Origin of the sequence: Pseudocolwellia agarivorans, assembly GCF_002000085.1 — a bacterium.
In the GTDB taxonomy this organism is placed as follows: Bacteria; Pseudomonadota; Gammaproteobacteria; order Enterobacterales; family Alteromonadaceae; genus Pseudocolwellia; species Pseudocolwellia agarivorans.
Map to the genome: position 1 here is coordinate 115,344 of NZ_MUZU01000004.1, position 57,671 is coordinate 173,014.

Here is a 57,671-nt window from a genome sequence, read left to right on the forward strand (position 1 = left end):
ATATGGAAGAAGTACTTAACGCAACCAACAACACTAAAAAAGAGCTAGAAACTCGTTTTGATTTTAGAGGTGTTACAGCAAGTATTGAATGGAAAAAACCAACCGTTATCATTAAAGCAGAAGCAGAAATGCAATTACAACAGTTAGTTACCATGTTACGAGGTAACCTGGCTAAACGTAATATTGATGCTAAAGCACTCACTGTGTCTAAAGCTGAGTTTTCAGGCAAAACCGTTACTCAAACCCTTTCTTTTCAAGAAGGTATTGAACAACCCGTAGCGAAAAAAGTGGTTAAATTAATTAAAGACAGTAAGTTAAAAGTACAAGCCGCCATTCAAGGCGAGCAAGTACGTGTTACCGGTAAAAAGCGTGATGATTTACAACAAGTTATGCAGCTTGTGCGCGAAGCTGACTTAGAGCAATCATTTCAGTTTAATAACTTTAGAGACTAAAGCGTTTTAGGGAAAGGAGTTCCCTAAATGTGCTATTAGCTGGTGTGGTTTAGCACTCCCCTAAGAACTTATATCTTAGGGGAATATCTTGTAGGTAGTTATAATCGGCCTTTAATTTTCTTTCTTGTATATTTTCAATATAATCTCTTCACTTATCCATCTTATGTCAACTCATAGGTACTAAAATCTTTACACTTAAAATTGTGCAATCTTCAACCTAAACACGGGTTTATTAAATTAATACTGTTGTTTTGCGAATACATTAAGTAAATTACTCCGTTATGATCCTAATAAAAAAGATAGATGTTCATGGCTGGAAGTAGAGGCGGATTTAGTTCGCGACTAGGTTTTATTATGGCGGCTGCAGGTTCTGCGGTTGGTTTAGGGAATATTTGGGGCTTTCCAACACAAACGGCGAGTAATGGTGGTGCTGCCTTTGTATTGATGTATTTAGTGTTAGCATTTTGTTTAGCTTATCCTGCATTTATGGCCGAAATCTTAATTGGTCGTTATGGGCAAGCTAATGCGGTTACTTCACTTCAAAAAATGTCTAAAAGCTTATTCCAAAAACGCTTTGCTTTTGTTGTGGGTTTTGCTGGTGTTATATGTGCGGCATTAATTTTAAGCTTTTACGGGATAGTTGCAGGTTGGATGATTGCTCATACCGCTGAACCTGTGGCTAAATTAATGGGGAGCGTAGAAAGTGCTCATTGGCTGGTGGCTTTTTCCTTCGAACGAAACCTCATTTTTACCGCAATATTTGTTAGTTTAACTATTTTTATTATTTCTCGCGGTGTTGAAGACGGTATTGAAAAGTGGTCTAAACGATTAATGCCGCTCATGTTAACGTTACTGCTTATTTTAATTGGCTATGTGCTTACTTTAGAGGGCGCTAGCGAAGGCTTAGAGGCTTATCTTAATCCTGATTTTTCCCGTATTTTTGAACCTACACTATTGTTAAGTGCTTTAGGGCAAGCCTTTTTCTCTTTGTCTTTAGGTACGAGTGTTATGGTGATCTACGGCTCTTATATTTCTAAAAAAGAAAATATGGTGAGTTTAGGTGCACAGGTTACGTTAATTGATGTATCAATCGCTTTTTTAGCGGGTTTATTAATTATTCCTGCTATGTATGTGGCTCAAGCACAAGGTGTAGAAATATTTGCTGCTGATGGCAGTTTATTATCTGAAGATACTTTGGTATTTACTGTACTACCTAGCTTATTTGAAAGTATGGGCGGAGTAGGCCTGTTTGTTGCTATTGGCTTTTTTGCTTTAATGACGATTGCGGCGCTAACATCTTCTATTTCAATGCTTGAAGGGCCAGTTTCTTATGCGGTAGAGCGACATAATATAGAACGTAAAAAAGCATCTATTATTATCGGTATTGGTATTTTTTTACTGAGCGTTATTATTATGGCTAACTTCGAGAGCTTGTTTGGCTTAGTGATTACCTTGTCTACTAAATACGGACAGCCAATTGTAGCTATGCTTTGTTGTGTATTTGTAGGTTGGATATGGCAACGTAATTCGTTATTAGACGAAATTAAGCAAGGTAACGAGTCTATTGAAGAGAGTTTCTTCTGGAAGATTTGGCCTGTTTATACCAAGGTAGTTTGTCCAACGGCTATTGCTATGGTGTTTTTACACTCGCTTTAGATACCAAATTTGTAGAATATTTGCTTATAAAAAAGCCCGTAATGATAGTGATATCATTACGGGCTTTTCTGATCTTTACCTACGGTGAGTAGGTTAAATAAGTGCTAATTAAGCAACAAATTCTTTTAATTGTGTTAAAGATAATGCGCCAACTTTAGTTGCACTTAACTCGCCATCTTTAAATAGTAATAAAGTAGGGATGCCTCTGATGCCAAACTTAGTCATTAACTCTTGTGCATGGTCTGCATCAATTTTTACGATTTTCAATTCGCTATTTTCTTCAGATACTTGATCAAGTAATGGAGCGATCATTTTACAAGGTCCACACCACTCAGCAAAAAAGTCTACTAATACTGCACCTTTGTGTGCCGTTACTTCTTGTTCAAAATCTTCAGCTTTAATTACTGTTACATTGCTCATTATTTACTTCTCTTTTAATGTTAATAATATATCTATACCAACCCCATAATTAATTGATCATTATTGCTGTTTTAAATCACCAATTAATTATGGAACTGATATTGTTTATTTGAGGGGGCATTCTAGGTGGTTTTCATTTAACTTAATAGATGGTTTAATAGAATCTATTGTTCTATATATGAGACAAACTTTGTGCTGAATTTAGATGATCTTATTTTCTTTTCTACCATTATTGATTCTGGCTCTTTAACGCAAGCGGCTCGAACTATGGGCGTGCCTAAATCTAAATTAAGCCGACGATTAGCTAATTTAGAAGCAGAACTTGGTTATCAATTGCTTATTCGTACTACGCGTAAGCAAGAGTTAACAGAAAGTGGCTTATTACTTTATCGTTCTTGTAAGCCTCATTTGGAAGCGCTAAGTAGTATTGAAAACGACATTCACGAGCTTAATACATCACCTAAAGGTCGGTTGAATATTTTGCTGCCGATAGAATTTTTTAGTCAGATTATTAGTCAAATCATTACCGATTTTGCCAAAATATATCCCGATATTGTGGTGCATTGCAGCCATTACAGTTCTGAATTTCCTGAAGAAAATTATTATTACGATTTGATTTTTGTTTTACATGAAACCGATTTAGCTCATTCGAGTTGGGTCGGTAAGCAGTTATTAAGTTTTCCACAATCTATTTATTCAGGTGTTAATGAATCGGTTGAGCATATACACACGCCTGAAGATCTCCAAAATGAAAAGTGCATTACATCGAATAACAACGAACAGTGGTTGTTTAGGGAGAATAATAAAATTCAACTTATTTCTGTGCATGAAAAAGTTATTTTATCCAGTCCACAAATGAGGTTAGAGGCAACATCGCAACACTTAGGTATTGCTAAACTTCCTGATTACTTGTGCCAATCGCAAGGGCATTTACTGAATGTTAAAAGGTTGAAACTAAGCCACGACCCTGTGGCATTACAGCTTACTGTTTTGTATCAAAGTAGGAGTATTGCTTTTAAAACACGAATGTTTTTAGAGTATTTTCAATCGAAAATGGGAAGTTTGTCTTAAAGCTATAGCCGTTACACTTTAGGCCAAGGTAAAAGCCAGGGGAGTTCTATTTGTTTGAGTTGTTCTGAAAATTCAGCTGACAAAAATAGCTCGCCAGAGCTAGGGGCTTGTATATATTCGTACTGAATATTGTTTAAAGTAAATTGTAAGGCGTAGGCATGCAGGTAACCTCTGTCGAACATAGGGTTATCAGTAGCGTTACTTCCTCCGTATACAGCATCGCCAATTATAGGTGAGCCTATACTGCTTAGTGCAACTCTTATTTGATGGGTTTTGCCTGAATGAGGTTTAACTAAATATAGCCTTATACCGTTTCCTATACTGAAAGACATAAATTGGCTGATAGCAGGGTTTTCTTGGCTTCTTAGTAGCTTCCATGCGCTACGGCGACTTTTAGCCATATCACCTTTAATTAGGCCTTGTTTCTTTTTCGGCTTTTTATCACTGAGGGCGAGATAATATTTTTGAATGTGGTGCTGTTCAAATAACTGCTGAAAAGCTTTTGCGGTTTCACTATTTTTGGCAAATATAAGCAGGCCTGACGTCATTTTATCTAAACGGTGTACTGGGTATAACTCGCTTGTAGACTTAAGCGACTGCTTAACTTCATTAAAAAAACCTGAGCCTATTTCACCTTCATCATGAAAGTTGGTATTGGCTGGTTTATTTACAACAATAAAGTTGGACTGCTCATCAATAATCCTAATGCTAGAAGACGACATATTAATAACTAAGCCCAATTAACGTATAAATCGCAATAGTGATCACTCCGCCAAATAATGTGTAGGGTAATTGGGTTTTAACGTGTTCGAAATGATCACAACCACTAGCTATAGAGGCAACTACGGTAGTGTCTGAGATAGGTGAAGCGTGATCTCCAAATACGCCACCACCTAAAACAGCGGCCACCATAAACTCAATAGGTAAGCCACTTTGCTGGGCTACAGGTACGGCAATGGGTACTAAAATAGCAAAAGTTCCCCACGAAGTTCCTGTAGCAAAAGCCATTATACCTGCGGCAATAAATAAAATAGGAGCCATTAAAAATAATGGAAATTCCACATTAATCAGCTGGCTAACATAAAGCCCTGTACCTAATAACTTTATTGCACTACCGAAAGCGAAAGATAAAACCAGCACGCCAACAGCTGGTAACATTTTTTTAGTGCCTGTTACTATGCCAGCTAAAATTTCAGTAACCGATAAAAGCTTATAGCTTAAAATGAATAGGGTTAAACACACTAAAGCACTTATTATTGCCCAAAATACGGAAAACGAACCTGAACCTTGTCGAATGTCTCCATTTCCCGTAAACCAGAGTAAACCTAGGGTGGTGACTAATAGCATTAATAAAGGAAACCACATAACCATAGCTGGTGCAGTTTTAGTGATTAATTCTTCATTGTTTTGTTCTTGAGTTATCGGTTGAGCTAAGCGTAATGAGCCATAAGCTTTACCTGAAAATGCAGTGTAATAAGCTAAAACTAAAGCAATAATAGCGTAAAAGTTATAGCCAATTGTGCCAATAAGAATACCCACAGGATCGTTAAAGCTATAACCGTCTAGCAGCCCTAAAACATAAGCTCCCCAACCGTTTATCAAAAAAAGAATACTGACGGGGGCGCAGGTTGAATCCAATAAATAGGCCAGTCTTGCACGGCTAAGTTTATGCGTATCAAATAATTTTTGGCTTGCCATGCCTGCTGTGAACATACTTAAATTAGTATCAGTAAAAATGCTGGTGCCAATAATGGTAGGTAACATAGCGGCTTGTCTTTTATTTTTAACCAGATTGAGTTTGGCTAAACTTTCAATAAACCCATTTACCGCGCCCGATTGATTCATCAAGGTAACTAACGCGCCTATTAATAAACTGAAAGCGACAATATAACTATTTCCAGTTGAACTAAACACACCCACTATGCCTAAAGCACTGTCGGTGAGCATAGTGAATGGATTGAAGTGGTTTATCATCAGAAAAGTAAACATTAACCCACATAACAATGCGATTAGGGCGTTTCTTTTCCATACGGCAATAATAATTGCAATTAAAGGGGGAAGTAGGCTTAGTGCGCTATCTTGCATTTTTGATTCACCTTTGGAATGTTGACGTGACTTTACCGTATAGCCGATAAATTGCAAATAAGCTTATGGGTTGTAGGGAGATAAAAATTATATATTGTAATTAATTATTTTTTAAGCGAACTATTTTGTAATAGATTGCTAGTATGTAAGGTCTGATAGCAAGTGACAAAAATTATGTAGCAATATTTTGTGTAAAGCTACAAATTTAATTGGCTATTTAAATGCATTATGGGATTGAAATATTTTTTTTAAGCCATAAATAGGTTCCATTAACGCTTGCGTAAAACGCATAGGAATTATTTTGAAATTATCTTTAACTGAGTATCTTTCTGTTTTTAATGAAGAAGCTAATATATCTTCTTTAATAGGTTTTGGAAGGGGCATAGAACGTGAAGCCCTACGTGTACTAGCTGAAGGTAAGTTATCAGAAAAACCTCATGCTTATAATTTAGGTTCAGCTTTAACTAACCCTTATATAACAACAGATTACTCTGAAACGTTATTAGAGTTTATTACTCCTGTTAATAAAAGTCCTGAAGATGTTATTGCACAATTACAAGACATTCAAAAGTTTACCTTAAGCCAAATTGACGGTGAGCTTTTGTGGCCAATGAGCATGCCTTGTTTTGTTGATGATGCGAATAAAATACCTTTAGCTCAATACGGCTCATCTAACATTGGTAAAATGAAAACTGTTTATCGCCAAGGTTTAAAAAACCGATATGGTAGTATGATGCAGGTTATTTCAGGTATTCATTTTAACTTTTCTTTTCCTGACTCCTTTTGGAATGTACTACAAACTACACTAAAAGATACGCAACCGCGCGATGAGTTTGTTTCAGAACGTTACTTTTCATTATTAAGAAACTACAAACGTTTTTGTTGGTTGATACCTTATTTGTACGGTAGTTCACCCAGTATTTGTAGCTCATTTCTACAAAATAAACCGCAGGTTTTACCTTTTAAAAAATCACCTAAGGGTTACTTGTATTTAGAGCATGCAACGTCTTTAAGAATGAGTGATTTAGGTTATACCAATAATGAACAGTCATCATTGAGTATATGTTACAACCATGTAGATACTTATGTTGAAGCGGTTAAAAAAGCGATTAACTTATCCTCAGATAAATTTGCAAAAATAGGGGTTAAAGTTGACGGGAAATATCAACAACTTAACGCTAACGTATTGCAAATTGAAAACGAATTGTATGCACCTGTTAGGCCTAAAAGAGTTGCTAAAGCAGGTGAAAAACCTTCTGAAGCACTTAGTAGCAGAGGGGTAGAGTACATTGAAGTACGTGCATTAGATGTAAATCCATTTGTTGATACTGGCGTTAGCTTAGAACAAGTTTACTTTTTAGATATATTTTTAATGTATTGCGCATTAACAGAGCATGATTATCTCGATGGTGAAAAACAAAAAATATATGAAAATAATATGGATGAAGTGGTATTAAGAGGCCGAGATCCTGAACTACGTTTGTGTGATAACGGCGAACATAAGTCAGTTAAAGAATGGGGCAACAGTATTTTTGATGAAATGCTACCTATTGCTAAATTATTAGATAAGGCAAATGGCACCACTAAGTATCAGCAAGTGCTGTCAGATGAACTCGATAAAATTAACAATCCTGAGTTAACCCCTTCAGCTAAAGTCATTGATTTGTTAGTTAATCAAAATAAAAGCTTAACGCAAGTTGCCTTATCTATGGCGCAAACATACAGAGATGGGCTATTAGCACAAGACTACAATATGCTAAATGAGCAAGATTTTATTGATAGCGTTAATAAATCACATAAAGATCAGCAAGTGATTGAAACAGCAGATACCGTAGATTTTGACCAATTTTTAGTTGATTATTTCGCACGTTAAAACAGCTATAAAGCTTTAAGCAAAAAAAAACGCATTTACAAAAGTAAATGCGTAAAACATGAAATACTATGTGGGAAATACAAGTTTTCAAAGGTATGAGTTATTTAAATGTAAAAGGTTCAATTTATTTTTAAGTTTTAATTTTTTAAATAATATTATTAAAAGTATTTTTAAAAATAATATCTCCTTTTTGTTTTTCTTCTTCCCACTTTTTAGATTTCAATTCAGGCTCATCCAAAAATTCATTGACATAACCCACACATAAATAAGCAATAAGTTCACTATTTTGTGGAGCATTAACCGCTGCTTTTACTTTTTCAGGATCAACAATACTTACCCAACCAATACCTACATTAAGTGAACGAGCCATTAACCACATATTTTGAATCGCACAAACAACACTAAACCTTCCCATGTCGCTCATACTAGTTTGCCCTAATATAGCTTTTTCTGATGGTTGGTAAAAAACAGCAATATTAATAGGTGACTCAAGAATTCCTTCAAGTTTCAATTGGGCATAATCTTGCTGCTTTTTACCTGAAAAAAGTGCTTTTGCATGAGCGTTTTCTTCGGTAAAAGAGTTAAACACTTTTTGTTTTATGTTTTGGTCATCAATAACAATAAACTGCCAAGGTTGTGAATAGCCAACTGAAGGGGCATACAAAGCTGCTTCTAGTATTTGATCTATTACCTCGCTCGATACGCTTTTATCTGTAAAGCGATTACCACGAACATCTCGTCGATATTGCATGATCTCTTTTAAAATATGGGTATCTGCGGGATTAAATTCTTTGCTCATTATATTTGTCGTTTTAGTTTTTATAGGTAATTCTCTTTAAGAGTAAAGGAGAAAAATGGTGGAAGTTAGGGGAGAAAAATTTAATAACAACAATATCATACCTTGTAAAATATAACTTTGTTAGATGTTCCATTCAACTTAATGCTAAACTTTATTTCTAAAGAAAAGACATTATTAGGGTTGTACAATTGTCTATTAAACATATTTTTATTATTTTTACGCTATTCTCGTTAGTTTCTTGTTCTACATTACCGCCTAAGAATCCTGAAAACATATGCAGTATCTTTGAACAAAATACAGATTGGTACTTTGCTGCTAAAAAAGCTAAAGATAAATGGGGGGTGCCGATTCATGTACCTATGAGCATGATGTATCAAGAAAGCTCATTTAAACATGACGCTATTCCTCCTATGGATTATTTTCTGGGTTTTATTCCCATTGGTCGAGTCAGTTCTGCTTATGGTTATTCGCAAGCTAAAACAATGACGTGGAATGACTATATGCGAGAAACGGGCAATAATGGTGCTGATCGTGACGACTTTGATGATGCGATGGACTTTATGGGATGGTTTATTTATAAATCTCAAAAACTTAATAAAACCTCAAAGTGGGATGCTTACAACCAGTACCTTAATTACCATGAAGGTTGGGGTGGGTTTAAGCGAAAAAGCTACTACAAAAAAAAATGGTTAATGGCTGTTTCTCGTAAAGTAGAAAAACGCGCTAAACGCTATAGTGCGCAATTGAAAAAATGCGAAGCATCGTTTACTCAAGGTTGGTGGTCTCGTTTATTTTCAAGTTAATTTATTCCCTTCGTTATTCATGACTTTTGTCAAATAAAACATAAAATAATGCCAATATTTTTTAGTATTGGCATTTTTTTTATAACGCATATTACTTGCCAATCGCATCATTTTATTGATTAATTTTTTGTAAATTAGCGCCAAATAAATGACAAAAGTTATTGTTAAAAAAACTTCATAAAATTGCAAAAAATCGTTTGCAAAACCTGAAGTCATAAATCTACTGGGCTTGCTTTTGTTATCCACAGAAATTGTGGAAAATTATCAGACATAAAATTACTTGTGGATAAGTCTGTTATTAACTTGATCTAATATTGGTATTATCCACAAATAATGACTTTTTCTTTAAAAATAAATAACTTACTTGTCTGAGTTATATATCACAATATAAATACATTCTTCTTTATATAAGCCATATATTTTTGAATCATCAATGCAGAGGATTGCATAATATTCACCAACAATAGATATGTTTTCCAGTAAAGGAATAAAAAGACTTATATAAATTTATTGTGTAACTCTTTGAACTTGAAGTAATAAAAATTTTAACAATACAAATGTTAATTTTATGTTAATATATTGTCATTATTCTATAAATAAATATTGTGTGTTTATTTTTTTATCGACTATACTTGCCGCGATCGTAACCTAAACCTAATGGTTTAGAACGACGATTAAAAAATACTCTAAATATTAATTTAGTGTTCAATAGATTTAATTGCTTTGCCTATTAAATTGTTTACTAGGGATATATCCTAAATGAAAAATTATATTGTGTTTCTTACTGTTTGTTTAACTTTTGCTGGTTGTGCTAGTAAGCCCTCGCTAAAAGAAGATCAGGCAATACAAAAATATTTACCTGTGTCTACATTAAAAGCACAGTTAGCCAATGAGCTTGATAGTGAGCTAGATGTTTTATCTCCAAAGTCTTTTGCCAAAGCAAATGAACTATATAGCGAAGCAATGAAACTTGCTAAAGCAGATAATCCAAAAGCATTAGAAAAAGCGAAAGAAGGTTTAAAACAATTAGCCCAAGCTAAAAAAACTGAAATGTTAAACAGAGATGTACTTGAAGAAGTGTTATCTGTTCGTGCTAAAGCGATTAAAAGCAAGGCATCTGCTGCTAGCCCTGAAGCTTTTGCAAAAGCAGAAAAACAATTACTTAAATTAACTAAGTTAATTGAAAACGGCGATGTACAAGAAGCAAAAGAAGAGCGTACTGAAACTATGCGTGCATACGCAGCAATCGAACTAGCCTCTATTAAGGTGAATATTGTTGATGCGGCAAAAGTGGCAATTGAAAATGCTAAAAAGAAAGATATTGATGATTTAGCTCCACGCACTATGAAATTAGCCCAAGAAGATTACCAATTAGCATTAAATACCCTAGATGCTGATCGTAGAGATACCGAGAAAGCTAATGGTCATGCTCAACGAGCTATTTGGAATGTAGAGCGCGCTGTTGGTATTGCGGAAGTTATTACGCATTTTCGACAATCAGATTATGAAGAAGAAGACAAAGTACTTTGGTACCAAGAACAAGTTACACGTATTGTTGCTCCAATTGAGCAACAGGTTGCGTTTGATGGTTCTAACAAAGTTATGGTGAAAGGGCTTAATAGCAAAATACAGCGTCTTGTTTCAGAAAAAGACAATGTAACAGTAGCTATGACAGAAGCGCAAGAACGCAACATGCAAATAGCTAAAGAAAAAGAGCAGGCATTAGCAGCAGCACAAGAAAAAGCTGAAAATGAAAAACGTCGTAACGATGCAATTACCGCTAAATTTAAAGGTGTTCAATCGTTATTTAATCAACAAGAAGCTGATGTATATCGTCAAGGAGACAATGTACTTATTCGTGCACATGGTTTCTCGTTTAAATCGGGTAACAGTGAAATCGATGCATCTAACTTTGCTTTATTAAATAAAATTACTAAAGCCATTTCAGCGTTTCCTAACTCAAATATCGTTGTTTCAGGACATACAGATAACAGAGGTAGCGACGAAATCAACTTAAAATTATCGACTGAACGTGGTAATAAAGTGGCTAATTTCTTAAGTGAAGTGGGTCAAGTTGAAAGCGGTAGAGTTGAATCAACGGGTTACGGTAAATCTAAACCTGTAGCAAGCAACGACAGTGTAGAAGGTCGTGCGGCTAACCGAAGAGTTGAAATACTTATTGTAAATAACGAAGTAGAATAATATTACCCTTTAATTTCATTAATGAGACTGATTAGGTAATCGCTTATTTAAAAGCCGCTTAATGGATTATTCATTAAGCGGCTTTTTTGTATTTATTGTTAGGTAAAATTTTAAAGGAGACTCTAAGGGGAGCAGTTTTTTGAAATTTATATAGTATTGTACATATTCGAATAGTTAGCTACACGTCACATACCTTGTCTTATCTAAATTTAAATCTAAAATAATTTACTGTAAAGCTATCAGAAAGAGCAACAGTGCCTCATTTTTAGTCATAAATAACTGGCTGAATCTATTGGTTGAATGTCTTCGAAGTGGGAAAATCCCCATCGAATGTGCACTTCAATGGGGTATTAGTAAGTAAATTTTGAGAAAGGCATTACTCTTCTGTTTCTTCAATTTCCTGATAAAACTCAGGCAGTATGCGTACTGTTTTAATCATGTTGTCGCTTACATCAATAATCTCAACAGGGTAACCTGAAACTCTTACGCTTAAATTAGCTTCTGGAATATCTTCTAAATGCTCGATAATCAGGCCGTTAAGGGTTTTTGGACCATCAGATGCAAAATTCCAAGACATTTCTTTATTAATATCTCGAATGTTTGCACTACCATCAACGAGGTAACTGCCATCTGGTTGTAAGTTCACTTCTTCACTGGTGGCAGGTGTCATGGTTGTTGTAAAGTCGCCTACTATTTCTTCAAGAATATCTTCTAAAGTCACTAAACCTTGAATGTCGCCATACTCGTCTACAACTAAACCTAAGCGCTCTTTAGCATGCTGAAATTTTAGTAACTGTACGTTAAGTGTTGTGCCTTCAGGAATAAAGTAAAGCTCTTTAACGGCTCGCACTAAAGTGGCTTTAGTAAATTGTTTTTTCGAAAGCAATTTCAGAGCATCACGCATATGAATATAACCCACTACATCATCAATAGAGTCTCGATATAAAAGCACTCGAGTATGATTTGCTTGGGTTAATTGTTTCTGAATTATTTTCCAATCATCGTTAATATCAATACCTTGTAATTCACTGCGAGGGATCATGATATCTTCAACAGTAATTTTTTCTAATTCTAAAATACTTACCAGCATGCTTTGGTCGCGTTTGGGGAGTAATCCACCCGCTTCGTTTACTACTGTTTTTAGTTCTTCAGAGCTTAGAGTGTGTTGTTCTCTTTGTTCTGAACTAATGCCAATAACTTTTAAAATACCATTGGTTAGCCAGTTAACAGCCAATACAAATGGATACAATAACTTTAATAAAATATTGAGTAAGATTGAGCTTGGAAAGGCTATTTTTTCAGGATACAAAGCGGCTAAGGTCTTAGGTGTAACTTCTGCAAAAATTAATATGACAAAGGTTAATAGTAACCCCGCATAAAAAATACCAGCATCACCATATAAACGTTCAGCAATGATACCTGCAATTAATGAGGCAAAAATGTTTACTAAATTATTACCAATTAATATTAGCCCTATGAGTTTATCGGGTGTTGCTAATAATTTACTTACGCGTATAGCACCTTTGTGCTTTTGATTTTCTAGGTGACGTAAACGATATCTATTAATAGACATCATGCCGGTTTCAGAGCTTGAAAAGTAGGCTGAAACGAGTATCAAAACACCCAATATAACAAAGAGTGTTTCAGTTGATATGTTATCCAAAAAGTGGATCCTATGTATGTTAAAAAATACGAGTGTTGACGAGTTAGTTTGTCAGTACACCAACAGTTCGCAGTTGTTTGTGCCTTATTGTAATATAAACTCTTTCACAAATCTGCTACCAAAATAGGCTAATGTTAATAAAAATGTCGCTATAATGGTTAAAACGAGCACTTTGTGGCCTCTCCATCCTTGTTTGAAGTGACCCCACAAAATCACAGTATAAGTGATAAGGGCAAGAAAAGAGAATACCATTTTATGGCCATTTTGTGCCGAAAAGAAATGCTCTAAAAAAACAAAACCAACAAGTAAACTTAAAGTTAAGCACAATGTTCCCATGGCTAATAAGGTAAACAATTGACCTTCAACTTGCATGAGTGGTGGTAAATGATTCACTGCTTTTAAATTTTTCTGTTTTAATTTGTAATTAATATATGAGACTTGAAACGCGTACAAGGTGGCAATAACTAATACGCAATAGGCAATTAGCGACAAGCTTACATGGCTAATTACACTTATTTTATCTGAAATTATCGGGTTTTCATGACCTTCAGGAATTAAAAATAAAACCATTTGCCAAAAACCGGCAAAGCTATAAACAACAGGTAATAATAAATTCACTTTAAATTTTAGTGCTACAGCTGTAATACTAAGTGTAATAAGTAAACTTACTAAAGAGACCACATTGGGTAAGCTAAAATTAATCACTTCTGATGAGTAGATTAAATGGCTGCTACTGCTCATTGCATGAGTAATTATTCCTATGCAACCTAAAAATAGTATTAAAACAATGTTTGGGCCTTTAGGCGTAAATAAGGTGGTTATGGTGATGAACGCGGCCAGCAAATAGCTTACTGATGCCCCAATTGATAAGATGTCCGGTAAACTCACAAAGTGCTCCACACTGATATAAAACTTTAAGATAAATAAAGCATAAACATTCCTAGACGTTTGATTCTATCAGAATGATTTTGCTACGCCATAGTTAATGATTGAATAACTGTTTAAATTAAATTTTTGATGATTTGCCTCAAAATAAAGGGCACATATTTTAGCGTAAAAAATTTTATACTTTCGCTTATTTGTTCAACAGGTATAATACCAAGTAATTTGTGGTATCCGTAATATATAGAGTTCTTCATGTTTGAAAATCTTTCCGATCGATTAACCAAATCACTCAAAAATATCAGTGGCCGTGGCCGTTTAACTGACGACAATATAAAAGATACGTTGCGTGAAGTGCGTATGGCGCTTCTTGAGGCTGATGTAGCACTTCCTGTTATTAAAGAGTTTATCAATAAAGTTAAAGAACGCGCAGTAGGGCAAGACGTTTCTAAAAGCTTAACGCCAGGTCAAGTGTTTGTAAAAATAGTTCAATCTGAACTTGAACAAGCCATGGGTGAAGTTAATGAAGGGCTTGATTTAAAAGCTGTTCCTCCTGCTGTAGTTCTAATGGCTGGCTTACAAGGTGCGGGTAAAACGACCTCTGTTGCTAAGCTTGCTAAATTTTTAACAGAACGTGAAAAGAAAAAAGTATTAGTAGTAAGTGCTGATGTTTACCGACCTGCGGCAATAAAGCAGCTTGAAACGTTAGCGAAAGAAGTGAATGTTGAATTTTTCCCAAGTGATATTTCTCAAAAGCCTATCGATATTGGTAATGCTGCAATAGCCCATGCCAAGTTAAACTTCTTTGATGTAGTGATTGTTGATACCGCAGGTCGTTTGCATGTTGATGAAAGCATGATGACTGAAATTCAAGAACTTCACGCAGCTATTAACCCAGTAGAAACGCTTTTTACTGTTGATGCAATGACAGGTCAAGATGCGGCGAATACAGCTAAAGCCTTTGGTGATGCATTACCATTAACGGGTGTTATTTTAACGAAAACCGATGGTGATGCTCGCGGTGGTGCGGCGTTATCTATTCGTCATATTACCGGTAAACCGATTAAATTTATGGGGGTTGGTGAAAAAACTGACGCTTTAGAGCCTTTCCATCCTGATCGTATTGCTTCTCGTATTTTAGGTATGGGTGATGTTTTATCTCTTATTGAAGAAGTAGAGCAAAAAGTTGATAGAAAACAGGCCGAACGTTTAGCTAAAAAAGTTAAGTCAGGTAAAGGCTTTGATTTAGAAGATTTTCGTGATCAGCTTAAGCAAATGCAAAACATGGGGGGCATGATGGGCTTAATGGATAAATTACCGGGTATGGGTAATATGTCTGAGCAAATCAAAGGCCAAATGGATGACAAAGTAACGATCCGTATGGAAGCTATGATCAACTCTATGACGCCGGGCGAACGTCAACGTCCTGAAATTATTAAAGGCTCGCGTAAACGTCGTATAGCTTTAGGTTCAGGTACACAAATTCAAGACGTGAATAAGTTACTTAAACAATTTACCCAAATGCAAAAAATGATGAAGAAAATGTCTGGCAAAGGTGGCATGCAAAAAATGATGCGTAGTATGAAAGGTATGATGCCTCCAGGCGGTGGCGGCGGAATGGGTGGTATGTTCGGCGGTCGATAACCTTCTAATAATAGTGCGCTAAGTCTGAAAATCATGTTAAAAAGGTAGCGAAAGCTACCTTTTTTCGTTTAAGTATTGAGGATTCAAATTTATATTACGTCAAACACATAAATGCTCTTACTATAAAAAGGCTGTTCAGGCCTTAAAATACAGCTTGAAAAAGGTTTATAGCTAGCATTCGATATTGAATGATCAAACGCACGCTGTGGCTCTATACATAACCCATATTGAGCTTGATAAATCGTACCGTTTTTACCTTTCTGGTTGTTATCTAAGTTAGCGTTTAAGTAATTTCCCGTATACAAAATAATACTCGGTTGGTCGGTATAGAGTGTGAGTTTTCTTCCTGACATTGGTTCTACTATTTTTGCGGCGTAATCCTTTAAGGTTTGAATTGCGTTAGTAGCATTAACCAACCAATAATTATCGTAACCTTTCGCTATTTTTATTTGCTCGTTTGATGCGTCTATAACTGTTGATAAAGAGGCGAGTGCAGTAAAGTCGTGTGGCGTATTTTTTACCTTTAATTTTTCACCTGTTGGATAGGCTTGATTATTCATTGGCAGAAAATAATCTGCATTTAACTGTACTTGATGGTTTAAAATACTGCCTTGATCGTGTCCTGCTAAATTAAAATAACTGTGCTGAGTTAAATTAATAATCGTGGTTTTATTGGTGTGTGCAAAATATTCAACCGCTAATTCGTTGTTATTATTTAGTGTGTATTTAACACAAAACTGAACTTCTCCGCTAAAGCCATTATGACCATCTGGTGAAGTGTGTTTGAGCGTCAGCGATACTTGTTCAGATAATATTTCGGTTTCAGCTTGCCATAGTTGTTTATTTAATGCTTGGTTTCCTCCATGTAATTGATTATTTTCATGATTTAATGAAAGTGTCATTATTTGTTCATCTAAAATAACAATACCTTCTTTTATTCTGCCTGCGTATCGGCCAACAATCGCGCCTAAATAATCCGAATCATTTTCATACCCTTCAATAGAATCATAGCCTAGTACTATGTCGGCAAGGTGACCTTTGTTATCAGGAGTCTTAATAGAAACAATGGCTCCACCGTAATTTGTAATACAAATTTTCATGTTTTTATTATTGGTTAAGGTGAATAAATGAGTTTCTTCACCTGAACTTAATAATCCGAATGATGATTTTGTAATAGCCAAAGTATTTAAATGTGTCGTTGTTTTTTTCATTTGCTCTTTCTATGTCTTTTTTCTGCAATAAAAGTGTTATATCAGTTTCATATTATCGTTGCTGATTTGTCACATTTCTCTCTTATCCTCTTTCTGTCTAAAAAGTTAACAAGCTTTTAACTATTTTATAATCTTTTGAAAAGGAATAAGCGATGAACTCATCTTGGGTTTCAGTATCAGCTTTATCATCAATGTTATTGTCTGCTGTTGCAACAGCTGATGTACTTCCAGCAGTACAAAAAGACAGTATGTGGTATAGCGAAGCAAAACAAACCGTAATGAATAAAACCAAACAAACTACACGCGATAAAGCTAAAAACGTTATTTTGTTTGTTGGCGATGGTATGGGCATATCTACATTAACTGCGGCTCGTATTCTTGACGGGCAAATGAAAGGAAACTCAGGCGAAGAAGGTTACTTAAGTTTTGAAACTTTTCCTTATTCAGCTCAAGTTAAAACGTATAACGTTGATGCACAAACACCTGATTCAGCAGGTACTATGACAGCGATGATCTCAGGTGTTAAAACCGATGTTGGTGTTATTGGTGTTGATGCAAATGTTGAACGTGGTAATTGTGACACAGCAAAAGGTAATGAGTTAATTACCGCGATTGAAGTCGCTGAGATAAAAGGATTATCTACCGGTGTTATTTCAACAGCACGTATCACTCATGCAACACCAGCCGCTACTTATGCTAAATCAGCAGACCGTAACTGGGAAGACGTTTCAGACATGCCAGAAGCTGCGGTTACTGCAGGTTGTGAAGATATAGCTTCTCAATTAGTTAACTTTGAGAAAAACCTAGAAATGCGTTTTCCAGGTGTAAATGTTGATGGTTTAGAAGTGGTTATGGGCGGTGGTCGTCGTCATTTCTTACCAAAAGATGCCGCATTTAACAGTGCTGATGCGTCTAGCGCAGTAGAAGGTGATCGTACCGATAGCCGCGATTTAACGGCAGAATGGCAAGCAACTTACCCTAATGGTAAATATGTTATCGACCAAGCCGGTTTTAATGCCATTGATGCAGCTACAACTGAACGTGTATTTGGCTTATTTAATGAATCACACATGCAATATGAAGCTGACCGTGCGAACGATATAGCAGGCGAGCCATCGTTAACAGAACTTACCTCTAAAGCGATTGATATTTTAGACAACAACGATAAAGGCTTTTTATTAGTGGTTGAGTCAGGTCGTATTGACCACGGTCATCATGCTGGTAGTGCCTATAACGCGTTAACCGATACTATTGAATTTGCCAAAGCGGTTCAAGCTGCTGTTGATTCAACCAACCCTGAAGAAACACTTATTCTTGTAACAGCCGATCATAGCCATGTATTTACCATTGCTGGTTATCCAAAACGTGGTAACCCAATTTTAGGTAAAGTAGTTTCAGTCGGTAGTACTGAACCTGCAATGGCAGCAGACGGTATGCCTTATACAACCTTAGGCTATACCAATGGTTTAGGTTTTAGAAATTTAGTTGATGAAACTGACGCAGATGCTGCTTATGCTGAAGAACATGCCGCAGGTCGTCATGACTTAACAACTGTTGATACAACAACATCGGGTTTCCATCAAGAAGCTTTAGTGCCATTAGGGTCAGAAACTCATGCGGGTGAAGATATTTCATTACACGCAATGGGACCTGGCGCACATTTAGCACAAGGCACTGTAGAGCAAAGTGTTGTATTTCACTTAATTAACCAATCACTTAACTTAATTCCTAATCAATAAGGCAAACACAATGAAATCTTTAAAATTAGTCTCATTATCTGTGCTTGTAGCATTAACAGGGTGTAACAGTGATGACGGTAAAAATGGTGCTAATGGCGCTAACGGTTTAAATAGCTTAGTTAAGCAAACTCAACTTGCTATTGGTAATGCAAACTGTGCAAATGGCGGCGTTCAAATAGATTCAGGTTTAGACAACAACAATAACAACCTATTAGATGAAACCGAAGTAGATTCTACACAATATGTATGTACTGCTGCGGTAACAGAAGCAACAGGTGAAGCGTTAATTAAAACAGTATCAAACCCTTGGTATACCGCTGGTGCAGCGCAAGTTAAAACAGCTAAAATGCAAAGTAAAAATATTGAAAACACCCGCGGTAAAGCGAAAAACGTGATCTTATTTGTTGGTGACGGTATGGGAATTTCTACTGTAACTGCTGCGCGTATTTTAGCAGGGCAACAAATGGGTAAAATGGGTGAAGAGCACGAGTTAAGCTTTGATAAATTCCCGTTTACTGGCTTTGCAAAAACATACAATGTTGACTCTCAAACACCTGATTCTGCCGGCACAATGACAGCAATGATTTCTGGTGTTAAAACTGATGTAGGTGTTATTGGTGTTTCTGAAGCGATTGAACGTGGTAAATGTAACACGGTTTCAGGTAACGAATTAGTTACCGCATTAGAACTCGCTGAAATAGCAGGTAAATCTACAGGTGTTATTTCTACTGCACGTATTACTCATGCAACTCCTGCAGCAACTTACGCTAAATCAGCTGATAGAAACTGGGAAGATGTTTCAGATATGCCTGCTGATGCAGTAACAGCAGGTTGTGAAGATATAGCCTCGCAACTTGTTAACTTTGAAGCAAATTTAGAAGCTAAATTTACTGGCCTTAATGTTGATGGTCTTGAAGTGGTATTAGGTGGTGGTCGTCGTCATTTCTTACCGAAAGATGCTGCATTTAACAGTACTGATGCAACAAGTGCTGTAGAAGGTGACCGAACTGATGGTCGTGATTTAACCGCTGAATGGAAAGCAACTTATCCAAGTGGTAACTATGTTATGGATAAGGCTGGTTTTGCGGCATTGAATGCAAACTCAACTGAACGCGTATTTGGTTTATTTAACGAATCGCATATGCAATATGAAGCTGACCGTAAAAATGATATTGCTGGCGAGCCCTCTTTATCTGAAATGACAAGCAAAGCGATTGATATTTTAGACAACAACGAAAAAGGCTTTTTCTTAACGGTTGAATCGGGTCGAATTGACCACGGTCATCATGCTGGCAGTGCTTACAACGCATTAACCGATACCATTGAATTTGCTAAAGCGATTGAAGAAGCGGTTAAAAATACTAACCCTGAAGAAACGCTTATTATTGTTACGGCTGATCACAGTCATGTATTTACTATTGCTGGCTACCCTAAACGTGGTAACCCAATATTAGGTAAAGTTGTGTCGGTCGGTCAAACAGAACCAACAAAAGCCGCAGATGGTATGCCTTATACTACAGTGGGTTACACCAATGGTTTAGGCTTTAGAAACTTAATGACTGAAACCGATGCCGATGCTGGTTATAGCTTACCGGCTGCAGCGGGTCGTCAAGATTTAACTACAGTTGATACTACGTCATCAGGCTATCATCAAGAAGCACTTGTACCTATGGGGTCAGAAACACATGCAGGTGAAGATGTAGGTGTTTATGCTATGGGACCAGGCGCGCATTTAGTGACGGGGACTAACGAACAAAGTGTAATTTTCCATGTAATGGATTACGCAGGTAACTTAGTTCAAAGCGCTGAAGCCGCGATGGAATAACATTCCTTTATTATTTTACAACGATTAAAAGGTTGGAGAATTACTCCAACCTTTTATTTTTATTTTAACAACCCAAACTTAATTTATGTGCTGAAAAGCGCTTTGTGAAAAACTATGTATACAAAAACTATTGTTAACGCGATAAAAAGCACAACAGTATTGGCTATGGTATCGTCGTTAAATGTAAGTGCAGCAACGTGTGATATAAACGCAAGTATTGTTCAAGCGCATTATACGATTGAAGCTGAGAATACCACTGAAGCAGGTAATACGCTTAAACTAAAAGATTCAGCAAACAATAAACACACACATCAAGTCAAAAAAACTGAACTGACCTTAATACGTAATAAAACTCAAGTTGCTTATGTTTATCCAGTATCCAATGTTACAGACGTTTGGCTAAAGTACCCTAACAATCAAGTGACGTTAAATCGTTATTTTGAAGAACAAAAACGAGTTATTGAATATCAACCAAATGAATTGAAACGAGCGGTTGATTGGCAAAAAAAATATCAACTGATCACACCTACACAAATTAAAGAATTGAATCTAATCACAAAAGTGGGTAACGGCTGTTATCAACAAGAAGAGTACCATTTAAAAAAAGATAATATCGTGATTAATTTAAGTTGGTTGCCTCAGTTAAATTTAGTAGAAAGGTTACAAATATCTCAACAAGGGCATACAAAAACTTGGCAGCTACATAATGTTGAATCATCAGAAGATGAAGTTAAACAGTTTTTTGCTAAACACTACCAATATCAAAGTACTGATTATGCTGATATTGGCGATAATGAGTCTGATCCATTTTTAGTTAAAATGATCAACTTAGGTTTTGTCGACCATTCGCCACAAGGTTTTTACAATAGCCAAGGGGATAATATTTCACCTGATCACCATCGTCATTAATTTTCAATGTATTCAATGAGAATACGCTTTTTATATCGCTAAAAATACAAGATTGAGCTACGATTATTAGACGAAAACTCCATCTGATTGTGGTTTTATGAGTATATAAGGAGCATTAATGAACATAAACCCTTGGCGTAGTACTTCTGTAAGGGCAGCATTAAATGGCTCATCTTTTATTGATCAAAAGCGGATGCATATTCATACCGAACAAGAAGCCCATGACTTTCTAGAAAGTTATGGGTTTGATCTTGAAGATGCTATGGATGTTCTTGAGTTAGAAAGTTTACGTAAAGAAGCGATTGAACTGATTCAAGAAGAGCTGTTATTAGAAAACGAAGTAATACCAGACGTATTGATACAAGAACAAGATATTAGGAAATACTTAATTAGCGCATCAGGACATGGAGAACGTGCATTAGCGCCTTGGAGTGCAGCCATATTACGGGTTATTCATACCTTGTCGCACAGTCATTCTTATCTCAACGATATTTATCATAACCCTATTAGAGAACAAATTTTCAATCGTTTTTCCCAGCATATTATTCGTAACGATAACGGCTGTTTTTTAGGGGACATTAAGCTTAACGAAATAGAGTTTCGGGAAGCTAAGTCACGTCGTTCAGTTGCTTTAAAGCTATTACATAAAGCTGAAAATGTTTCAGCAGACATTTTTGATTGGATAGGTATACGTTTTATAACTGAGCACCGCGCTGATGTTCTAGATGTGTTAGCTTATTTAAGAATGAATCATGTTATTACTTATGCGAACCTTAAACCGTCTCGCTCGCGCAATAATTTAATTGATTTAGAATGGATAGATAAGTGTTTAAAACGAGGTATGTCTACTGATGAAATACGCCATGAAATGGAATCTATCCATTTACCTCAAAAAAGCATTTCAACTAAACAAGCAGAAAAAAATCCCTTTAGTGGAGTAAGTTACCAATCTGTTCAAATAACGTGTCGTCATCGTATTAAAATACGGCAAGAAAACGGTTTTAATATGTCGTTCTTTTTTCCGTTTGAAATACAGTTAATGGATCGTAAAAGTTTTTTAGATACTCGAGAAGGTTTAGCATCTCATGGTGAATATAAAAAACGTCAAAAACAAGCGATTAGAGAACGCGTATTTCCTTTTTTTACTCATCATAAGTTATGAGTTTTTAGCTTTTTTATTGATTTAACCTTTTGAATTTTAAGTATAAATATTGTGTAAAAATAGCTTAACATGTCAGTCACAAAATGGTCATATAGTCATGAGATCCTTTAAGTAATTAAATTGAGGATCTTAATAAAATGTATAAAAAACTTGTCAGCATTGCCGTTTGCAGTGCTTTATTAACCGCATGTAATGATAGTAACGATAGCCCAGTAATTGAAATACCAGCTACACCACCTGCAGAAAAAGTTACTCTAACGGAAGGCTCTCTAACATTAACTAAATCGCTAGGCGATGTTGTTTTCACTAAAGGCGGCGTTTCATCTGCACCGTTGGCGTTAGATGTAGGCTTTGGTTCAGGTGCTTACCACCGTGCAGGTGACGACAGTAATGTTTTTTATACCATTACCGACCGTGGCCCAAATATTAAATGTTCAGATACTAACGCTGTGTTTGGCATTGAAGACTTTTGTATGCCTGGCGGCGATAAAGTTTTCCCACAACCTGACTTCACTCCCACTATTTACAAGATTAAATTAACTAAAGCAGAGAGTGGTGCTTATGGTTATGAAGTGTTAGAAGAATTGCCTCTTAAGAATACCCTTGGCGAAAATATTTCAGGTATTACTAACAACTTAACAGTAACTGATTCTGAAACGTCGATTGGTACTGACGGTGAGTTAATCGATTACGACAACGCAGGTTTAGATACTGAAGCGATTGTGCGTCTAAAAGACGGTACTTTTTGGTTAACTGATGAATATGGCCCTTCATTAGTGCATGTAGATGTAGACGGTACTATTTTAAAACGTGTTGTGCCTGAAACCGTAGCAACTGATTTAGATAATGCAGGTTATCCTGTTGAAGGTTTATTACCTGATGCCTTAAAGCATCGTAAACTTAACCGTGGTATTGAATCTATTGCATTATCTGAAGACGAAAAATCATTATATTTTATTATGCAAAGCCCGTTAGCCTTTCCAGATGCTAACGCTTATAAAACATCAAGCCATGTGCGTTTATTTAAGCTAGCCCTTACTGATGGCGATATTACCTCGGTTGAAGGCGAATATGTTTATAACATGGATCGAGCTTCTTCTTATGCTGGTCTCAATAACACCGGTGATCAAGGTAAAAAGCAAAGCGATGTTAAAATTTCAGAAATGGTCGCGGTAGGTAACGACGAATTAGTGATACTTGAGCGTATTAGTGGTGTCACTAAATTCTATCGTGTTAACTTAACTACAGGCGATAATATTTTAGGTGAAGCTATTGCTACAGGTACCGTGGTTAATAACGAATCGACAGAAGAAAAAACCTTAGAACAAGTGTACGACTTAGCTTCTCATAATGCGAAAGCGGTTAGTAAAGAATTAGTTTTTAATACCTTAACCGATATGCCTGCAGGTATGACGGCACCAACAAAAATTGAAGGTATCGCAGTATTAGATAATGAACATGTATTACTCATTAACGACAACGACTTTGGTATTTTTGGTGATGCAACACAGGCATTAGTATTAAATATTGCAGACAAATTTATGTCGGCAGGCGCTTCAATTAAAAAACCAGCAATGAACATGATCGCGCGTTATCAATCTAACATTTTGGGTGAAAGTGCTGCTGAAATTGTTGCCTTTCATTCAGAAAGTAAACGTGTTTATGTGATTAACGCTAAATCGAGCCAAGTCGATATTTTATCAGGTATTTCAAGCTCTGAAGCGTTAGCAGCACCTTTAACGGCGACTAACTTAACAAAAGACGCATCAATTGATGTAAGTGCGAATATTACAGAAGCTGGCGGTATAAATAGTGTTGCTGTTCACGGCAACTTATTAGCGGTTGCGGTAGAGCACGATAATAAACAAGCCAATGGCATGGTTGCTTTTTATCAGTTAGATGCAACAACAGGCGCGGCAACTTACTTAAGCCAAGTTGCCGTAGGTGCATTACCTGATAACGTTCAATTCTCGCCAGACGGCACTAAACTTGTTGTAGCATGTGAAGGTGAGCCAAGTGGCGATTACTTGTCAGATCCTGAAGGTTCAATCGCTATTATCAATATTGCTGACCAATCTCCAGCAGCATCAGCCACTATATTAGGTTTTACTGACTTTAATGCTGGCGGTAGCAGAGCCAATGAATTACCTGAGGGTGTACGTATTTTTGGTGGCGCTTTTGGTGGAACACCATCAACAGTTGCTCAAGATTTAGAACCTGAATACGTAGCTTTTGCAGACGATAGCTCGATGGCTTATGTTTCTTTACAAGAAAACAACGCAATCGCTTTGGTTGATTTAGCTACAAGTAAAATTAGCCGTATTATTGCTTTGGGTAATAAAGATTATAGCCAAGCAGAAAACGCTTTAGATGTATCAGACAAAGATAAAGACGCTGAAGTTTCAGGCACTAAACACCACAACGGCAAAGGCCGCATTAACATCACTACTTGGGACAATGTTGTTGGTACATATCAACCCGACACTATCGCAAGTTACGCGGTAAATGGTGTTAACTATATTGTTACGGCTAACGAAGGTGACGCACGTGAGTATATCTCGGGCGAACTCAACGATGATTTTGAAACTCAAGTTACTTGTGAAGCTGAAGGGTTAAATTGGGACACTAATCAAGAAGCATGTTTTGATGGTGATACACCCACTATGTGTGCAACAAAAGGTTTACTTAACCTAGAAAACGAAACGTGTTTTTCATATGTTGAAGAATTTAGAGTTGAAGACTTAACCATTAGTGGTTCTTACGGTGATTTTGTTGCGCCAATTCCAACCAGTGTTGCTGAAATAGCCGATAACTTTAGTGCTGAAATAACAGAAAAAATTACAGACGAAGCGCTAGGACGTTTAAAAATAACTACCGTAAACGCACTAAATAAAGTAACGGGTACAGTAACAAAACTACAAAGTTACGGCGCACGCTCATTCAGTATTTGGACAGAGTCGGGCGAATTAGTGTTTGATTCAGGTTCAGACATTGCCAAAATTACAGCAGGTAGAGTCGGTGAGTTCTTTAATGCTTCAAACGACAAAGAAGCAGACGATAAAAAGAATGATCGCTCTTCAGCTAAAGGCGCAGAACCCGAAGCACTTGCTGTAGGTGAAGTAAACGGTAGAACTTACGCATTTGTAGGCTTAGAACGCGTAGGTGGCATTATGATGTACGACATTACCAACCCTAACGGTGTGCAGTTTATCGAATATGTTATTAACCGTGACTTTACTAAAGATCCAACTGAGTCAACGGAGGCTGGCGATGTAGGCCCTGAAGGAATGAAGTTTGTTCCTGCAGATAAAAGCCCGACAGGTGAAGCATTATTGATAGTAGGTAATGAAGTGAGCGGTAGCACTAACGTATACGAAATAAAATAGCCTAAAAGCTATGTAAATTTTGTACTGCAAGTTAAATAAAAAGGCATAGCGCTAAAACGCTATGCCTTTTTTAATTGTGTTAATTGCAGATTACTTTATCGTTTTACTGTTTTTCTATAGTAAATGGCTTACCTTGCTTGGTGATGGTTTCACCTGTTTCTGTATCTGTTATTAATGCGGCCCAAGCATAATCACCCGCGCCAAAATCGCTTAACATACTGCTAATTGGAAGAGATTGCTGGCCTGGTTCTTTAAGTGCAAATTTTAATACAGCTTCTTCTTTCCAGCCTTTTTTGTTGAGTAACTTAAGCAGTAAAATTCTAGGTTGAGTTATGTCATATTTTATTGTTAATACTTGCTCTGTATCATCAATAATACTTTTAGGCCAGGTAATTTGCTTTACTTTATCTGCGGTACTAAATTGGGGGGGGGTAATGTATTTAGGTTTATCAACTACGGTTACATTAAAGTTAACGGGTTTGCCTATTTTTTCGTTCCAGCCTTTCCCACGAGGAGCAATGTAAGCGTTAAAGCGATATTTTCCGGGCTTTAGATCTACATCCATATTAAAGTGATAACTGCCTGATTTTTTAATACGTTTTTGAGTTGAGCCAACACGCTGCATTTTGTTGTTTAAGTCTTGTACTGCAACGAATAGTTCGCGTGTTTTTTCTATGTTTAACTTAATTCTAACTGTAGGCTTTTCTTCGGTACCTAAAATTTCTTGAACCGAAAACTCTAAAATTTCATCCTCATTTTCAGCATAACTATTAAATGACAATAAAACTAATCCAACCAATAGAGGGATTATTGATGTTATATATTTTGTGTTTAGCATAATGATCCTAAGTATGTGTTTAATGTAAATTTATTGTATTGGTATCATCAATGAAAACATTCGTCCTTTCGAATCATAATATATTCTCTATTTAATTAGAATTCTACTGTTGCTGAGAGGTAATCTTGAAAATGTCTGGAGGTAATTGTATTTTGAGGAAATAAATTTATAAGAGGGTTGGAAGTAATTAATAAAGTGACTAATAGAGTAATAAAAACGGCCTGAATTCTATATAAGAGAATTCGAGACCGTTTCGAGGTAATACTTTTAACGTGTTTAAGCTAATTGATAAGGCTTATAAGTTATAACCAGACTCGTCATGGTCAACTAAGTCTAAACCGTTTTCTTCGCCTTCTTCATCAACACGTAAACCACCTGTCATTAATCCAACCAGTTTAAGTAAAATATATGTGACGATAGCTGTATAAACAAGTGTTGAAACAATACCTGTTAATTGCACAAAAACTTGCTCGCTCATGGTCGTTATACCTTCAGCAAAACCAAAACCGCTAAATACACCTAAGCTTGTCGCAGATAAAATACCTGCTAAGAATGTACCTAAGATACCACCCACACCATGTACAGGGAATACGTCTAACGAGTCATCAATTTTTAATTTTAGCTTAATGTATACTGTAGAGTAGTAACAAACAAACCCAGCAGAAATACCAATAATTAGTGCGCCACCAGGGCCAACGAAACCTGATGCAGGAGTAATGGTACCTAAGCCGGCCACCATACCTGTAACGGCACCAATAACACTGGCTTTACCAAACTTTTTCCACTCAATAAATGCCCATGTCAATGTACCCGCTGCTGCTGAAATATGAGTAACTAACATTGCCATTGATGCATCGCCATTGGCAGCTAAAGCACTACCACCGTTAAAGCCGAACCAGCCAACCCATAACATACCTGCGCCCGTTACTGTCATGGTTAAGTTATGTGGTAATAATGGAGTGGTGCCAAAACCTCTGCGAGGGCCTAAGACAAGTGCTGCAACTAATGCTGCTGTACCTGCAGTTATATGAACAACAATACCACCAGCAAAGTCGAATATGCCCATTTGGCTTAACCAACCGCCACCCCATACCCAATGGGTAACCGGAGTGTAAACTGCTAGCAGCCATAAACCACTAAAAATAAGTACCGCAGAAAATTTCATACGCTCAGCAAAACCACCAATAATTAATGCTGGTGTTATTACTGCAAATGTCATTTGAAATAGCATGAATAAACTTTCAGGAATATCGCCTGATAGGCTTTCTTTTGTAATCCCCATCATAAACACTTTGCTAAAGTCGCCAATAAAGCCATTACCTTCACTAAAAGCAAGGCTATATCCGACTAAAAGCCATAAAATTGAAGATAATGAACCAATAGCAAAGCATTGCATTAAAATAGATAAAACATTTTTCTTACGTACTAAGCCACCATAAAATAAGGCTAAGCCAGGTAAGGTCATTAATAAAACAAGTGCTGTAGATGTTAAAATCCACGCTGTATTTGCTCCATTTAATTCACCTTCATTCGCAAACGCTAATGAAGGTAAACAGAGTAAAATTAAAGTAAGTAATTGACGCATAGTGTTTTGTTCCTACAACTTTATCATTATTAGAAATTTTAAATTTTTTATTTAAGTCGGGAAGTTGTCTGCACAAAATAGGCCATTATTATTTGTCGTTTTAAAACAGTTTGTTATGTTTTTTATTCACCAACATGTACAGAGGTGTGCACCACTTGTGTGCTTATTGTTATTTGTTGTGTTTTATTTTGGTGCGTTTTGTTTGTGTGTTGGTGTTATTTGGTGATGTCGGATCTATTTTAAATAAAAGCGATAAAAATTAATCACAATAGATGGATTTGTGTACGCGTAATTATTATTAATAAAGCACTAGGTAGATTATTCTTGTCTCTGCCCCTGTGAAACGAGCATCTTGACCTGATTTGAGTATATAATATTGCTCCATGCAAATTACAATTTTTCAGAATGAACAGATGAGGCTTAATTGGTGTTTCGAGTAAGAGGGGAAAATAAAGTTTTTAGCCAATACAATATAACAATCATTATTGTATTTTTATTTATTGTTTTTTCTACTCTCTCAATAATTACCTACCAATACTTCTCTGACTTATCCGCTCATAAAAAAACTGAAATTAAAGAATTAACTCAACAAGTTAAAAGTATTAATGAAGCGTTAGTGAAAAATACAAAAGCCCTGTTAAGTATTCAAAAGTTTGCAAATTATTTTTTGAAATATCCCGATGACCTTGTTACTAAAGCGCCCAAGTTAACCCAAGACGGCAACCATTATTACGTACAATATCGACATTATGATGTAATCGATCATAAAGATTATGTTAGAAATAATATTACGGGTATTGGTGATATAGATTCATTAGATAAAGCGCATATGGCTGAATTAGCCATGTCTAACATGTTAACCCCTGCTTTTGTCGCCACTAAACAAGCAAATGAAGAAGCCGTGTGGTTTTATTATGTATCTAAAAAACGTTTTGTAAGTATTTACCCATCAATAAATAGAAATAGTTGGCAATACAGCGATATTTTATTAGCAGGAAAGCACACGCAAAAAATATTACAAAGCGGTTTAGACAAACAAGAAATAGTTTGGTCTTCACCTTATCTTGGTTCTGCGGGTTCAGGTTTAAACACATCGCTGGGTATAGGTGTTTTTAATAAAGCCGGTATGGCAGGAATTTTATACGTTGATATAAGCCTAGCAAGGTTGCAAAAACAATTGTCTCCAATAACAAAAGATAATGTTGGCGTGCTTGTCCTCGACAGCCAAAATAAGGTGTTAATTCATCATAAATCAAGTAACGAAGCGTTTGGTAATATTGAACCTTGGGAAAATGTAGTTCCACAAAGCTTGTCTTCATTAACGAAAAACGACATTAATAATTTAAGTCTTTATCAAGAAAGAGGAGATTGGCTTGTACAAAAACAAACCTTGCCTATTAATGGTTGGAGTGTTGTTAAATACCAGTCTTTGCAGGACTTTCGTCAGCCTCTTTTAAAGCACTATAGCGTTACTTTTCTGATTTTATTTGTGGGATTAACTGTATTTTTTGCTTTAATTTATTGGATAACACATAGAACATTTGTTAAACCAACTAAACGTTTTATTAGTCATATTGAATATTGTGCACAAGGAGATCCCGGTAAAATTAAACCAACAGCAGATTGGTTGCGTTGGTTTCAAGTAGTAGAAAATATTTTTGGGCAAAACCGTAGTTTATTGCAACGCTTAACAGATCAAAATTTATTATTAGATACACGTGTTAATGAAAAAACTCAAGAATTGCAAGAAAAGGTTATTCAACACAAACGTGACTATGCCTTATTAAAATCGGTAATGAATGCCATACCTGAATATATTATTTTTAATGATATAGACGGTAATATTGTTGGTTTTAATGACACGTTTGGTGACTTTATAGAAAAAAGTCGAGATGAAGTTTTAGGACTTAAAGCTAACGAAATTATACTTAACGAATTGGGAACGGCACTGACCAAATTAAGTACATCTAAAAATGTGAAAGACGGATTACAAAAAGTTGTTCATACAAAAAACAGCACTTATGATATTTATTGTACGAACATTCATAGCGATACAGGTATAGAAGTTGGCACTATTGATATTATTCGTGATGTAACCACACAATACGCTATACAAGCCGCATTAGAAAATACCAAAAACCAAGCTGAGTTTGCTAACAAAGCAAAAAGCCAATTTTTAGCCAATATGAGTCATGAAATACGTACTCCAATTAATGCGATACAAGGGATGATCACTTTATTAGGTCGCTCCAATTTAACGAACAACCAACGCCAGCATATCGACAATGCTTACGGTGCGTCAAAATCCCTCTTATATCTCGTTGATCAGTTGCTTGATCTTGCAAAAATAGAGTCAGGTGAAATGACACTGGTGAAAGAAACGACTAGTCTCGACTCGATTATTAATAAAGCGATCATGTTGAATATAGGGCAAATAAATAAAAAGAATTTACATATTTTTGTTGATATATCGCCTAAAGTGCCTTTATTGGTTAATACCGATGAAATGCGTTTAACTCAGGTACTAACTAATTTATTACAAAACTCGGTTAAATTTACTCAGGAAGGAAAAATAACGATATCGGTAGAAGCTCTTCGTCAAAGTTCAAAAAATGCGATGATCCGCTTCAAAATAAAAGATACGGGGATAGGAATCGCACTCGACAAACAGTCTCACTTGTTTGAAGCGTTTAAACAAGCTGATGAGTCAATGACAAGACAGTATGGTGGTTCAGGATTAGGTTTATCTATTTGTCAGCAAATTGTACAACTACTTGATGGTAATATTTCATTTAAAAGCGAGTTAGATCAGGGGTGTGAATTTACCATAGAACTACCTTTTAAAATAAGCGCTGAAAACGAAACGTCTACTATACCTTTAACATTATATAATTACGGTATTAATTTACCTGATACATTGCTTAAGGCGATTGATACCTTCGGGTGGACTTACCTTGAAATATCTACATTACAAGACATTAAAAAGTCGAGCCTCAATGATAATGTTGTTGTGTTAGCTGCTGAAGATAAGCTGCTAGATATTCTTAAAAGTGATACACATAAACATATTGATTTACTTTGTATTTGCCAAACAAAAGCATATAACACCAGTGTATATGAGCCTATTTTAGAACAACTTACGATGCCATATATTATTCAAGAACAGCCTATTTATCGCTATATGCTAAGTTCAATAAAACAATCTATTTTGCGCCTAAATAAAACAGAGCTTTCTACTATTTCTCAAAAGAATGAAAACTTACAAGGAGTGAAAGTTTTATTAGTGGAAGATAATTTAGTTAACCAGCTAGTTGCCAAAGAACTGTTAATAAGTATGAAAGCAGAGGTTATTATTGCAGAAAATGGTCAAGTAGCTCTCGACCTACTTGAGAAGAATGTTATTCATATCATTTTAATGGATATACAAATGCCGGTAATGGATGGTTTAACTGCAACAAAACTGATTAGACAACAAAAACAATTTTCCGACTTACCTATTATAGCGATGACAGCTCACGCTCGAAAAGAAGATAGAGATAGCTCTCTTGCGGCAGGTATGAACTTACATATGGCTAAACCTGTTGAGTACGATACGTTACTAAATACTATTCTTAAGTTGACTAACTAGAATTGATGAGTAATGGGTATAAACCCAGATTGAAAAATAAGAGGCTTCCACAAGGTAACCTCTATTCGGATTTTACTGTGTTAGATCCGTTATGCTTTGTAATAATTCACGGGCATTAATATTTTTTGGCTCTTTAGCTAAAACATGTTTAAACGCTAATTGTGCTGACTCTACAGCATTAATTTTTATATATACTTTACCAAGTGCTAGCCATGTCATTAAATCTTCAGGATAGTCAGCCAAGTATTTGCTGTAAACATTAATTGATTTATCGTATTCACCAAGTAGATTTAATACTTTTCCGTACTGAGGGGTAAATTTAGCTGATATGCTAGATAGCTTTTCTAACGCCCATGATGTTTTTTCATATAAAGATAAATTTATACCTAAAAACGCTATTTGTTGTAATTCATCTTCAGAAAACGTATCAGCATCTAGTTGATCAAAATAGTTTAAAGCGCTTTGATGGTCTTGTTTTAAAATAGCCAAGTAAGCTTCAGCATTGATATAAAGCTCTTGTGCTTGATGATTATTTTTATCGTATAGCTTTAGACTGTGAGTTAACACCTTTAAGGCATCAATATTTTTTTGATTAAATAAAATAACAATTTTACGTTTAACTCCATCCAATGATGATTCGCGCTTCATCTTTTTCATATGTTGTGATTCTTCATCACTTAAAATATCTTGAAATTTTGTATTGAAACGCTCTAATTCACTTGCATAGTTATTTTTTAATATAGTCTTATATTCGGGATGTTTTGTTTGCCATACTTTTACACGCCCAAAGTGTTTGTCTTTTTCCCATTGTTCAAAAAGCTTAGCTATATCAGGAGATGTTTTTTCTTCTTCTTTTCTACTTTTTATACGATCTACGGTGTCTTCTAAGTGCTTAATAAGTGTAGTGCTTGAGTCAATGTATGCTTGATAATATATTTGACCAGTATCTTTTACTTGGTCATCAGACCAATATTCGTGAGATGTTTGTAGTGATTTAATAAATTTATCCAAACCGAAGTTTTTAACAAAAGCGGATGCCTTTTTATATTTTTTATCAAGCTCTATTTCTATTTTATCCATACGCAATTTGTATTTAAAATTCTCACTCTCTTTACCTTTTATTGAAAACATTTTTTCATTACATTCAAGTGCTTCTTGTGCAAGAATTTTGATTTGTTTTATATCTTTTAATATTTTACTTACTTTCGTTAATACAAAGTTATTATCTTCTTGAATAGAGTTTTGACTCTCAGGAGGAAGAGCATTATTGATTATTTCCCATGCGTTATTTACTTCATTCTCAAATGAAAGTGCTGATGTGGGAATGTGATCAATATATTCTGCAACAGCTGCATTCGCTGAAAGATTATATATGGTTACCCCCATGTCTAAGGCTGATTTTGCTTGCTTAGAAAGGGCTGATATTGCATTATCGAATGCTATTTGTGTTTCTGCTTTATCACCTGCATATGTTTGTACCCATATACCCGGTTGTCCAAGTGTAGGACCAACTTTAGCTTCATTACTGTCTTTTGCATGAGTAACACCTGATGACGCATAACATAAGTCTACACCCGTTAATAAAATATTAGCGAAGCCCATCTCTATTGCAGCTTTTAGAGCGGTATTAGTTACTGTGGGGCCACCTACAATGCTGCAGTTTTCATCTGACTCTTCTTTCCAAGGAAATCTTGCGCCAATACAAACATTACGGCCAGACCATTGTGACAACAACGGTGATGTTACACAGTTAGCATTAATAAATAGTACTTCTTTTGACATCAATAAAAGTTCTTTACTCACATCAAAGCTGACATCGTAAGGGTCAACACATACAACCATATGCGGGGTTATATTATTTTTTAATAATGTTTTAGAGACACGTGACACTGCGATAATGACTAAATTCTCTTGGTTTTCTTTGATCCATTCAAGGTCATTATCAAGAGAAGGCCCACCACCAAGAATTACACAGGTTTTTCCCTTAAATAAATTGTTTAATAAGGTTAATGAATTTTTATTTTCACTAATATTCACTAATTGTCGTGTCATAAATGGAAAAACTCCCACTAATGCACGAGTGAAGAAAAATATACTTTCTAATTCTTTAATAATTTGTAAGTTTGTTGAATGGTAATCTATTAAAAATGAATCGATAGCCGAAAAAGATTTTATATATTCGATACTATCTTTATAAATATAAACATTGATCTCAAATGCTTCTGCTGTTTCTTGCCATTTATCTAACGTGGTAAATTGAAAAGTATCTTTATCGTAATTAGTTGGAATGTTTTCTTTTATTTTGTCAATGATATAAGGGAGTTCTATAAATAAATACCGTGTATTCTTAGGTGTTTTATTTTGTAGCAAATAAGTGGGCAATAAACCTGAGTCGGTTCCTAATATAATGTATAGCTTTTCTTCTTTTTGAAGTTTTTCACCAAATTGTCTTTCAAACATAGAAGATGAACTTTCTCTTTCAAATAATTTTCTATTTACAGAGTGTAAATATTTTTCATTGTAGCGACTTATTTGAAACTGTTCAGATAGCACGTCTTCGTTTGATGTCATTTTAAAGCCTATATTCTGTAAATGATGTGGGTAAGTTGGTCTACTTATGTTTTGTTTGTCAAAATTATATTACTGTGTCTATTAAGCTAGTATAAAGCTAATATTATGCCAATAGTCTATGATTTAATGACTATTGGCATAATATTAGCTTGAATACTTTACTATAGAAAAGCGTCAAGATTTTAATCGTTAGATAGAGTTTATCTGATTATTATTAGAATGTTACTAAAATCATACTAAAGGTATAAAAATGCAAAAGAGCCCAAGTATTCAGCAGTTAGTGGAACATGTTAGGATTCATCAAGAAATGGGTAAATACGATACATTATTACCTGTAATCAATACCTTACTAAAAAAAGATCCCAATAATTCAGAATACCTATTATGGAAACTACAAGTTTTAGACGCACAGCAAGAAGAAATCTTAGATTTTAATTTATTACACCATTATGTAAATATGCGTAGCTCTGATGTGACGGGGTATTTATTATTATATAAAGCCTATATGTCTAAGAATATGGTGGCCGATGCTTTGATAGCATTAGCTTATGCTTTAAGTGTTGAGCCTGATGATGAAGAATGTCAGTACCTATTTAATAAAACACTCGCAGACATCAATCCTAAATACACAAGATTAAAATTAAATATTTTAACCACAAATAGGATTGGTCATTTAGCGATAGAAATAGAGCCTTGGTTACGTGATCAAGAGAACAAGGTATCTGATGATAATTGTTTGTATCTATTTATATCGAGTGGAAAGCCTCCTGCGAATACTGCTTTGTATAACTTATTAAAAAATTATGTCCATATAATTGAAAGTAGTATTTGGTTTAATTTTTATATTACTCGCGCTCAATTATTAGATGAACAATTTTTTATTCAATTTTCTTATGATATACATTCTATATTGAGAGGGAATACGAATGAAGAAATTGCTGCCAATGGCAGTCAGGCGCTCATCCGTATATATAATGAAAATCCTTCTGTGTTACAACTCGCCCCAGATGATATTACCCAAGGCTGGAGTTTACTTAGTCAATATGGCTTATCAAAATCAGATAAAATAGTTTGTTTACATGTAAGAGATAGCGACTATTTAAATAAATTATCAAGTGATACTGATTTTTCTTATCATAACTATAGAGATGTTAATATTGCTCATTATCAAAAAGCAGTCGAGTCATTGATTGATAAAGGATATAAAGTTGTTCGAATTGGTAATGGCTCAAATCAGAAGTTAAATATACTTTCAGAAAATTATTTAGATTTTTGTTTAGATAGAGATAAAGAGCACGGAGATTTTTTTGAGTTACTCTTAATTAGTCAATGTTCTTTTTATATAGGTGCACTTTCAGGACCAATTAGTGTTGTTGCATTATTTGATACTCCTACCTTATGTGTTAATTCAGTACCTTTTAACCCCCCATATTTGAGATCTTGCAGATTTATACCTAAGCATTTATTCCATAATAACGAGAAAGTTAATGTTATTGATGTTTATGAAGGGAAGGTGTTATCTGAGCAAGACGATACACCTCTTTTATTCTGTAGTGACGGAAATAAACTAAGTAAATATGGCTATCATTACGTTGAGAATACAGCAGAAGAAATTTTATTGGCCGTTAATGAATTTGAAAAGCAAATAGTTGATGGAGAGTTTTTGAATGAAGTCACTCCTCTACAAAAGAAATATACAGAACGTATACAGAACTTACCTACAGATTTTATTTTTAAAGACTCTTCTTCTTTAGTCTGTGACAGCTTTTTGTCACAATATCCTGAATTATTTTAATAAGTTAGTTAATTATGAATATAAAAAAAATATTAGTAACTGGTGCAACGGGTTATAAGGGGAGTGTTTTAGTTCCTAAATTACTAAATGCAGGGCATAAAGTTATTGCTTTTGATACCCAGTGGTTTGGTAACTTCTTACCTGAACATACCAATTTAACTGTTGTAAAAGGTAGCGTGATTGATACGCCATCCATTCCGCTTGATGGCGTTGATATTATTATTCATTTAGCTTCAATTGCTAATGACCCCTGTGGTGATTTAGATCCTAAATTAACATGGGAAACAAGTGCTTTAGCTACAATGCAATTAGCTGACAGAGCTAAACGAGAAGGCATTAAGCATTTTATTTATGCATCGTCAGGCAGTGTATATGGCATTAAAGATGAAGAAAATGTCACGGAAGAACTTTCATTAGAACCAATATCTGAGTACAACAAAACTAAAATGGTATCTGAACGTGTATTGTTAAGTTATTCAGACGATATGGTTGTACAAATAGTTAGGCCAGCAACTGTTTGTGGTTTATCACCCCGCCAAAGACTTGATGTCGCGGTTAATATGTTAACCATGCAAGCACTTAAAAATGGACGTATTACCGTGTTTGGTGGTGAACAAGCTCGGCCCAATATCCATATCGACGATATAACTGATTTGTATTTGTTTTTATTAGAAAACCCGCAAGTAACTGGCGTATACAATGCCGGTTTCGAAAACATAACGGTGGGTGAGATTGCTGCAATAATCAAAGAGAAAATAGATGCTGAAGTTGTTGTTACGCCCTCTAATGATCCGCGTTCATACCGAGTAAATTCAGATAAGCTATTGGCAACAGGTTTTAAACCTAAAAAGAATGTCAGAATTGCTATTGAAGAAATGATTGAAGCTTATCATGCTGGAAAATTAACAGATGAAGACCGTTGGTATAATTTAAAATGGATGGAAAAAGAAATTTTATGAGTACACTTCTCTGTAAAAATTATGCCGATAATTTAACAAATATTTTAGCTAGAACCGATTGGTCTCATGTTGAATTACTCGCAGCCAAATTAAAAGAAGTGATCGACAATGGTCAATCACTTTATATTTGTGGGAATGGTGGTAGTGCTGGTAATGCTCAACACTTAGCCAATGACTTTTTGTATGGGATAAGTCCCAAAAAAGCTAATGCTATTCGTGTAGAAGCGCTTTCTGCCAATGCATCGGTATTAACTTGTTTGGGAAACGATATAGGTTACGAACATGTGTTTTCTCATCAGCTCAAAGTAAAAGCTAATCAAGGTGATATTTTATTAGTACTCACGGGGAGTGGAAATTCAAGCAATATCATAGAAGCAATTAATATTGCAAAGTCTAAATCTATGTTTACTGCTGGAATACTTGGCTACTCAGGGGGAGAAGCAAAAGGGATACTCGATCTACCTATACATTTTGATATTAACGACATGCAAATATCTGAAGATTTACAGTTAATCGTTGGCCATATGATCATGCGCTTATTATGTGATGAATAATGTTAAAACTATTCTTTTTAACTATTTTTAGGGATATTTTATGAGTAAGACTGTTTGTGTTATTGGTAGTAACTCGTTTTCAGGTGCTAGTTATTGTAAATATTTATTAGAGCAGGGGTACCAAGTTATTGGTATTAGTCGTTCAGCAGCACCTGTTGCTGCATTATTGCCATATTCGTGGGCGAACAGTAAAAACCAAGTTAACTTTTTTCAACTTGATGTTAATCATCATTTACCAGAAATAGAGATATTATTAGATAAGTTAAAACCCAGTCATATCTATAATTTTGCTGCGCAAAGTATGGTTGGGCAAAGCTGGGACTTTCCAGAACATTGGTTTATGACTAATGCTGTATCGATGATTAAACTGCATAATATGCTTAGGCATAAAGACTACTTAGACCGCTATATTCATATTACAACGCCTGAAGTATACGGAAGTTGTACTGGGTATATTGACGAATCACAAGTATTTAACCCGAGTACACCTTATGCTGTTTCTAGGGCAGCAGCTGATATGAGTTTAAAAACTTTTTTTGATGTGCATCAGTTCCCCGTTATTAGCACTCGTGCTGCAAATGTTTATGGTGAAGGGCAGCAACTTTACCGTATTGTTCCTAGAACCATTTTATATATCCTATTAGGCAAAAAATTATCATTACATGGCGGAGGTCATTCAGAACGCTCATTTATTCATATTGATGATGTGTCAGCAGCAACTCATTTAATTGCCGAGCGAGGTAAACTTGGCGATTGTTATCATATTGCGACACCGTCAACGGTAACTATTCGAGAATTAGTTGAATTAATTTGCCAAAATATGTCGGCAGACTTTAATCAAGTTTGCGAAGTTAGTGACGATCGTAAAGGTAAAGATGCGGCTTATTTATTAAATACGAGCAAAATAAGAAATGAACTTGGTTGGCAAGATAGCATTAGTCTCGACACTGGTATTAGCCGCACCATAAAGTGGGCACAAGAAAATATTGCTGTACTACAGCAGCAACCCCTTGATTATATTCATAAGGCATAATTTATAAAATGGAAATTGATTTATTACGTAATTACCCTCAAAGCAAACGAGATCCGCATGCAAGACAAGATGCTTTGACTGAAGAAATGCGTGCTATCGCTCGTCAATTTGGCAAAGATTTTTTTGATGGTGACCGTTTATATGGTTATGGTGGCTTTAAGTATTTTTCGCGCTTTTGGCAACCTGTTATTCCTGACTTTGTTCAACATTTTCAATTATCTCCAAGTAGTAAAATTTTAGATGTTGGTTGTGCTAAAGGCTTTATGTTGTATGACTTTACTGAACTTGTACCGGGTATTGCAGTACAAGGGCTAGATATTTCAGAATATGCTATTGCTAACGCGAAAGAAGAAGTAAAAGAACAATTGCAAGTGGGTAACGCGATAAAACTACCTTATGAAGATAACAGTTTTGATGCCGTTTTTAGTATCAACACCGTTCATAACCTCGAATTAGATGATTGCGCTATTGCTTTACAAGAAATTATGCGAGTGAGTAAAGGTAGAGCATTTATCACAGTTGACGCTTATCGTAATGATGAAGAAAAAGAACGTATGTATGCTTGGAATTTAACAGCAAAAACGATTATGCATGTTGATGAATGGCAGGCCTTTTTCAAAAAGGTTGGTTACACTGGCGATTTTTACTGGTTTATTCCGTAATGATGAATACTAAAACTCCATTAACAGATAAAGTCAAAGTTTCAATATTATCAACTATGCTCAAAATACGTATGGTCGAGGAAGCAATCGCAGAGCAATATAAAAATCAAAAAATGCGTTGCCCCACTCACCTAAGTATTGGGCAAGAGGCACCCCCTTCGATTTTAAGCGCGTTACTTACTCACGACGATCAAGTTGTATCAACTCATAGAGCACATGCACATTATTTAGCTAAAGGCGGCAACTTAAATGCTTTTATAGCTGAGCTACATGGTAAAGCGTCAGGTTGCTCCGGAGGAATGGGGGGATCTATGCACTTAATAGATAAGGCTGTTGGTTTTATGGGAAGTACCGCAATAGTTGGTGGTACAATTCCTATTGGTGTTGGTTTAGCATTAGCAAAACAAATAAAGCAAGAGCGAGGCTTAGTTGTTATTTATATAGGGGATGGGGCTATTGAAGAAGGGGTTTTTTATGAAGCCGCTAATTTTTCTGTAGTGAGAAATCTTCCTGTTTTATTTGTCTGTGAAAATAATCGTTATTCTGTTTATTCATCTTTGGATTGTCGTCAACCTCAAGACAGAAAGATCTACGAACTTGCTGCATCTATTGGTTTACAAAGCTGGCATGGTGATGGTAATGATATCAGCAATACGTTTCAGCTCTGTAGTGATGCTGTCGAGCATATAAAATTGAACAATGGTCCGGCTTTTATCGAACTTGATACATATCGATGGAGAGAGCATTGTGGTCCTAATTATGATGACCATTTAGAGTATAGGCCTGCCGAAGAAATCGCTTATTGGAAATCAAAAGATCCTATCAAATTACTGACTAAGCAATTACTTGATAGCCAAGTTATTGATGTATCAGTATTAAATACTATAAAAAACAACATCAATAAAGACGTGTTAATAGCTTTTGAAAAAGCTGAGTTAGCTCCTTTTCCTGCATCAAATACACCTGAAAATTTAACTTATGCTTAAAGAAACTCACCAAATAAGCTTCGCAGAAGCAATAAATGAAACTACAGAGCAGTTAATGTCGTATGACGAAAGTATTATCTGCTATGGTTTAGGGGTTAATGATCCTGGTCGAATATTCAATACAACTAAAAATTTAGTAGAGACATTTGGTGATCAAAGAGTCTTTGATATGCCTACAGCTGAAAATGGTATGTTGGGTATAGGAATAGGTGCTGCAATTGCAGGGTTAAAGCCTATTATCATATTTCAACGAGTAGACTTTTTTTTACTTGCGATGGATCAGTTGGTAAACAACGCTGCTAAGTGGCGATTTATGTTTGGTGGTCAATCTAATGTGCCTATAACTATACGCCTAATTATTGGTCGTGGTTGGGGGCAAGGCCCTACACATAGTCAGTCACTTCAAGCTTGGTTTGCTCATATTCCCGGTTTAAAGGTTGTAATGCCTTCTACTACTGAAGAACTTAAGCAGTTGTTAACAGCAAGTGTACTTGACCCTAATCCAGTAATTATTCTTGAACATCGTTGGCTCTATCAACAAAAAGGTAACGTACCAATCCAAATTGATAATCGCTGGTTACTTTCAGAACAATCTAATATAAGCACTGGAGATGAGCTAACAGTAGTGTCATCTTCTTATTTGACAACCGAAGCTAAAATCGCATTGAAATTCTTACAAGAGCATCATGGTATATCTATTGAGCATATTACTCTAAGTGTTCTAGCGCCATTAAATACTTCAAGAATAATAGAGTCAGTAGAAAAAACTGGACGGCTATTATTACTTGAATCAGCGCACGAAACTTGCTCTATTTCATCAAGTATTAGTCATCAAGTTGTCGCATCCTCTTTTGATAAACTGAAGCTTGCGCCTGTAGTTATGGCAAAGCCAGATTGGCCGGAACCCACAACATATAGTGGAACAAAATATTATTATATTTCTGCATACGACATTGCTCAAAAAATATGTGAGATGTTAGCTATAACTCTTGATATTGAAGCATTGCAAAAACAAGGGCATCACGATGTTCCTGGCGATTGGTTTACAGGGCCTTTTTAAATAGGGATATTATGAAGATTATAATTATTTCAGCATCGAGTGACATTGGTTATGAGCTTTGCAAGCATTGGATTGCACAAGGTCATGAAGTTAGAGCAACTTATCGAAATTTATCTAGTAACTTAGCAAGTTTAACTAGCAATAAACTATCATTGTTACATTGCGATTTATCATCACAAGAAAGTATTGAGCGCGCAACGCTGACATTAAGTGAGTTTTCTGATTGGGATCAGTTAGTTGTTTGTCCTGGAACTATGATTCCTATTGGCTCATTTGAGAATATTAACTTTAAAGAATGGCAAGACTCATTTCAGATCAACTTATTTGCACAAATGCAACTCACGCATAGTTTATTACCTAGCCGAAATAAAACGGGTAATACAGGTGTTATATTTTTTGCAGGAGGAGGCACTAATTCTGCACCTATTAATTTTTCAGCTTATACATTAGCAAAAGTAACATTAATTAAAGCATGTGAATTATTAAATGAAGAAATGAATGATTGTAAATTTACGATTTTAGGACCGGGATGGGTTAAAACAAAAATTCATCAAGAAACGCTTTTAGCAGTTGATAGCGCGGGTGCAAAAGAAGCAACCGAACATAAATATGCTACGGATAATGAATGGACTTCTTTTGAAGATATTGCTTGTTGCTGTGATTGGGTATTTGAAGCAAGTAAATCAGAAGTTGGAGGAAGAAACTTCAGTGTTGTTCATGATAACTGGCGAAATAATCAGCTTTCTAAAAAATTACAAAATAACAGCAGCCTAGGTAAATTAAGACGCGCTGGAAATGATGAATTAATTCACCAATAAAAAGTAAAAGAACTAAATATGAAATTATCAGATTACGTAGCAGAATTCATCTATCGATTAAATACAAAGCATGCTTTTGTTATTACAGGTGGTGCTTCAGTTCATATTATTGATTCAATAGCTAAGCACCCAGACATGACTTACATTTGCCCTAATCATGAACAATCTAGTGCATTTGCAGCAGATGCTTATTCTAGAATTAATAATAATATTGGTGTTGCTATATCAACATCGGGGCCTGGCGCTACAAATATGATCACAGGAATTTGTAGCTCTTGGTTTGATTCTGTTCCTGTACTTTATATAACAGGGCAAGTTTCTACATTTAGACTTAAAAAAAATCTCGGTGTACGTCAGTTAGGTTTTCAAGAAAATGATACCCTCGATATGGTAAAACCTATTACTAAGTATGCTGTAACTATTACTAAACCTGAAGATATAAGGTATGAATTAGAGAAAGCCATGTACTTGGCTACGAGTGGTAGGCCTGGTCCTGTTGTATTAGATATTCCTGACAACATCTATCGACAAGATATAAATGAGCATGAATTACTACCATTTAATAAACCTATTATTGATCCTAAAACACAAACCCCCCATTTACCGAACATTGCTAATATTTTGAGTAACGCTAAACAGCCCGTGTTAATCATTGGCTGGGGAGTTAAACTAGCCAATGCTGAAAAAGATGTCGAAAAATTAATTAAAACACTTAACATCCCTGTTTTATTAACTTGGGCAATGAAAGGTTATTTAGACGAAAATGATGAATTATATGCGGGAACTTTCGGAACACACGGTTCGCGTTATGGAAACTTCGCTGTACAAAGTGCAGATGTTTTAATTTCTATTGGTTCAAGGCTAGATACTCATGAAACGGGTAGTCCTGTATCAGATTTTGCTCCAAATGCTGTGAAAATAATTGTCGATATTGATGAAAATGAGATCAATAAGTTTAATGAACTAGACTTTAATGTTGATTATCCTATTTGTACCGATGCAAAAATATTTACTCAAAAAGTGCTAGAGCAATTAGATCCGAAACCAAGAGAAAAACTTAGTCCTTGGATCAATAAAATTAATGGGTGGAAGGCGCAGTTTCCAAATGGTTATATTACTAACCCGCTAGGTTTAATAAACCCTTATAAATTAATGAGTGAAATGTCATATCGCTCTAAAGAAAATGACATTGTTGTGACAGATACAGGCTGCACTCTTGCATGGCTAATGCAAGGCTTTATCGCTAAAAAAAATCAAAAGTTTATACATGCTTATAACAATACACCTATGGGGTATGCGCTACCGGCATCAATTGGTTTATCTTTAGCAAGTAAACAGCAAATAACTTGCTTAGTAGGTGATGGCTCTTTGATGATGAATATTCAAGAGTTACCTTTGGTAGTAAACCACCAAATGAATATAAAGATTTTCTTATTTAATAATTCTGGGTATAGCATGATTTGCCAAACTCAAGAGCAATGGTTAGATAATAGTTACCAAGCATCAACAACAGATTCTGGCTTGTGTTTCCCTGATTTTGAAGCCGTAGCCAAGGCGCATGGTTTTAAATATTATGGTTTGTCTGCTGACAAAGATATTGCCGAGGTTATTTCATCTGTTTATGCCGAACCGGGACCTGTTTTTTGCAACGTAAATATCGACCCTAAACAGCGAGTAGTTCCTCAGTTAAAGTTTGGACATAAATTAGAAGATATGGAGCCCTTACTCGATAAAACGGTCTTATTAGAGATCATGAAAACAATATAATCAGAGGTTTATATGGAACAAAATAATGAATTTTTAAATGAGCTATTTGATTTATTGCCTGATATTTATCAGCAACATTCACCTTTGAATAAAATACATTCTTTTTTATTGAATATCATATCAAGATTTATCGCTGATGCTTTTAATAAAGGCGATAGCATAGTCCTTGGTCCTTATGAAAATATTATTTTTCCGTATCAAGCGATGGGGAATATATCTTCAATAAATTTATTCGAGCTTGATGAATTAATCATATTTGCTTTTTATTGGCATAACAAAGCAAGGTACAAAAATGTTTTAGATTTAGGCGCTAACTTAGGTTTACATAGTATTTTATTGTCTAAATGTGGCTACAAAGTTAATGCATTTGAGCCAGTTCCATTACATTATCAAGCTCTTAAAGAGAATATTAAAAATAATTGTTGTGAAAATATCACAACTCATCAAGCTGCTGTTTCAACGCATACTAATGGTACTGAATTCTTGTTAGTTAAAGGTAATACAACGGGTAGTCATATTGTTGGTTCTAAGAAAAATCCTTATGGAGAATTAGAAACACTGAAAGTTAATACGGTTACATTCAATAGTATCGTTGAAAATATAGATCTTATAAAAATGGATGTTGAAGGGCATGAATCTACTATCATTTTAGAAAGTCCACCAACGATGTGGGAAAATACAGATTTAATGTTAAGTATTCACGACCAAGAAAATGCTCAATTAATATTTGATTATTTTAATCAACATAATATTCCTATGTATTCACAGAAGCTAAATTGGGGAAAAGTAGAGAAAATTGAAGACATGATAGTCACACATCACGATGGTAGTTTATTTATCTCTAAAACTAATAAGCCTTGGTTGTAAAAGTTAAAATGTCGATAATTCCTAAAAGTTTTAAAGCTGCTGTATTGGTCGAAACTCAAAAACCTCTGGTATTGCAACAAATAAAAACCCCTATGTTAGCTACAGGAAAAATATTGGTAAAAATGGAGTTTTCAGGACTTTGTCATAGCCAGTTAATGGAAGTTAAAGGAGGGCGTGGAGAAGATAAGTTTCTTCCTCATTTACTTGGGCACGAAGGTGTTGGAGAAGTTGTTGCTATAGGGAAAGGTGTTAGCAAAGTAGCTATAGGTCAGCGTGTTGTTTTAGGTTGGTTGAAGGGAGAGGGGCTGGAGAGTGGAGGTCAAACTTATTTAAATGAAAGTAATACAACAATTAATTCTGGTCCTGTAACTACTTTTTCAGATTATACTGTGGTTTCAGAAAATCGAGTTGTATTATGCCCTAAAGGTTTACCTTCGAATGTGGCTGTATTGTTAGGGTGTGCTTTACCAACAGGCGCAGGTATTATTTTAAATCAGTTACAACCTAAGCCAAATTCATCGGTTGTGATATTTGGTTTAGGAGGTATTGGGTTAAGTGCTTTACTTGCCTTAAATCATTTTAACGTAAAACAAGTTATTGCTTTTGATGTTGAAGAACATAAGTTAGCTTTAGCCAAAGAGCTGGGAGCTACACATACTTATTTAGCTAACGAAGTAGGGCTAGTTAATTTTTTTAGTAACTTCCCTGATGGTGTTGATTATGCCGTTGAAGCTGCGGGAAAAAATCATACTATAGAAATGGCATTTTCATTAATTAAACGTGGTGGAGGAAAGTGTATTTTTGCATCACACCCAAAAAATGGAGATAAAATTCAGTTAGATCCATTTGAGTTGATTTGTGGAAAACAAATTCAAGGTAGCTGGGGCGGTGCATCAAAACCCGACCAAGACATTCCTATAATTGTTGATATTATTAATAAATATCAAATACCAGTAGAAAAGCTGCTATCAAATGAATATAGTTTAGAGCAAATAAACACAGCCCTAGATGATTTAGCAGCTCGTAAAATTATTAGAGCATTAATTAAATTAAACTAAGCCGTAACTTAAAAGTAATTAACGAGATAATTACGCTATGCAGACAATTCTATCGAGTATTGAAACTAATCGTCAAAACTTAGGTAAACTCGTTTTAGTCACCGGCGATTTTAACATTCTTCATCCGGGCCATATCCGCTTGCTTCGCTTTGCTAAAGAATGTGGAAACACTTTAGTTGTTGGGGTAAATGCAGATGAATTATTAACTCAAACCGATTATAACGATGCTACTCACCGATCAGATATTGTCGCGTCGCTAGCCTTTGTTGATTATTGTTTTATTAATTACGATTCAGCCACAACACTGATTGAAAAACTAAAGCCTCATGTTGTTGTAAAAGGTAAAGAGTACGAAGACAAACTTAACCCTGAGCAAAAGGCGATAGAAACCTTTGGCGGTAAGCTAATATTTAGCTCAGGTTATACCCATGTAAAGTCGTCTTCTGTTTTTAATCGTCAAACCGAACAACCCGTATTAAATGTCAGTAAACTAAGCAATTATATGAGCCGCCATCATATTAATAGGGCTGATATTGAGCAGGTTATGGCAAATTTTTCGAAGCTTAATATATTAGTCATTGGCGATACCATTATTGATGAATACATGCAGTGTAACGCTGTAGGTATGTCGCAAGAAGATCCTACTATTGTTGTAACGCCCGACGAGAAAAAGCTCTTTTTAGGAGGGGCAGGTATTACCTCTGCACATGCTAAAGGCTTAGGTGCGAAAAATGTATCGTTTTATACTGTCCTTGGTGAAGATAAAGCGGCCATTTATGGTTATGAGAAAATGCGCGAGTATCAGCTTAAAGCTCGAACTTTTGTTGATGATACAAGGCCAACCACAAAAAAACGCCGTTACCGTGTGGGTAATAAAACCTTACTCAGAGTGAATGACTTTCGCGAGCATGATATTGGTATCGATATTCAAGAAGCGATAATGACACAACTCGCAGAAGAAATTTCTCAAACTGATTTAGTTATTTTTTCAGATTTTAACTACGGAATTTTACCCCAGCCATTAGTGGATGGCATTATTGGTTTATGTCATAAGCATCACGTTATGGTGGCAGCAGACAGTCAAACTTCTTCACAGGTAGGGGATATTTCTCGTTTTAAAAACGTTGATTTAATCACACCTACTGAACGTGAAATACGTGTTGCTCTTAATAATACGCGAGATGGCTTGGTTGTTCTTGCTGATAAACTTCATCAAAAAATGCAATGCCCTAACATTATCGTTACGTTGGCTGATGAAGGAGCGTTATTGCACAGAACCGAAAAGAGTGAAGTGCATCATTGGAACAACGATAAAATACCAGCATTAGCGAGTAACCCTATAGATCCTGCTGGCGCTGGCGATTGTATGTTAGCGGCTACTGCGATGGCTTTGGTGAGTGGTGGCGATTTATGGTTGTCAGCTTTAATTGGTTCTGTTGCCGCAGCATGCCAAGTATCTCGCGTGGGTAATACGCCGCTTGAGTTTAAAGAATTGATGCAAGCGTTAGAGCAACTAACATGAGTAACGTAACTAAAGTAGCGCCTATTAAAAAAGCTATTTTACTCTCCGCTGGTTTTGGTACACGCTTAAAGCCTATTACTAACAATATACCTAAATGTTTGGTTCCTATTAATCAAACCCCTTTGTTACAAATATGGCTAGAACAATTATCTAAAGCGGGATTTTCTGAGTTTTTAATTAATACACATTATTTACCCGAGCAAGTTTATCAGTTTATTGAAAAATCACCTTTTAAAGATCAAATAACTACATTTCATGAAGAAGAGCTGCTCGGTACATTAGGTACTTTAAAAGCAACAAAAGCATTTTGGTGCGATAGCGATGTATTAATTGCCCACGCAGACAACCTTTGTATTTGTGATTGGGCAAGTTTTATTACGCGTTTTAATGAGCGTAAAGAAAACTGTTTAGGGAGTTTAATGTTATTTAAAACTGACTCACCTCAAAGTTGTGGAATAGTTGAACTTAATGACACTCATTGTGTGATTGCTTTTCATGAGAAAGTTAAAAACCCACCATCTAATTTAGCTAATGCCGCTGTTTATTTATTTGACCAACGTGTTAACACTTTGTTGAGTACACTTACAGATGATGAAACGGATATTAGTTATCATTTAATGCCTCATCTTATGAACAAAGTTAATGGTTGGGAAAATAAAGAGTATATGCGTGATATTGGTACACCTGAAAGCTTAGCAATAGCAAATAATGAAGCTTTTATTTGGCTTAAGTGATTGAATTATATGCTATGTCAAATAAATGGCTCATAAGCGTCAATTTTTTATTGATTATTCACTTAAGCAAGTTATTATTATAAGTATACAAAACGATAATAATTATTCATCAGGGAATTATGCAAGGACAGAAACATATTCTAGTTGTCGATAACGACTCGGCAAGGCGAAGTCAAATAGAAACTGTATTAGCATTTATAGGGGAAAAATTTTATGTTTTTTCTGAAGGTGAATTGGTTCAACACCTTGTAGATGTTCCTGACATTCTCACAGTCATAGTGTGTGGTGATATTTCTGAGCATATACAGGCTATTATTAAATCACATCCTGCTTGCCCATTTATTTATCATGACATTGTCGATAAAGCGCAAGCTTCTAGTTACAACAATATTATTGGTGAATTAGCTATTCCGCTAAATTACGGCCAATTAACCGAAATGATCCACCACAGCCATCAATATCATAATAATTTACCTAACAAGCGTAGTGGTAAATGCCCTGATATTTTATTTAGATCTCTGGTGGGTTCAAGTGAGCCAATGCAACAAGTTCGCTTTTTAATTGAACAAGTAGCAAGCACTGCGGCTAATGTTTTAATTTTAGGTGAGTCGGGTACAGGTAAAGAAGTTGTCGCGCGCAATATCCACAACTTATCTGATCGTAATAAAGGGCCTTTTGTTCCCGTTAATTGTGGAGCTATTCCTCCTGATTTATTAGAAAGTGAATTATTTGGTCATGAAAAAGGCGCTTTTACTGGCGCTATCTCTACCCGTAAAGGGCGCTTTGAAATGGCTGAAGGCGGAACACTATTTTTAGATGAAATTGGCGATATGCCACAGCCCATGCAAGTAAAATTATTACGTGTTTTACAAGAGCGTACTTTTGAGCGTGTAGGTGGCAGTAAAAGTATTAAAGCCGATGTACGCATCATCGCGGCAACACACCAACACCTAGAAGAAATGATTAAAACCAATGAATTTCGAGAAGATTTATATTATCGATTAAATGTTTTTCCTATTGAAACTCCAGCTCTGCGAGAGCGTAAAGAAGATATACCGTTATTAATGAAAGAGCTCATTTCTCGCTTTACTTCAGAGCAAGGGCACAGTGTTCGCTTTACTGAAAAAGCTATTGAATCTTTACAAGAGCACCCATGGCTAGGTAATGTTCGTGAATTATCAAATTTAATTGAGCGTATGATCATCATGTATGGTGAACAAGTGGTAAATGTAGGGCAACTTCCTTTCAAATATCGTCATATTGAAGTTGATGATTACCAACCTGATTACCCAGAAGAATTACAAGAGCGTGATGCGATTAATGATTTATTCTCTGGTTTTGATTATGGCGATGATGATGTTGATGAGAGTGAGATGCAAACATCAGAACCTGAACCAACAGGTATTGCAGTATTGCCAGCCGAAGGATTTAATCTTAAAGACCATTTAGCAGACCTTGAAGTTTCATTAGTAACCCAAGCGTTAGAACTGAACGATTGGGTGGTTGCTAGAGCTGCTGAAACATTAGGTATGCGTAGAACAACACTTGTTGAAAAAATGCGTAAATACAGTTTACAAAAAAACTAACGTTACAATTTTACAGAAAAAAAGGATATTCTGGTAATATCCTTTTTTATTGCCAGTTAGGCTACTCCTATCTTATTAATGTCTTGATAAAAAAACTATAAATCTTCACTTCTAGCCAAAAAATTGACCATGAATATTTAAACGTTTTAATTCTTAAAATGTAGTAATTTACTGATTTTAATGTAATTATTGTTTGGCATGGTAAATGCTTTGTTGTATGTGTTATCAATAATTGAGTGATGAATTATGACATATGCAGCTTCAACCGTTTCTAATATCAATAATACATTTGAGCAAACTGCTTTTCCTTTTAATGCAGTAGGCAGTTCAGCGAATGTATCTCTGCATTCTAATTTAAATGAAATTAATTTATTAAAAGAAAAAGTACAACAACTTAATCAAGTGATTGATGTTATGCCAACAGGCATGATTATTCTTGATGGTAATGGTGTTGTGGTAAAAATTAATGATGTTGCTCGCCAATTACTTGATGAACCTATTTTAGGTCAACCATGGTTTGATGTGATCAAACGCTCTTTTAAACCAAGAGCAGATGATTGGCACGAAGTTTCTCTTAACGATGGACGAAGAGTTAAATTAGAAATTACCGCACTGGGCGATCAGCCTGGGCAATTAATTATGATCACCGACTTAACCGAGACTCGCTTACTACAAGATAAATTAGGTCAGTTACAACGTCTTTCTTCTTTAGGCCGAATGGTATCAACATTAGCGCATCAAATTAGAACACCACTTTCTGCAGCTATGTTATATGGCGCAAATTTACAAAATAAAAAATTAACTAACGAATCAAGAGAAAGCTTTCAAGACAAGTTAATGACAAGACTACACGATTTAGAGCAGCAAGTTAACGATATGCTATTGTTTGCCAAAAGTGGTAAACAACAAGTTGTAGAACCTCTATCTATTAACGAACTGTTATCGAGTTCGGTTCAATCAATTGACGCTATTATTAAAAAAGAAAATGCACAAATATCGTTTTCGTTATGTGAAGATGATTGTCAAATATTAGGCAATCAAAGTGCCCTCACAGGTGCTATACAAAATTTAGTTTTAAATAGTATTCAAGTCATAAAAGAAGGCGCTAAAGTTGAACTATCTTCATATTGTAAAGACGGTTATGCACTGATTAGCGTACGCGATAATGGTAAAGGTATTGATCAAGAACTCGCAGATAAAATATTTGAACCCTTCTACACATCACGTTCTCAAGGTACAGGGTTAGGTTTAGCTGTTGTTAAGTCGGTAGTTAATGCACATCAAGGTGGTGTTAAGTTATTGAGTCAAGCAGGAGAAGGGGCACATTTTTGTATCCATATTCCTTTGTTAGAAACAACATTTAATGCGTCAACACAAAACGACTCAGCACAAGCAAATACATCAAAAGAAGAACACTCATCAGTAGCCAATTTTCATGGTTCACCAATGGAGAATGCTAATGAACACCAGTAAAATTTTAGTGGTTGAAGACGACTCAGGCTTAAGAGAAGCTTTAGTTGATACCTTATTACTCGCAGGCTTTCAGTGTATTGAAGCAGAGTCAGGAGAAGCCGCATTACTCTTACTTAAAAATCACAAAGTTGATTTAGTAGTAAGCGATGTTCAAATGGGAGGTATGTCGGGTTTATCCCTGCTTAAAAGTATCAAAAATAACCTTCCGCAAATGCCCGTATTAATTATGACGGCTTACGGTACTATTGATGATGCCGTACAAGCAATGAAAGATGGTGCTAGTAACTATATGGCAAAGCCTTTTTCACCTGAAGTCTTACTGAATATGGTGAATCAATACGTACCTCTTGAAATAACCAATGCATTTGAACCTGTAGTGGCAGACCCTAAAAGTATTGAATTATTATCTTTAGCTAAAAAAGTAGCTGCTACCGAGGCATCAGTTATGGTGTTAGGGCCAAGTGGTTCAGGTAAAGAAGTGCTTGCTCAATATGTGCATTACAATTCAGATCGTGCAGAAGCGCCTTTTGTTGCCATAAACTGTGCAGCAATTCCTGAAAACATGTTAGAAGCCACGTTATTTGGTTATGAAAAGGGCGCATTTACGGGCGCTATTCAAGCCTCTCCAGGAAAATTTGAGCAAGCTCAAGGTGGTACTATATTGCTTGACGAAATTACGGAGATGGACTTGGGGCTGCAAGCAAAAATATTACGAGTATTACAAGAGCGAGAAGTAGAGCGTTTAGGTGGTCGTAAAACCATTAAGTTAGATGTAAGAGTTATTGCAACCAGTAACCGTGATTTACAACAAGCCGTTGCAGAAGGCGTATTTAGAGAAGATTTATATTATCGATTAAATGTATTTCCACTTACATGGAAAGCACTTGCTCAAAGAAGAGATGACATTTTACCGTTAGCAAAACACCTTGTTGAACGCATAGTGCAAAAAAGCTCAGACAGTATCCCTGAATTTACAGTAGCCGCACGAAGTAAGTTAACCGCTTACGATTGGCCAGGTAATGTCAGAGAACTTGATAACGTTATTCAAAGAGCACTTATTTTATATAGTAATAATGTGATTGATGCGAGCGACTTACTTATTGAACAATTTGAAACAACAACGCTCCCAAGTACAAATGAAACTCAAACGCTTTCTGAAGACAAACTTGGTAACGAGTTAAAAATTCAGGAACATCAAATTATTTTAGACACCTTAAATGCTTGCCAAGGTAGTCGTAAAAATGTGGCTGAACGTTTAGGTATAAGCCCAAGAACTTTACGATATAAAATTGCTAAAATGCGCGATTCAGGAATACAGATCCCAGCGTAACACTGTAACGAATTATACTAAAAACCCAGTATCAGTATGCTGGGTTTTTTATTTTATATAAAAGTATAACCTATATTTTATATAATTTAATTCCTCCCAAATTGTTGAATATTAAATTTTTATTTTAATTCTGTATTCATTGTTTTACCTTGGCATCATGATTGCTTTATCCATAGTAACAATATAAACATCAAGAAATTGACACAAGCGAGATTGCTATGGATATCAAATCAAATTCCTTATTTGCACAAATGCAAAGCATGTCTTTAGAGGCAATGAACCATAATACGCAAGCCGTTTCATCTGACAATGCAATACCGTCAGTAAATAAGTCAGGTAGTGATTTTGGTAGTTTATTAAAAGATGCCGTTAATACCGTTAACGACCTTCAACAAACCGCAGGGGCCGAGCGCAAAGCCTTTGAATTAGGCGACTCTAATGTAACCCTTGCTCAAACCATGATATCTGCTTCTAAGGCAAGCGTTGCATTTGACGCTACCGTACAAGTACGTAACAAGTTTGTAGAAGCCTATAAAGAAATTATGAATATGCCTGTTTAGGTATGACTTTTTATTTGTATAACGTTACCAAATTCCCGGAGAAATTAAGTGTCTGATACAGCTGATAATACAGGTATGGTCGTAACTGACGACGGTTCAGACAGCATAGCTGAAGAACAAAAGTCAGGCTTCTCATCTGCCCTTGGTAATGTTGATGTGCTAAGGCAGTTAACGTTAATAATGGCACTCGCTATTTGTTTAGTGATAGCTATATTCGTGATCATGTGGGCAAACCAAGCAGAATATAGAGTGCTTACCAAACTGCCGACAGAACAACTGATCAAAACAATGGATTATCTTGATGCGAATAAAGTGGATTACCTTCAAGAAAACAACACGATTTCAGTACCTGCCGATGAATATCAAAATGTTAAAATGTTACTTGCTCGTGAAGGTTTAACTTATGAGAAAAAAGAAGGTAATGAACTTATCATGCAAGACATGGGGTTTGGTGTAAGCCAACGTCTTGAAAGCGAACGTCTTAAACACTCACGTGAACAACAACTGGCGCGAACTATTGAAGAGTTACAAACTATTTCAAGAGCTAAAGTTTTATTAGCTATTCCAAAAGATAATATTTTTGCAAAGCGCGTTAAGTCACCTTCTGCAACTGTGGTACTTACGTTACAAAAAGGTCGCCAATTATCTGAAGAAAAAGTTGATGCGGTTGTCGACATTGTTGCTTCAGCTGTACAGGGCATGTCACCTAATAAAGTGACGGTTACCGATCAAAATGGACGCCTATTAAATTCAGGCTCACAAAGCTCCCTTTCATCTCGTTCACGTAAAGAGTTTGAAATAGAACAAAAACGTGAATCAGAATACATGGAAAAAATTGATTCAATTCTTATTCCTGTTGTTGGTTTAGGTAACTACACAGCGCAAGTTGATGTAACAATGGACTTTACCAATACCGAAGAAACCCAGCGCCGTTATAACTCAGATTTACCTGCTTTACGTAGCGAAATGAAAGTTGAAGATAAAACCATAGGTGGCATGTTAGGTGGTATACCAGGTGCATTATCAAATCAACCGCCTTTAGATTCAGACATTCCTGAAAATGCTACGGGTGGTGAGCAAAAAAGAGCTATGCCAAGTCGTAATCATTTAGAATCAACTAAAAATTATGAATTAGATGAAGCTATAAGCCATACTAAACAACAAACAGGTGTTATTCGCCGTGTAAGTGTATCAGTCGCATTAGACTATTTAACAGAAACAGCTCCTGCTACTCCAACACCTGATGGTGAAGAAGCCAGTACAAGCGCACCAGCTGTATCTTATGTACCAAGATCTGAAGCTGAAATAGCTAATATTCGTCGTTTGCTACAAGGCAGTGTAGGTTTTGATTTACAACGAGGCGACGTATTAGAAGTTATTTCATTACCGTTTTCTCGAGAAGACGTTATAGTTGAAAAAGAAATACCTATCTACGAACAACCATGGTTCTTAAGTATGTTCAAGTTAGGTATGGGCGCATTAGTTATTATTGTTCTAATATTCTTTGTTGTACGTCCAATGGTTTCTCGTTTAATTAACCCTGAACAAAGACCTGATGATTACGGTGACAAATCACTTGATAGCCATATTGATTTAGGTGATGAAACCATGGATATGTTAACCACTGAATTTGATGCTGGCGCTGTAGGTTTTGCACCTGATGGAAGTTTACAATTACCCGACTTGCATCGAGATGAAGACATTTTAAAAGCTGTTCGGGCTCTAGTAGCAAATGAACCTGAATTATCCTCTCAAGTAGTTAAAAGTTGGTTAAGCGAAGATGAGTGATGAAAATCAAGAGCTAGCCCCTATGGTTGGCAGCCCAACAGGGTTCGACGTTGATAAATTAGACGGCACAGAAAAAGCAGCCATTTTGCTACTGAGTTTGTCTGAAGAAGATGCTGCGCAAATTTTAAAGCACTTAGAGCCTAAACAAGTTCAGCAAGTGGGTACAAGTATGGCGGCTATGCAAGACTTTACCCAGCAAAAAATCACGGCAGTGCACAAACTCTTTATTAACGAAATTCAAAACTTTAGTACCATAGGTTTCCAAAGTGAAGAATTTGTTCGTAAAGCTTTAACGGCTGCATTAGGTGAAGATAAAGCAGGCAATTTAATTGACCAAATTGTTATGGGCGGCGGAGCAAAAGGCTTAGATTCATTAAAATGGATGGACTCTAAACAAGTAGCCAACATTATTCGTAATGAGCATCCTCAAATTCAAACTATCGTACTCTCTTATTTAGAACCTGATCAATCAGCTGAAATTTTAAGTCAATTTGCTGACAAAGTTCGTTTAGACTTAACCATGCGTATTGCCAATTTAGAAGAAGTACAACCCGCAGCATTACAAGAATTAAACGAAATTATGGAAAAACAATTTGCCGGACAAGCAGGTGCACAATCGGCGAAAATGGGTGGTTTAAAAGCAGCTGCCGACATAATGAACTATTTAGATACCAATATCGAAGGCGCATTAATGGATGCAATTCGTGAACACGACGAAGAAATGAGTCAACAAATTCAAGATCTGATGTTTGTATTTGAAAACCTTGCCGATGTAGATGATAGAGGTATTCAAGCGATCCTACGTGATGTTCAGCAAGATGCCTTAATGAAAGCCATTAAAGGCGCTGATGATGCCCTTAAAGAAAAAATTATGGCTAACATGTCTAAACGTGCTGCTGAAATGATGGCAGATGACCTAGAAGCTATGGGACCAGTGCGCATTACAGAAGTCGAAGCAGCGCAAAAAGAAATTCTTGCCGTAGCGAGAAAACTGTCTGATGCAGGTGAAATAATGCTTGGTGGTGCTGGCGGCGGAGACGAGTTCTTATAATGAACCCAAAAATTGTAAAAGGTTCTTCTGAAATCGAGTCTGATCTTTGGTCTATTCCTAATGTTGAACAAGAACAAAAAATTGATGATGGAAAAACCAATGCTTTAGGAAAAAAAAGTAGCTGGAAATATGAGCCACCTGAAGAAACTGAAATTGAAGAACCCACACCACTAACCGCAGAAGACATTGAAGAAATACGTCAAGCGGCACACGAAGAAGGTTTTAATCAGGGCAAAGAAGAAGGTTTTGCCAAAGGTTATGACGAAGGGAAAAGCTCAGGTCATGAAGAAGGATTAAAATCAGGTCATGAAGAGGGGATAGAAACCGGGCTTAGCGAAGGTAAAGAAACCATTGATAACCTAGCGCAAGAATGGCAAACCCTAGTTCAACAACTCCATACACCGTTGGCCGGTGTTGAAAAAAATGTAGAAGAACAGCTATTACATTTAGTCGTACAACTTACCCAAGCCATTACCTTACAAGAAGCAAAAACTAATCCTGATATTATTACCGCAGCAATTGGTGAAGGGATCAAAATGCTCCCCAGTCAAGAAGCTCAAACACAAATATTAATACACCCTGACGATATCAAAATAGTCGAAGAACAATTTGGCCAAGACTATATTGTTGAGCAAGGTTGGAAATTACTCGCAGCACCTCAGTTAGAAAGAGGAAGCTGCCAAATAGAAAACAGCACATCTAATATCGACTTAACAATTAAGTCTCGAATGAAAGATGTATTGGAATCATTTTTGCAAGATGCACTACACCAGTAAGTAAAAGGTCGTAACGTCAAAAAACTATTATGCTTGACTATAACCGCATCACCGACAGACTTAAAAATTGCCAAACCATGATCCATCCTCACAAAACATCAGTGGCGGGGCGGTTAGTGCGTGTTGTGGGTTTAACCTTAGAAGCCGTTGGCGTTAAAGCCCCTGTAGGTAGCCAATGTTTAGTTGAAACATCACAAGGCGATCTTATTGCAGAAGTGGTGGGTTTCGAGCAAGAAAAAACCTATCTCATGCCAGAAGAAAGCCTACAAGGTGTTTTACCTGGCGCACGAGTTGTACCGTTATCAACAAAAGCTAAACTCCCTTTTTCAATGGAACTACTCGGGCGTGTTATTGACGGTGTAGGCAAACCTATTGATGGCAAAGGGCCCATTAAAAATCTCGATACTTATCAATACAGCGGCAAACCTATTAATCCACTATCTCGACGAGCAATTACTGAACCGTTAGATGTTGGTGTTCGATCTATCAATAGTTTTTTAACCGTTGGTACTGGTCAACGTATGGGGCTTTTTGCGGGGTCAGGTGTAGGTAAAAGTGTTCTATTAGGTATGATGACCAAAGGTACCACTGCAGATGTTATCGTTGTGGGGCTTATTGGTGAACGTGGTCGCGAAGTAAAAGAATTTATTGAAGAAATACTCGGTGAAGAAGGGCGAAAACGAGCTGTTGTTGTAGCCGCTCCAGCCGATAATTCACCATTAATGCGACTAAAAGGTTGTGAAACGGCCGTACAAATTAGTGAGTATTTTCGTGATCAAGGATTGAATGTTTTATTACTGATTGACTCTATTACTCGTTATGCTCAAGCCCAGCGTGAAATAGCACTAGCTGTTGGTGAACCACCGGCAACTAAAGGCTATCCGCCTT

Annotated in this window: 44 protein-coding genes (2 of these 44 cut by a window edge); 34 read left to right on the top strand and 10 right to left on the bottom strand. The window is 35.9% G+C overall.

Annotation, left to right across the window (positions count from 1 at the left end; all coding sequences use genetic code 11):
• Both B0X80_RS07830 and B0X80_RS07835 read left to right on the top strand, forming a co-directional pair.
• Positions 1-452: the 3' portion of a YajQ family cyclic di-GMP-binding protein gene (locus B0X80_RS07830; protein ID WP_077339278.1), read on the top strand. It extends 31 nt beyond the left edge of the window; only the last 452 of its 483 coding nucleotides appear in the window; its start codon lies beyond the left edge, outside the window; the stop codon is at positions 450-452.
• Between the two features lie 309 nt (positions 453-761).
• Positions 762-2,108: a sodium-dependent transporter gene (locus tag B0X80_RS07835; RefSeq protein WP_077339279.1), complete on the top strand. Its 1,347-nt coding sequence runs from the start codon at positions 762-764 to the stop codon at positions 2,106-2,108.
• A gap of 108 nt (positions 2,109-2,216) precedes the next feature.
• Here B0X80_RS07835 and trxA read toward each other — a convergent pair whose 3' ends face one another.
• Positions 2,217-2,528, bottom strand: a complete 312-nt coding sequence (gene trxA, locus B0X80_RS07840; RefSeq protein ID WP_076416989.1) for a thioredoxin — start codon at positions 2,526-2,528, stop codon at positions 2,217-2,219.
• Between the two features lie 192 nt (positions 2,529-2,720).
• Between trxA and B0X80_RS07845 the strand changes: the two genes are divergently transcribed.
• On the top strand, positions 2,721-3,599 hold the full coding sequence (locus tag B0X80_RS07845) for a LysR family transcriptional regulator (RefSeq protein WP_077339280.1): 879 nt from the start codon (positions 2,721-2,723) through the stop codon (positions 3,597-3,599).
• An 11-nt stretch (positions 3,600-3,610) separates the two neighbouring features.
• Here B0X80_RS07845 and B0X80_RS07850 read toward each other — a convergent pair whose 3' ends face one another.
• Positions 3,611-4,321 (bottom strand): TIGR01621 family pseudouridine synthase, encoded by a 711-nt coding sequence (locus B0X80_RS07850; protein WP_077339585.1) that lies wholly within the window; start codon positions 4,319-4,321, stop codon positions 3,611-3,613.
• A gap of 1 nt (position 4,322) precedes the next feature.
• Positions 4,323-5,684 (bottom strand): Na+/H+ antiporter NhaC family protein, encoded by a 1,362-nt coding sequence (locus tag B0X80_RS07855; RefSeq protein WP_077339281.1) that lies wholly within the window; start codon positions 5,682-5,684, stop codon positions 4,323-4,325.
• 301 nt (positions 5,685-5,985) lie between these two features.
• Here B0X80_RS07855 and gshA point away from each other — a divergent pair, with 301 nt between their 5' ends.
• Positions 5,986-7,557: a glutamate--cysteine ligase gene (gshA, locus tag B0X80_RS07860; protein WP_077339282.1), complete on the top strand. Its 1,572-nt coding sequence runs from the start codon at positions 5,986-5,988 to the stop codon at positions 7,555-7,557.
• Positions 7,558-7,702: 145 nt separating this feature from the next.
• Here gshA and bluB read toward each other — a convergent pair whose 3' ends face one another.
• The gene (bluB, locus tag B0X80_RS07865) at positions 7,703-8,356 is read right to left on the bottom strand and encodes a 5,6-dimethylbenzimidazole synthase (protein ID WP_077339283.1); all 654 of its coding nucleotides are present in this window, start codon (positions 8,354-8,356) and stop codon (positions 7,703-7,705) included.
• A gap of 194 nt (positions 8,357-8,550) precedes the next feature.
• On the opposite strand from bluB, the gene B0X80_RS07870 reads away from it, so the two are divergent.
• Together B0X80_RS07870 and B0X80_RS07880 are read left to right on the top strand one after the other, a co-directional pair.
• Positions 8,551-9,159 (top strand): transglycosylase SLT domain-containing protein, encoded by a 609-nt coding sequence (locus tag B0X80_RS07870; RefSeq protein WP_089024854.1) that lies wholly within the window; start codon positions 8,551-8,553, stop codon positions 9,157-9,159.
• A gap of 759 nt (positions 9,160-9,918) precedes the next feature.
• On the top strand, positions 9,919-11,361 hold the full coding sequence (locus tag B0X80_RS07880) for an OmpA family protein (protein ID WP_077339285.1): 1,443 nt from the start codon (positions 9,919-9,921) through the stop codon (positions 11,359-11,361).
• Positions 11,362-11,737: 376 nt separating this feature from the next.
• Here B0X80_RS07880 and B0X80_RS07885 read toward each other — a convergent pair whose 3' ends face one another.
• Entirely contained in the window at positions 11,738-13,024 is a 1,287-nt protein-coding gene (locus B0X80_RS07885) for an HlyC/CorC family transporter (protein ID WP_077339286.1), read from the bottom strand.
• An 84-nt stretch (positions 13,025-13,108) separates the two neighbouring features.
• The gene (locus B0X80_RS07890) at positions 13,109-13,912 is read right to left on the bottom strand and encodes a cytochrome C assembly family protein (RefSeq protein ID WP_077339287.1); all 804 of its coding nucleotides are present in this window, start codon (positions 13,910-13,912) and stop codon (positions 13,109-13,111) included.
• A 249-nt stretch (positions 13,913-14,161) separates the two neighbouring features.
• Here B0X80_RS07890 and ffh point away from each other — a divergent pair, with 249 nt between their 5' ends.
• The gene (ffh, locus tag B0X80_RS07895) at positions 14,162-15,550 is read left to right on the top strand and encodes a signal recognition particle protein (protein WP_077339288.1); all 1,389 of its coding nucleotides are present in this window, start codon (positions 14,162-14,164) and stop codon (positions 15,548-15,550) included.
• Between the two features lie 89 nt (positions 15,551-15,639).
• Here the strand turns inward: ffh and B0X80_RS07900 are convergent, their stop codons facing one another.
• Positions 15,640-16,761 (bottom strand): aldose epimerase family protein, encoded by a 1,122-nt coding sequence (locus B0X80_RS07900; protein ID WP_077339289.1) that lies wholly within the window; start codon positions 16,759-16,761, stop codon positions 15,640-15,642.
• Between the two features lie 152 nt (positions 16,762-16,913).
• Between B0X80_RS07900 and B0X80_RS07905 the strand changes: the two genes are divergently transcribed.
• The 5 genes from B0X80_RS07905 to B0X80_RS07925 all read left to right on the top strand — a co-directional run bounded on the left by B0X80_RS07905 (position 16,914) and on the right by B0X80_RS07925 (position 25,782).
• Entirely contained in the window at positions 16,914-18,500 is a 1,587-nt protein-coding gene (locus B0X80_RS07905) for an alkaline phosphatase (RefSeq protein ID WP_077339290.1), read from the top strand.
• Positions 18,501-18,510: 10 nt separating this feature from the next.
• The gene (locus B0X80_RS07910; RefSeq protein WP_077339291.1) at positions 18,511-20,325 is read left to right on the top strand and encodes an alkaline phosphatase family protein; all 1,815 of its coding nucleotides are present in this window, start codon (positions 18,511-18,513) and stop codon (positions 20,323-20,325) included.
• Between the two features lie 114 nt (positions 20,326-20,439).
• The gene (locus B0X80_RS07915) at positions 20,440-21,234 is read left to right on the top strand and encodes a hypothetical protein (protein WP_077339293.1); all 795 of its coding nucleotides are present in this window, start codon (positions 20,440-20,442) and stop codon (positions 21,232-21,234) included.
• Positions 21,235-21,352: 118 nt separating this feature from the next.
• Complete coding sequence (locus tag B0X80_RS07920; RefSeq protein ID WP_077339295.1) at positions 21,353-22,396, top strand: TIGR04552 family protein; 1,044 nt, start codon at positions 21,353-21,355, stop codon at positions 22,394-22,396.
• Between the two features lie 137 nt (positions 22,397-22,533).
• Positions 22,534-25,782: a choice-of-anchor I family protein gene (locus B0X80_RS07925; RefSeq protein ID WP_077339297.1), complete on the top strand. Its 3,249-nt coding sequence runs from the start codon at positions 22,534-22,536 to the stop codon at positions 25,780-25,782.
• Positions 25,783-25,885: 103 nt separating this feature from the next.
• On the opposite strand, the gene B0X80_RS07930 is transcribed toward B0X80_RS07925, so the two are convergent.
• Both B0X80_RS07930 and B0X80_RS07935 read right to left on the bottom strand, forming a co-directional pair.
• Positions 25,886-26,620 (bottom strand): hypothetical protein, encoded by a 735-nt coding sequence (locus B0X80_RS07930; RefSeq protein WP_077339299.1) that lies wholly within the window; start codon positions 26,618-26,620, stop codon positions 25,886-25,888.
• A gap of 295 nt (positions 26,621-26,915) precedes the next feature.
• Positions 26,916-28,205 carry an ammonium transporter gene (locus tag B0X80_RS07935; RefSeq protein WP_077339301.1) on the bottom strand — a complete coding sequence of 430 codons (1,290 nt, stop codon included), beginning with the start codon at positions 28,203-28,205 and terminating at the stop codon, positions 26,916-26,918.
• A 427-nt stretch (positions 28,206-28,632) separates the two neighbouring features.
• Here B0X80_RS07935 and B0X80_RS07940 point away from each other — a divergent pair, with 427 nt between their 5' ends.
• Positions 28,633-31,833, top strand: a complete 3,201-nt coding sequence (locus B0X80_RS07940; RefSeq protein WP_077339303.1) for an ATP-binding protein — start codon at positions 28,633-28,635, stop codon at positions 31,831-31,833.
• 72 nt (positions 31,834-31,905) lie between these two features.
• On the opposite strand, the gene B0X80_RS07945 is transcribed toward B0X80_RS07940, so the two are convergent.
• A complete protein-coding gene (locus B0X80_RS07945) occupies positions 31,906-34,404 on the bottom strand; it encodes a 6-hydroxymethylpterin diphosphokinase MptE-like protein (protein WP_077339305.1) in 2,499 nt (832 codons plus the stop codon).
• Positions 34,405-34,654: 250 nt separating this feature from the next.
• On the opposite strand from B0X80_RS07945, the gene B0X80_RS07950 reads away from it, so the two are divergent.
• The 21 genes from B0X80_RS07950 to fliI all read left to right on the top strand — a co-directional run.
• Complete coding sequence (locus tag B0X80_RS07950; protein WP_077339307.1) at positions 34,655-36,199, top strand: TIGR04372 family glycosyltransferase; 1,545 nt, start codon at positions 34,655-34,657, stop codon at positions 36,197-36,199.
• A 14-nt stretch (positions 36,200-36,213) separates the two neighbouring features.
• Complete coding sequence (locus B0X80_RS07955) at positions 36,214-37,158, top strand: NAD-dependent epimerase/dehydratase family protein (RefSeq protein WP_077339309.1); 945 nt, start codon at positions 36,214-36,216, stop codon at positions 37,156-37,158.
• A complete protein-coding gene (locus B0X80_RS07960; protein ID WP_089024855.1) occupies positions 37,155-37,712 on the top strand; it encodes an SIS domain-containing protein in 558 nt (185 codons plus the stop codon). Before B0X80_RS07955 ends, B0X80_RS07960 begins: the two co-directional genes overlap by 4 nt.
• 40 nt (positions 37,713-37,752) lie before the next feature.
• Positions 37,753-38,745: a GDP-mannose 4,6-dehydratase gene (locus tag B0X80_RS07965; protein WP_076416967.1), complete on the top strand. Its 993-nt coding sequence runs from the start codon at positions 37,753-37,755 to the stop codon at positions 38,743-38,745.
• Between the two features lie 8 nt (positions 38,746-38,753).
• A complete protein-coding gene (locus B0X80_RS07970) occupies positions 38,754-39,407 on the top strand; it encodes a class I SAM-dependent methyltransferase (protein WP_077339311.1) in 654 nt (217 codons plus the stop codon).
• The gene (locus B0X80_RS07975) at positions 39,407-40,393 is read left to right on the top strand and encodes a thiamine pyrophosphate-dependent dehydrogenase E1 component subunit alpha (RefSeq protein ID WP_217697139.1); all 987 of its coding nucleotides are present in this window, start codon (positions 39,407-39,409) and stop codon (positions 40,391-40,393) included. The genes B0X80_RS07970 and B0X80_RS07975 overlap by 1 nt, the downstream gene beginning before the upstream one ends.
• Positions 40,386-41,453 carry an alpha-ketoacid dehydrogenase subunit beta gene (locus B0X80_RS07980; RefSeq protein WP_077339313.1) on the top strand — a complete coding sequence of 356 codons (1,068 nt, stop codon included), beginning with the start codon at positions 40,386-40,388 and terminating at the stop codon, positions 41,451-41,453. The genes B0X80_RS07975 and B0X80_RS07980 overlap by 8 nt, the downstream gene beginning before the upstream one ends.
• Before the next feature lie 11 nt (positions 41,454-41,464).
• The gene (locus tag B0X80_RS07985; RefSeq protein WP_077339315.1) at positions 41,465-42,271 is read left to right on the top strand and encodes an SDR family NAD(P)-dependent oxidoreductase; all 807 of its coding nucleotides are present in this window, start codon (positions 41,465-41,467) and stop codon (positions 42,269-42,271) included.
• Positions 42,272-42,289: 18 nt separating this feature from the next.
• Positions 42,290-44,038: a thiamine pyrophosphate-binding protein gene (locus tag B0X80_RS07990; RefSeq protein WP_077339317.1), complete on the top strand. Its 1,749-nt coding sequence runs from the start codon at positions 42,290-42,292 to the stop codon at positions 44,036-44,038.
• Positions 44,039-44,050: 12 nt separating this feature from the next.
• Positions 44,051-44,905 carry an FkbM family methyltransferase gene (locus B0X80_RS07995; RefSeq protein WP_077339319.1) on the top strand — a complete coding sequence of 285 codons (855 nt, stop codon included), beginning with the start codon at positions 44,051-44,053 and terminating at the stop codon, positions 44,903-44,905.
• Between the two features lie 8 nt (positions 44,906-44,913).
• Positions 44,914-45,963 carry a zinc-binding dehydrogenase gene (locus B0X80_RS08000; RefSeq protein ID WP_077339587.1) on the top strand — a complete coding sequence of 350 codons (1,050 nt, stop codon included), beginning with the start codon at positions 44,914-44,916 and terminating at the stop codon, positions 45,961-45,963.
• Positions 45,964-46,000: 37 nt separating this feature from the next.
• Positions 46,001-47,485 carry a PfkB family carbohydrate kinase gene (locus B0X80_RS08005; RefSeq protein WP_077339321.1) on the top strand — a complete coding sequence of 495 codons (1,485 nt, stop codon included), beginning with the start codon at positions 46,001-46,003 and terminating at the stop codon, positions 47,483-47,485.
• Complete coding sequence (locus B0X80_RS08010; protein ID WP_077339323.1) at positions 47,482-48,219, top strand: nucleotidyltransferase family protein; 738 nt, start codon at positions 47,482-47,484, stop codon at positions 48,217-48,219. The genes B0X80_RS08005 and B0X80_RS08010 overlap by 4 nt, the downstream gene beginning before the upstream one ends.
• 119 nt (positions 48,220-48,338) lie before the next feature.
• Positions 48,339-49,805: a sigma-54 dependent transcriptional regulator gene (locus B0X80_RS08015; protein WP_077339325.1), complete on the top strand. Its 1,467-nt coding sequence runs from the start codon at positions 48,339-48,341 to the stop codon at positions 49,803-49,805.
• Between the two features lie 246 nt (positions 49,806-50,051).
• Complete coding sequence (locus tag B0X80_RS08020) at positions 50,052-51,278, top strand: sensor histidine kinase (RefSeq protein ID WP_077339327.1); 1,227 nt, start codon at positions 50,052-50,054, stop codon at positions 51,276-51,278.
• Positions 51,265-52,608, top strand: a complete 1,344-nt coding sequence (locus B0X80_RS08025) for a sigma-54-dependent transcriptional regulator (protein WP_077339329.1) — start codon at positions 51,265-51,267, stop codon at positions 52,606-52,608. Before B0X80_RS08020 ends, B0X80_RS08025 begins: the two co-directional genes overlap by 14 nt.
• A 218-nt stretch (positions 52,609-52,826) precedes the next feature.
• Positions 52,827-53,168, top strand: coding sequence for a flagellar hook-basal body complex protein FliE (gene fliE, locus B0X80_RS08030; protein WP_077339330.1), 342 nt, complete (start codon positions 52,827-52,829; stop codon positions 53,166-53,168).
• A 75-nt stretch (positions 53,169-53,243) separates the two neighbouring features.
• Entirely contained in the window at positions 53,244-54,956 is a 1,713-nt protein-coding gene (gene fliF, locus B0X80_RS08035) for a flagellar basal-body MS-ring/collar protein FliF (protein WP_077339588.1), read from the top strand.
• A complete protein-coding gene (fliG, locus tag B0X80_RS08040; RefSeq protein WP_076416955.1) occupies positions 54,949-56,007 on the top strand; it encodes a flagellar motor switch protein FliG in 1,059 nt (352 codons plus the stop codon). The genes fliF and fliG overlap by 8 nt, the downstream gene beginning before the upstream one ends.
• Positions 56,007-56,783 (top strand): flagellar assembly protein FliH, encoded by a 777-nt coding sequence (gene fliH, locus B0X80_RS08045; RefSeq protein WP_077339332.1) that lies wholly within the window; start codon positions 56,007-56,009, stop codon positions 56,781-56,783. Before fliG ends, fliH begins: the two co-directional genes overlap by 1 nt.
• 29 nt (positions 56,784-56,812) lie before the next feature.
• Positions 56,813-57,671 carry the 5' portion of a flagellar protein export ATPase FliI gene (fliI, locus tag B0X80_RS08050; RefSeq protein ID WP_077339334.1) on the top strand. 497 nt of this gene lie beyond the right edge of the window, so the window shows 859 of its 1,356 coding nt (coding positions 1-859); its start codon is at positions 56,813-56,815; its stop codon lies off the right edge, out of view.

Excerpts from the sequence above, each read along its gene's own strand:
- B0X80_RS07835 (WP_077339279.1), top strand. The coding sequence starts at position 762 with ATGGCTGGAAGTAGAGGCGGATTTAGTTCGCGACTAGGTTTTATTATG.
- trxA (WP_076416989.1), bottom strand. The coding sequence starts at position 2,528 with ATGAGCAATGTAACAGTAATTAAAGCTGAAGATTTTGAACAAGAAGTA.
- B0X80_RS07850 (WP_077339585.1), bottom strand. The coding sequence starts at position 4,321 with ATGTCGTCTTCTAGCATTAGGATTATTGATGAGCAGTCCAACTTTATT.
- B0X80_RS07855 (WP_077339281.1), bottom strand. The coding sequence starts at position 5,684 with ATGCAAGATAGCGCACTAAGCCTACTTCCCCCTTTAATTGCAATTATT.
- bluB (WP_077339283.1), bottom strand. The coding sequence starts at position 8,356 with ATGAGCAAAGAATTTAATCCCGCAGATACCCATATTTTAAAAGAGATC.
- B0X80_RS07880 (WP_077339285.1), top strand. The coding sequence starts at position 9,919 with ATGAAAAATTATATTGTGTTTCTTACTGTTTGTTTAACTTTTGCTGGT.
- ffh (WP_077339288.1), top strand. The coding sequence starts at position 14,162 with ATGTTTGAAAATCTTTCCGATCGATTAACCAAATCACTCAAAAATATC.
- B0X80_RS07900 (WP_077339289.1), bottom strand. The coding sequence starts at position 16,761 with ATGAAAAAAACAACGACACATTTAAATACTTTGGCTATTACAAAATCA.
- B0X80_RS07905 (WP_077339290.1), top strand. The coding sequence starts at position 16,914 with ATGAACTCATCTTGGGTTTCAGTATCAGCTTTATCATCAATGTTATTG.
- B0X80_RS07910 (WP_077339291.1), top strand. The coding sequence starts at position 18,511 with ATGAAATCTTTAAAATTAGTCTCATTATCTGTGCTTGTAGCATTAACA.
- B0X80_RS07915 (WP_077339293.1), top strand. The coding sequence starts at position 20,440 with ATGTATACAAAAACTATTGTTAACGCGATAAAAAGCACAACAGTATTG.
- B0X80_RS07920 (WP_077339295.1), top strand. The coding sequence starts at position 21,353 with ATGAACATAAACCCTTGGCGTAGTACTTCTGTAAGGGCAGCATTAAAT.
- B0X80_RS07925 (WP_077339297.1), top strand. The coding sequence starts at position 22,534 with ATGTATAAAAAACTTGTCAGCATTGCCGTTTGCAGTGCTTTATTAACC.
- B0X80_RS07930 (WP_077339299.1), bottom strand. The coding sequence starts at position 26,620 with ATGCTAAACACAAAATATATAACATCAATAATCCCTCTATTGGTTGGA.
- B0X80_RS07935 (WP_077339301.1), bottom strand. The coding sequence starts at position 28,205 with ATGCGTCAATTACTTACTTTAATTTTACTCTGTTTACCTTCATTAGCG.
- B0X80_RS07945 (WP_077339305.1), bottom strand. The coding sequence starts at position 34,404 with ATGACATCAAACGAAGACGTGCTATCTGAACAGTTTCAAATAAGTCGC.
- B0X80_RS07950 (WP_077339307.1), top strand. The coding sequence starts at position 34,655 with ATGCAAAAGAGCCCAAGTATTCAGCAGTTAGTGGAACATGTTAGGATT.
- B0X80_RS07955 (WP_077339309.1), top strand. The coding sequence starts at position 36,214 with ATGAATATAAAAAAAATATTAGTAACTGGTGCAACGGGTTATAAGGGG.
- B0X80_RS07960 (WP_089024855.1), top strand. The coding sequence starts at position 37,155 with ATGAGTACACTTCTCTGTAAAAATTATGCCGATAATTTAACAAATATT.
- B0X80_RS07965 (WP_076416967.1), top strand. The coding sequence starts at position 37,753 with ATGAGTAAGACTGTTTGTGTTATTGGTAGTAACTCGTTTTCAGGTGCT.
- B0X80_RS07970 (WP_077339311.1), top strand. The coding sequence starts at position 38,754 with ATGGAAATTGATTTATTACGTAATTACCCTCAAAGCAAACGAGATCCG.
- B0X80_RS07975 (WP_217697139.1), top strand. The coding sequence starts at position 39,407 with ATGATGAATACTAAAACTCCATTAACAGATAAAGTCAAAGTTTCAATA.
- B0X80_RS07980 (WP_077339313.1), top strand. The coding sequence starts at position 40,386 with ATGCTTAAAGAAACTCACCAAATAAGCTTCGCAGAAGCAATAAATGAA.
- B0X80_RS07985 (WP_077339315.1), top strand. The coding sequence starts at position 41,465 with ATGAAGATTATAATTATTTCAGCATCGAGTGACATTGGTTATGAGCTT.
- B0X80_RS07990 (WP_077339317.1), top strand. The coding sequence starts at position 42,290 with ATGAAATTATCAGATTACGTAGCAGAATTCATCTATCGATTAAATACA.
- B0X80_RS07995 (WP_077339319.1), top strand. The coding sequence starts at position 44,051 with ATGGAACAAAATAATGAATTTTTAAATGAGCTATTTGATTTATTGCCT.
- B0X80_RS08000 (WP_077339587.1), top strand. The coding sequence starts at position 44,914 with ATGTCGATAATTCCTAAAAGTTTTAAAGCTGCTGTATTGGTCGAAACT.
- B0X80_RS08005 (WP_077339321.1), top strand. The coding sequence starts at position 46,001 with ATGCAGACAATTCTATCGAGTATTGAAACTAATCGTCAAAACTTAGGT.
- B0X80_RS08010 (WP_077339323.1), top strand. The coding sequence starts at position 47,482 with ATGAGTAACGTAACTAAAGTAGCGCCTATTAAAAAAGCTATTTTACTC.
- B0X80_RS08015 (WP_077339325.1), top strand. The coding sequence starts at position 48,339 with ATGCAAGGACAGAAACATATTCTAGTTGTCGATAACGACTCGGCAAGG.
- B0X80_RS08020 (WP_077339327.1), top strand. The coding sequence starts at position 50,052 with ATGACATATGCAGCTTCAACCGTTTCTAATATCAATAATACATTTGAG.
- B0X80_RS08025 (WP_077339329.1), top strand. The coding sequence starts at position 51,265 with ATGAACACCAGTAAAATTTTAGTGGTTGAAGACGACTCAGGCTTAAGA.
- fliE (WP_077339330.1), top strand. The coding sequence starts at position 52,827 with ATGGATATCAAATCAAATTCCTTATTTGCACAAATGCAAAGCATGTCT.
- fliF (WP_077339588.1), top strand. The coding sequence starts at position 53,244 with ATGGTCGTAACTGACGACGGTTCAGACAGCATAGCTGAAGAACAAAAG.
- fliG (WP_076416955.1), top strand. The coding sequence starts at position 54,949 with ATGAGTGATGAAAATCAAGAGCTAGCCCCTATGGTTGGCAGCCCAACA.
- fliH (WP_077339332.1), top strand. The coding sequence starts at position 56,007 with ATGAACCCAAAAATTGTAAAAGGTTCTTCTGAAATCGAGTCTGATCTT.